This window comes from Halomonas sp. DP8Y7-3, assembly GCF_019801675.1.
Lineage (GTDB): Bacteria > Pseudomonadota > Gammaproteobacteria > Pseudomonadales > Halomonadaceae > Halomonas > Halomonas litopenaei_A.
Genome location: NZ_JAHVIO010000004.1, coordinates 229165 through 286277, shown reverse-complemented (window position 1 = coordinate 286277; position 57113 = coordinate 229165). Strand labels below are relative to the sequence as shown.

General features: G+C 63.3%; 52 protein-coding genes (1 of these 52 running past the window's edge). 19 read left to right on the top strand and 33 right to left on the bottom strand.

Translation table 11 applies throughout. From position 1 onward, the window contains the following. Positions 1-120 precede the first annotated feature (120 nt). From dctP to KUV86_RS06410, 4 genes are all read left to right on the top strand, one after another. Positions 121-1134: a TRAP transporter substrate-binding protein DctP gene (dctP, locus tag KUV86_RS06425; protein ID WP_222237861.1), complete on the top strand. Its 1014-nt coding sequence runs from the start codon at positions 121-123 to the stop codon at positions 1132-1134. Positions 1135-1147: 13 nt separating this feature from the next. Beyond that, positions 1148-1675 (top strand): TRAP transporter small permease, encoded by a 528-nt coding sequence (locus tag KUV86_RS06420; RefSeq protein ID WP_222484145.1) that lies wholly within the window; start codon positions 1148-1150, stop codon positions 1673-1675. Positions 1676-1678: 3 nt separating this feature from the next. Further along, positions 1679-2983: a TRAP transporter large permease subunit gene (locus KUV86_RS06415; RefSeq protein WP_206942559.1), complete on the top strand. Its 1305-nt coding sequence runs from the start codon at positions 1679-1681 to the stop codon at positions 2981-2983. Positions 2984-3077: 94 nt separating this feature from the next. Then, a complete protein-coding gene (locus tag KUV86_RS06410; RefSeq protein WP_222484143.1) occupies positions 3078-3740 on the top strand; it encodes an RraA family protein in 663 nt (220 codons plus the stop codon). Positions 3741-3958: 218 nt separating this feature from the next. Here KUV86_RS06410 and KUV86_RS06405 read toward each other — a convergent pair whose 3' ends face one another. The 4 genes from KUV86_RS06405 to KUV86_RS06390 all read right to left on the bottom strand — a co-directional run bounded on the left by KUV86_RS06405 (position 3959) and on the right by KUV86_RS06390 (position 8273). Next, entirely contained in the window at positions 3959-5023 is a 1065-nt protein-coding gene (locus tag KUV86_RS06405) for a DctP family TRAP transporter solute-binding subunit (RefSeq protein ID WP_222484141.1), read from the bottom strand. Between the two features lie 120 nt (positions 5024-5143). Further along, a complete protein-coding gene (locus tag KUV86_RS06400; RefSeq protein WP_222162325.1) occupies positions 5144-6430 on the bottom strand; it encodes a TRAP transporter large permease in 1287 nt (428 codons plus the stop codon). A 15-nt stretch (positions 6431-6445) separates the two neighbouring features. Further along, on the bottom strand, positions 6446-6958 hold the full coding sequence (locus KUV86_RS06395) for a TRAP transporter small permease (RefSeq protein ID WP_222162326.1): 513 nt from the start codon (positions 6956-6958) through the stop codon (positions 6446-6448). 346 nt (positions 6959-7304) lie between these two features. Next, positions 7305-8273, bottom strand: a complete 969-nt coding sequence (locus tag KUV86_RS06390; protein WP_222484140.1) for a MurR/RpiR family transcriptional regulator — start codon at positions 8271-8273, stop codon at positions 7305-7307. Between the two features lie 297 nt (positions 8274-8570). Between KUV86_RS06390 and KUV86_RS06385 the strand changes: the two genes are divergently transcribed. From KUV86_RS06385 to KUV86_RS06375, 3 genes are read left to right on the top strand one after another with little or no spacing between them, the layout of a single operon-like run. Further along, a complete protein-coding gene (locus KUV86_RS06385; protein ID WP_222484138.1) occupies positions 8571-9812 on the top strand; it encodes a diaminopropionate ammonia-lyase in 1242 nt (413 codons plus the stop codon). Continuing rightward, entirely contained in the window at positions 9802-11037 is a 1236-nt protein-coding gene (locus KUV86_RS06380; RefSeq protein WP_222484137.1) for a Zn-dependent hydrolase, read from the top strand. Before KUV86_RS06385 ends, KUV86_RS06380 begins: the two co-directional genes overlap by 11 nt. Positions 11038-11065: 28 nt before the next feature. Further along, positions 11066-11980 carry an N-carbamoyl-D-amino-acid hydrolase gene (locus tag KUV86_RS06375; RefSeq protein WP_222484136.1) on the top strand — a complete coding sequence of 305 codons (915 nt, stop codon included), beginning with the start codon at positions 11066-11068 and terminating at the stop codon, positions 11978-11980. 208 nt (positions 11981-12188) lie between these two features. On the opposite strand, the gene ahpF is transcribed toward KUV86_RS06375, so the two are convergent. The 26 genes from ahpF to KUV86_RS06245 all read right to left on the bottom strand — a co-directional run bounded on the left by ahpF (position 12189) and on the right by KUV86_RS06245 (position 44088). Then, positions 12189-13745 (bottom strand): alkyl hydroperoxide reductase subunit F, encoded by a 1557-nt coding sequence (gene ahpF / locus KUV86_RS06370; protein WP_222484135.1) that lies wholly within the window; start codon positions 13743-13745, stop codon positions 12189-12191. 265 nt (positions 13746-14010) lie between these two features. Then, entirely contained in the window at positions 14011-14574 is a 564-nt protein-coding gene (gene ahpC, locus KUV86_RS06365) for an alkyl hydroperoxide reductase subunit C (RefSeq protein WP_206941923.1), read from the bottom strand. Between the two features lie 181 nt (positions 14575-14755). Then, positions 14756-15457 (bottom strand): RNA polymerase sigma factor FliA, encoded by a 702-nt coding sequence (locus KUV86_RS06360; protein ID WP_222484134.1) that lies wholly within the window; start codon positions 15455-15457, stop codon positions 14756-14758. Positions 15458-15479: 22 nt separating this feature from the next. Further along, positions 15480-15890, bottom strand: coding sequence for a flagellar protein FlhE (locus tag KUV86_RS06355; RefSeq protein WP_222484133.1), 411 nt, complete (start codon positions 15888-15890; stop codon positions 15480-15482). Next, positions 15887-17968, bottom strand: coding sequence for a flagellar biosynthesis protein FlhA (gene flhA, locus KUV86_RS06350; protein WP_222484132.1), 2082 nt, complete (start codon positions 17966-17968; stop codon positions 15887-15889). Before flhA ends, KUV86_RS06355 begins: the two co-directional genes overlap by 4 nt. 43 nt (positions 17969-18011) lie before the next feature. After that, positions 18012-19190, bottom strand: coding sequence for a flagellar biosynthesis protein FlhB (gene flhB, locus KUV86_RS06345; protein ID WP_206941916.1), 1179 nt, complete (start codon positions 19188-19190; stop codon positions 18012-18014). A gap of 229 nt (positions 19191-19419) precedes the next feature. Beyond that, positions 19420-20076 (bottom strand): protein phosphatase CheZ, encoded by a 657-nt coding sequence (gene cheZ, locus KUV86_RS06340; protein WP_206941914.1) that lies wholly within the window; start codon positions 20074-20076, stop codon positions 19420-19422. Positions 20077-20102: 26 nt separating this feature from the next. After that, on the bottom strand, positions 20103-20492 hold the full coding sequence (cheY, locus tag KUV86_RS06335) for a chemotaxis response regulator CheY (RefSeq protein WP_206941913.1): 390 nt from the start codon (positions 20490-20492) through the stop codon (positions 20103-20105). 39 nt (positions 20493-20531) lie between these two features. Next, positions 20532-22223: a methyl-accepting chemotaxis protein gene (locus KUV86_RS20070; protein ID WP_222484131.1), complete on the bottom strand. Its 1692-nt coding sequence runs from the start codon at positions 22221-22223 to the stop codon at positions 20532-20534. 42 nt (positions 22224-22265) lie between these two features. Beyond that, positions 22266-23324 carry a chemotaxis response regulator protein-glutamate methylesterase gene (locus KUV86_RS06325; RefSeq protein WP_224907888.1) on the bottom strand — a complete coding sequence of 353 codons (1059 nt, stop codon included), beginning with the start codon at positions 23322-23324 and terminating at the stop codon, positions 22266-22268. A 55-nt stretch (positions 23325-23379) separates the two neighbouring features. Beyond that, complete coding sequence (locus KUV86_RS06320; RefSeq protein ID WP_206942557.1) at positions 23380-24216, bottom strand: CheR family methyltransferase; 837 nt, start codon at positions 24214-24216, stop codon at positions 23380-23382. A gap of 44 nt (positions 24217-24260) precedes the next feature. Next, positions 24261-26411 (bottom strand): methyl-accepting chemotaxis protein, encoded by a 2151-nt coding sequence (locus KUV86_RS06315; protein ID WP_222484125.1) that lies wholly within the window; start codon positions 26409-26411, stop codon positions 24261-24263. Positions 26412-26503: 92 nt separating this feature from the next. Continuing rightward, on the bottom strand, positions 26504-28243 hold the full coding sequence (locus KUV86_RS06310; protein WP_224907889.1) for a methyl-accepting chemotaxis protein: 1740 nt from the start codon (positions 28241-28243) through the stop codon (positions 26504-26506). Between the two features lie 65 nt (positions 28244-28308). Continuing rightward, complete coding sequence (gene cheW, locus KUV86_RS06305; RefSeq protein ID WP_206941909.1) at positions 28309-28812, bottom strand: chemotaxis protein CheW; 504 nt, start codon at positions 28810-28812, stop codon at positions 28309-28311. Continuing rightward, complete coding sequence (cheA, locus tag KUV86_RS06300; protein WP_222484123.1) at positions 28809-30932, bottom strand: chemotaxis protein CheA; 2124 nt, start codon at positions 30930-30932, stop codon at positions 28809-28811. Before cheA ends, cheW begins: the two co-directional genes overlap by 4 nt. Before the next feature lie 17 nt (positions 30933-30949). Next, positions 30950-31921, bottom strand: a complete 972-nt coding sequence (gene motB, locus KUV86_RS06295) for a flagellar motor protein MotB (RefSeq protein WP_206941907.1) — start codon at positions 31919-31921, stop codon at positions 30950-30952. Continuing rightward, positions 31918-32790 carry a flagellar motor stator protein MotA gene (motA, locus tag KUV86_RS06290; RefSeq protein WP_206941906.1) on the bottom strand — a complete coding sequence of 291 codons (873 nt, stop codon included), beginning with the start codon at positions 32788-32790 and terminating at the stop codon, positions 31918-31920. The genes motB and motA overlap by 4 nt, the downstream gene beginning before the upstream one ends. A 285-nt stretch (positions 32791-33075) precedes the next feature. Beyond that, entirely contained in the window at positions 33076-33654 is a 579-nt protein-coding gene (gene flhC, locus KUV86_RS06285) for a flagellar transcriptional regulator FlhC (protein ID WP_206941904.1), read from the bottom strand. Positions 33655-33656: 2 nt separating this feature from the next. Then, positions 33657-33977 carry a flagellar transcriptional regulator FlhD gene (locus tag KUV86_RS06280; protein ID WP_206941902.1) on the bottom strand — a complete coding sequence of 107 codons (321 nt, stop codon included), beginning with the start codon at positions 33975-33977 and terminating at the stop codon, positions 33657-33659. Positions 33978-34270: 293 nt separating this feature from the next. Beyond that, positions 34271-34555 carry an EscU/YscU/HrcU family type III secretion system export apparatus switch protein gene (locus KUV86_RS06275; protein ID WP_222484122.1) on the bottom strand — a complete coding sequence of 95 codons (285 nt, stop codon included), beginning with the start codon at positions 34553-34555 and terminating at the stop codon, positions 34271-34273. Further along, on the bottom strand, positions 34545-35834 hold the full coding sequence (locus KUV86_RS20065) for a flagellar hook-length control protein FliK (protein WP_222484120.1): 1290 nt from the start codon (positions 35832-35834) through the stop codon (positions 34545-34547). Before KUV86_RS20065 ends, KUV86_RS06275 begins: the two co-directional genes overlap by 11 nt. Then, positions 35831-36229 (bottom strand): flagellar protein FliT, encoded by a 399-nt coding sequence (gene fliT / locus KUV86_RS06265; RefSeq protein ID WP_242520793.1) that lies wholly within the window; start codon positions 36227-36229, stop codon positions 35831-35833. The genes KUV86_RS20065 and fliT overlap by 4 nt, the downstream gene beginning before the upstream one ends. 16 nt (positions 36230-36245) lie before the next feature. Beyond that, positions 36246-36662: a flagellar export chaperone FliS gene (gene fliS, locus KUV86_RS06260; RefSeq protein ID WP_206941896.1), complete on the bottom strand. Its 417-nt coding sequence runs from the start codon at positions 36660-36662 to the stop codon at positions 36246-36248. A 53-nt stretch (positions 36663-36715) separates the two neighbouring features. Next, positions 36716-38119: a flagellar filament capping protein FliD gene (gene fliD, locus KUV86_RS06255; protein WP_222484119.1), complete on the bottom strand. Its 1404-nt coding sequence runs from the start codon at positions 38117-38119 to the stop codon at positions 36716-36718. 126 nt (positions 38120-38245) lie between these two features. Beyond that, complete coding sequence (locus tag KUV86_RS06250) at positions 38246-39997, bottom strand: HD domain-containing phosphohydrolase (protein WP_222484118.1); 1752 nt, start codon at positions 39995-39997, stop codon at positions 38246-38248. 104 nt (positions 39998-40101) lie between these two features. Next, positions 40102-44088 (bottom strand): bifunctional diguanylate cyclase/phosphodiesterase, encoded by a 3987-nt coding sequence (locus KUV86_RS06245; protein ID WP_222484117.1) that lies wholly within the window; start codon positions 44086-44088, stop codon positions 40102-40104. A 639-nt stretch (positions 44089-44727) separates the two neighbouring features. Here KUV86_RS06245 and KUV86_RS06240 point away from each other — a divergent pair. The 3 genes from KUV86_RS06240 to KUV86_RS06230 all read left to right on the top strand — a co-directional run bounded on the left by KUV86_RS06240 (position 44728) and on the right by KUV86_RS06230 (position 48914). Continuing rightward, entirely contained in the window at positions 44728-46434 is a 1707-nt protein-coding gene (locus tag KUV86_RS06240) for a flagellin (protein WP_222484116.1), read from the top strand. A gap of 101 nt (positions 46435-46535) precedes the next feature. Further along, the gene (locus KUV86_RS06235) at positions 46536-46736 is read left to right on the top strand and encodes a hypothetical protein (RefSeq protein ID WP_222484115.1); all 201 of its coding nucleotides are present in this window, start codon (positions 46536-46538) and stop codon (positions 46734-46736) included. Positions 46737-47138: 402 nt separating this feature from the next. After that, the gene (locus KUV86_RS06230) at positions 47139-48914 is read left to right on the top strand and encodes an EAL domain-containing protein (protein WP_222484114.1); all 1776 of its coding nucleotides are present in this window, start codon (positions 47139-47141) and stop codon (positions 48912-48914) included. Between the two features lie 157 nt (positions 48915-49071). On the opposite strand, the gene KUV86_RS06225 is transcribed toward KUV86_RS06230, so the two are convergent. The 3 genes from KUV86_RS06225 to flgA all read right to left on the bottom strand — a co-directional run bounded on the left by KUV86_RS06225 (position 49072) and on the right by flgA (position 50752). Continuing rightward, positions 49072-49521 carry a flagella synthesis protein FlgN gene (locus KUV86_RS06225; protein ID WP_206941883.1) on the bottom strand — a complete coding sequence of 150 codons (450 nt, stop codon included), beginning with the start codon at positions 49519-49521 and terminating at the stop codon, positions 49072-49074. Then, entirely contained in the window at positions 49518-49820 is a 303-nt protein-coding gene (gene flgM, locus KUV86_RS06220) for a flagellar biosynthesis anti-sigma factor FlgM (protein ID WP_206941881.1), read from the bottom strand. Before flgM ends, KUV86_RS06225 begins: the two co-directional genes overlap by 4 nt. 152 nt (positions 49821-49972) lie before the next feature. Next, positions 49973-50752: a flagellar basal body P-ring formation chaperone FlgA gene (gene flgA, locus KUV86_RS06215; RefSeq protein WP_222484112.1), complete on the bottom strand. Its 780-nt coding sequence runs from the start codon at positions 50750-50752 to the stop codon at positions 49973-49975. A 40-nt stretch (positions 50753-50792) separates the two neighbouring features. Here flgA and KUV86_RS06210 point away from each other — a divergent pair, with 40 nt between their 5' ends. The 9 genes from KUV86_RS06210 to KUV86_RS06170 form a co-directional block, all read left to right on the top strand. Next, the gene (locus KUV86_RS06210) at positions 50793-50948 is read left to right on the top strand and encodes a hypothetical protein (RefSeq protein ID WP_206941877.1); all 156 of its coding nucleotides are present in this window, start codon (positions 50793-50795) and stop codon (positions 50946-50948) included. After that, entirely contained in the window at positions 50945-51361 is a 417-nt protein-coding gene (gene flgB, locus KUV86_RS06205; RefSeq protein WP_206941875.1) for a flagellar basal body rod protein FlgB, read from the top strand. The genes KUV86_RS06210 and flgB overlap by 4 nt, the downstream gene beginning before the upstream one ends. A 39-nt stretch (positions 51362-51400) precedes the next feature. Further along, positions 51401-51805: a flagellar basal body rod protein FlgC gene (flgC, locus tag KUV86_RS06200; RefSeq protein ID WP_222484111.1), complete on the top strand. Its 405-nt coding sequence runs from the start codon at positions 51401-51403 to the stop codon at positions 51803-51805. A gap of 4 nt (positions 51806-51809) precedes the next feature. Next, positions 51810-52505, top strand: coding sequence for a flagellar hook assembly protein FlgD (gene flgD, locus KUV86_RS06195; protein WP_222237835.1), 696 nt, complete (start codon positions 51810-51812; stop codon positions 52503-52505). 120 nt (positions 52506-52625) lie between these two features. After that, positions 52626-53870, top strand: a complete 1245-nt coding sequence (gene flgE, locus KUV86_RS06190; protein WP_222484110.1) for a flagellar hook protein FlgE — start codon at positions 52626-52628, stop codon at positions 53868-53870. 62 nt (positions 53871-53932) lie between these two features. Beyond that, entirely contained in the window at positions 53933-54703 is a 771-nt protein-coding gene (gene flgF / locus KUV86_RS06185) for a flagellar basal-body rod protein FlgF (protein ID WP_222484109.1), read from the top strand. 60 nt (positions 54704-54763) lie between these two features. Continuing rightward, positions 54764-55546 carry a flagellar basal-body rod protein FlgG gene (gene flgG / locus KUV86_RS06180; protein ID WP_206941865.1) on the top strand — a complete coding sequence of 261 codons (783 nt, stop codon included), beginning with the start codon at positions 54764-54766 and terminating at the stop codon, positions 55544-55546. A 175-nt stretch (positions 55547-55721) separates the two neighbouring features. Further along, positions 55722-56375, top strand: coding sequence for a flagellar basal body L-ring protein FlgH (locus tag KUV86_RS06175; protein ID WP_224851953.1), 654 nt, complete (start codon positions 55722-55724; stop codon positions 56373-56375). A 10-nt stretch (positions 56376-56385) separates the two neighbouring features. Further along, a protein-coding gene (locus tag KUV86_RS06170) for a flagellar basal body P-ring protein FlgI (RefSeq protein ID WP_261315742.1) crosses the window boundary here: on the top strand, positions 56386-57113 show its 5' portion. It continues 412 nt past the right edge of the window; only the first 728 of its 1140 coding nucleotides appear in the window; its start codon is at positions 56386-56388; its stop codon lies off the right edge, out of view.

Here is a 57113-nt window from a genome sequence, read left to right as displayed (position 1 = left end):
CTGATAGTCGTTGACCCTGGCGTCGTGCCCTGACTAGATTGAAAAGGTATCCAGGAACCTTTTGCCAGGCACCTCCCGCCTCGGCCACGGATGATAACAACCATAATCGCGAGGAAACCCATGAATCGCTCCCTGTCCCGACTCTCCCGCTCTCTGCTGACCGTGTCAGCGCTGTCGCTTTCAAGTCTGACCCTGTCCGCCGTTTCGACGTCTGCCGAGGCGACCGACCTGCGTATGCTGTCGAGCTATGATCTGACGTCGGCCTACACCCGTGAAGTCGCCCAGCGCTACATCGACAAGGTCCAGAGCGCCAGCGATGGCGACGTCAACATTGCCCTCAATGGACCCGATGTGGTGCCGCCCTTCGAACAGCTGCAGCCGGTCTCGGCAGGGGTGTTCGACCTGCTCTACACCCATGGCGCCTACCACACGAACACCACTGGCGTCGGTGCCGCCATGGACGGTGTCTTCGTCGACCCTGCCAAGACTCGTGAATCCGGGCTGTGGGACTTTATCGACAGTGAATACAACGCGCTGGGCCTGAAGCTGCTGGCCATTCCCCCGCTGGGCTCCAGTGGCTTCCAGTACATCCTCAAGGATCCCATCGATGGCACGCCTGGACTGGAAGGGCGACGCCTGCGCGGCAGCCCCACCTACACCAACGTGACCCAGGGCCTGGGGGGCACCCCGGTACTGATGTCCAGTGGTGACGTCTATTCCTCCCTGGACCGTAACGTCATCGACGGTGCTGCCTGGGGTCTCAACGGCGTCGAGGACCTGGGCTGGCATGAAGTGGCGGGGTATTTCTCCAAGCCGACCTTCGGCCAGACCTACACCTACCTGCTGATGAACCTCGATACCTTCAACGGACTCGACGACGCTGAGCAAAGCGTGCTGCTGGCCCAGGGCGAAGCGCTCGAGGCTGAGATCGCCGGAATCCTCGACCAGCTGGCCGTGGAAGAGTGGGAGCGCCTGAAGGAGCTGGGCATGCAGGAGACCGAGTTTGCGCCGGAAGACGCCGAGCGGCTCGACGCCCTGGTGACCGAAGGCATCTGGCAGCTCGGACTCGACAAGTCCCCCGAAGCGGTCGCCAAGATGCGTGAGATCGCTGAAAGCAACGACATGACCCCCTAAGCGGATGGCACCCATGCTGGCTACCCTTGCCCGTTGGCACGATGGCCTCACGCGATTCGGCTTTTACCTCGGCGGTGCCACCTTGTGTGGCATCGTCGTGTGCTTCTGGATCGAAGTGGTGGCCCGCTACTTTTTCAATGCTCCGACCCTGTGGTCGAGTTCCATCGTCGCCTACTGCCTGTGTCTTTCCGCCAGCCTGGCCATGCCTGAGCTAGCTCGCACTCGCGGTCATATCGCGATCAGCGTCGTTCAGGACAGCCTGCCGGCGGCGCGCCAGCAGGGCTTCGAGCGCGTGACGGCGCTGCTGACCGCTGCGGTCTGTGGACTGGCGGCGTGGATGCTGATCAGCGAAAGCGCCCGCCAGCTGGCGAGTGGCACCACCACGGCCATGGGGCTCGACATCCCCAAGGTCTGGGTATCGAGCTTTATCGGCTACGGCTTCACCAACACGGCGCTGCATTTTCTGCGACGCGCGGTGTTTCCCGCCACCGTCGAGTGGCCCAGCGACACCCCCGGCGACAGCCCACAGCAGGAGAGCTAGGTGATGGAGTGGTATGTGACCCTGGGCGTGGCCATCGCCCTGCTGATGGGATTGTTTGCCTTGGGCGTGCCGGTCTTCGTGGCGTTTCTGGCGATCAATGTGGCCGGCACGTTCTGGCTGATGGGCAGCGCCGGCTTTGGCATGTTCGCCAACAGTGTCTACGACACCGTCACCTCGGAGACGCTGACGACCATCGCACTGTTTGTGTTGATGGGGGAGCTGCTGTTTCGCTCAGGCTCCATCGACGTCATCTTTGACTCCCTGGACACCCTGATGGGGCGCATCAAGGGACGTCTCTATTTCTTTGTCGTGGCACTGTCCACCTTGTTTGGTGCCCTGTCGGGGTCGGCCCTGGCGGTGACGGCCATGCTCAGCCGTTCAGCGCTGCCGACGATGCAGCAGCGCGGCTATGACGACCGCCTGTCGATCGGCCTGATACTAGGAGGGGCCGGCCTTGCACCGATCATTCCGCCGAGCCTGCTGGTCATCATCATTGGCTCCATGGTCGATGTTTCCATCGCGCGTCTGCTGATCGCTGGCATCATCCCGGGGATGCTGCTGGCCGGGCTGTTCGTCACCTATGTGGTCGTGCGCATGCTGCTGGACCCGTCGCGGGCCCCCGCGGTGGATGACTCCGGTGGCGGTAACTGGCGACAGCGAGGGCGTGCCCTGGCCAACATGGCGCCGTTCTCGATCATCATCTTTTCGGTGCTGGGGCTGATGATGCTGGGGGTGGCGACACCTTCTGAGTCCGCTGCCACGGGGGTGCTCGGTGCCATTGTGGTGGCCATCTACTACCGCAAGTTCAGTCTCAAGATGGCGGGCCAGGCGTTGCTGTCGTCGTTGTCCATCAGCGCCATGATCATCACGATCCTGGCCTGCTCCAAGCTGTTCAGTCAGCTGTTGTCCTTTACCGGGGCAACCTCGGGACTTGTCGCCGCGGCGACCGCCATGGACCTGAATGCCGGACTGATGCTGCTGCTGTTGATGCTGATCCCGTTGATCGCCTGCATGTTCATCGACCAGATCGCCTTCATGATGGTGGTGATTCCCATCTATGCACCGCTGGTCAAGGCCTATGGCTTCGATCCGGTATGGTTCTGGACGCTGTTCTTGATCAATCTGGCGGTGGGCAGCCTGACACCTCCCTTTGGCTACAACCTGTTTGCGGTCAAGGGCGGGGCGCCGTCGGTGTCGATGCCGACCATCTATGCTGCTGCCTGGCCCATCGTGCTGTGCTTCCTGCTGGGCATGTTGCTGCTCTATTGGGTGCCGGCGTTGATCACCTGGCTGCCCAGCTTGATCTGATTCTGGCGTTACCTACTCAACCGGCCTCAGCGTTCCTCAATCATCATTGCAAGCCGTTATCGTGCTAGTTACGTAATGGCATTACGGGAGTTACATGTACACCATTGCTGATCTTCCTGCCCCATTGGAGGCAGCCCGTCACGAGCGCCTGCTGATGTGCGAGACCGCCACCATCGGCCATTTCCGCGAGAGCGGCTTTATCGATCCCGAGATACGCTGTCAGCTCGACGAGGTGCGTATTGCCGGCGTGGCCGTCACCCTGTCACTGCCACCAGGGGATGGCACCCTGCTCAACCATGCGATGCGTCTGCTGCGCCCCGGAGACGTCCTGGTGATTGACCGTCAGGGCGACCGACATCACGCCTGCTGGGGTGGCGTACTGACCGAGGTCGGCTCTCGTCTGGGACTGGCCGGGGTGATCATCGATGGCACCGCCACGGACCTTGCGACCATAAGAGCCAAGCGCTTTCCGGTGTGGAGTCGCGGTGTCTCGTCGTTGACCACCAAGCTTGCCAACCAGGGCGGCGCGATGAATCTGCCGGTCAGCGTCGGCGGTGTAGTGGTGTCAGCGGGAGATGTGGTACTGGCCGACGAGAATGGCGTGGTGGTCATCCCCCCCTCGGAGGTCGATGCAGTGATCGATCACACCCTGGAGCTACAGCGGCAGGAAGAGATCATCCTGGAACGTCTGGCCGCTGGCGAGTGCCTGCCAGATATCAGCGGTGCTTCTGCCCTGGTGAACGCCGCCACGGTGTGATGCGCTACAACGCCAGCTAGCCCTGTAGCGTGGTCGATGAAATCGGCACCAACACAGCCAGGAACACGGAGTGGAATATAGGCAGGAACATAGCCAGGAAAATAGCCAGGAACATAAGCAGGAAGAGAAAGTACGGCGTCTAGACCCTTCAGGCCGCTTCCGTCAGGAAGCGGCCTGAAGGCTTTTTGCGGCGAGAGGCTGACTCGCCGCTGTCGTGGTCAGGGCGTGCTGGCGCTGTCGATGGCATCGAGCATGCTGGCCAGCAGCGCTTCGCCCTCGCTGCCGTAGCGTTCGGCGATGACCTGACGCACCGCTGGCTGAGCCATCTCGACAAAGGCCTGGCGGGCTTCTGGGGTGATGGCGTTCACTTCCATTCCCTCGGCCAGCTTGGGCAGTCCGTTGTCCGAGGCCTCGATAATGCGTGACATCGAACGGCCAGCATCAACCGCGACATCGGCGGCCCAGTCAACGACCGTTTGCTGTTCGGCGCTGAGCCCATTGTAGAAGTCTTCGTTGATCAGCCAGACGTAGGGAGTGATCAGGTGGTTGCTGACCGTCAGGTAGGACTGGACTTCGTCAAAGTTGGCAAACGACGTCTGCTGGATAGGGTTCATCTGACCATCGGCTACTCCAGTCTGCAGCGCGGTATACACCTCAGACCAGGCCAGGGGCGTCGCTTCCGCGCCCAGTGCATTGATCATGGCCTCATGGGTGGGCAGCGTCATGGTGCGGATGCGCAGACCCTCCATGTCCGCGGTGGTCTCGATGGGACGCTGCGAATTGGTGAATTGGAAGAATCCGCCGCTGTCCAGCAGACCTAGCACCTTGAGTCCGTCGGTCTCGGCCTCGAGGTCATCTGCCAGGGCCTGACCGAAATCACTCTCGAGATCGATGACTTCGGTCGCCACCGCGATATTGGGGAAGGCGAAGGGGATATCGAAGATGCCGATGCGGGGATAGTGCTCCGCCACTCCGCCGGCGGAGGAAATGGTGGACTGGACGATGCCCTGACCCACCTGGTTGATGACGTTGGCGTCTTCGCCAAGTTGGCCGGCGGGGAAGACCTCGACCTTGATCTCGCCATTGGTAGCCGTTTCTACCAGCTGCTTGAAGACGGCGGTCATCGCGCCGGAGTTGCTGGCGGTAGGATCCGGCGGATTGAGGTGGGCAATACGCATGGTGGTGGCAGCCAGCGTTGTGCTACTGGCCACCAGGGTGGCCGTCATCACGGCGCCAACGAGAAGGTGGCGCTTGAGCGTCAAGGTGGGAGTCGATAGGGACATGTGTCACTCCTTGCTGTTGTTATTCACTATGGCTTTTTACGTTCGCTTTTTACGTTGGTTGCTGCGGTGGTTTTGGTTGTTGTTGTGCTGTTGTCGTGATGGTTGAGGTGGCTGGCCTGGTCAGTCGGCAAGCCCCAGCATGCGAGGAATCGCCAGGCTGATAGGTGCCCAGTAGGCGGTTGCCAGAAGAACCAGTAGCTCGACCAGGATGAAGGGCCATAGCGAGCGAGTGATCGACTCGATGCGCTCTCCAGTGACGGATGCCAGGACAAACAGGCAGGCACCGACCGGAGGCGTCATCAACGAGATGGTGAGCGATAAAATGATGATCATGCCGGCATGCACCGGCTCCAGGCCGATGGTGGCGGCTAGTGGCGCGAGTACCGGAGCCAGAATGATAAGTGCCGCGTTGATGTCCATGAACAGGCCGATGAACAGCAGCAGTGCGACGATCATGGTCACCACGACCACCGGTGACTGCGACACTGACAGGAAGGCGTCGGCGATCAGCTGGGGAATTTGATTGAACGTCATCCACCAGCCCAGGATCGACGCCGAAGCGATGATCAGAAAGATGACGCCGGTAATCAGTGCCGTCCTGGCCAGCATGTCATAGAGGTCCCGCCAGCCGATGTTGCGATAGCACACACAGCCAACGAACAGGGCGTAGAACACCGCCAGGGCAGCCGCTTCGGTGGGGGTGGTGATGCCTGTCAGAATGGCACCCAGAATGAACACTGGCAGGATGAGCGCCAGCAAGCTCAGGCGAAACTCCTTGAGAATGCGAGCCAGGCTAGGGCCCTGCTGGTCCTTGGGCAGGTTGAGGCGACGCGCCGTGGCAGCGATCAGGCACATGCAGACAAGACACAGCAGCAGTCCTGGGATGATACCGGCAGCAAACAGGCCTGCGATGGAGACCCCCATCAGCGACCCGTAGATGATGGCCAGGGTGGAAGGCGGAATGATGGGGCCGATGATCGATCCTGCGGCGGTCACGGCGCAGGCGTAGGGACCGCTGTAGCCCGCCTTTTTCATGGCCGGCACCAGGGTGTTGCCGAAAGCGGCAGCATCGGCAGTGGCAGAGCCGGTCAGCCCCGCGAACAGGACCGAGGCCAGCATGTTGGAATGTGCCATGCCTCCACGCAGCCAACCGACCAGGGATTGGGCGAAGTTGACCAGGTTCAGGGTCAGTCCCGAGCGGTTCATGATTTCGCCGGCCAGGATGAAGAATGGCATCGCCAGGAAGGGAAAGAGATTGAGGCCTGAGAAGAACTTGTCCGGCACCATGGCCAGAAAGGTGCCGCCGCCCATGTCGATCAGACCGATCAGCCCAGCGACGCCTAGAACGATACCCACCGGCATGCCAATTACCAGCAGCAGCAGAAACGCAGATGCAACAATAACCATGTTCGTGACTCCTGCTCAGCTACGGTCCAGGGCGGGTTGCGGGGCGCTGCGCTGGAGGTCGCGAATGGCGGCCAGGGCGAGCTGCAGGCAGGCCACTCCGGATGCGATCGGAATGATCAGGTAGGGGTAGCCCTTGGCCACCCCGAAAATCATGGTGGATTGACTGAACCCTCTTTCCACGTAGGTCAGGCTGTAGACGAACATCACCGCAAAGAAGGCAATACCGACCAGGTCAAAGGCCAGGGCGAGAAAGCGCTTGGCGGACAAGGGGAGACGGTCGAAGAGCACCAGCATGCCGACATGTTGTCGCCGACAGATGCCGATGGAAATTGCCAGTAAAGCGACCCAGATCATCAGGTAACGCGCCAGTTCCTCGGTGAAGGTCAGGTTCCAGGGCAGTACGTAGCGTGCCAGGATGCCGACCCAGACGGTGATGACCAGCGCCGCCAGTAGAATGACGCAGCAGCGTTCTACCCAACGGTCCAGGGTATGGCTCCATCTCGACGCCAGGCTGTCGTGTGGTGACATGATGCGCGGCTCCCATCGTGGTGTGTCATTGTTGTTTACATCTTTGGTGCCATTTCTCGATGTCTTCTTCTAAATCATGCAGTTGTGTTGATCCTGGGGAAAAAGAAAGGCCACCTTCAAATCCCCCGAGCTCTCTCTTGGTGCACCACCTTTTTCAGGTTGGTGCATGGCGCCATTTGATGACGCGTTGTCTTTTGCCAACGGCGGCGTTAGCGGGTTGGGTCATCTCATCCAAATAGGTCGATCGCTCGCCTGGTGTTGCAGTGAAATATCACCATGCAAGGAAAAGGGTCCATCCTTATTGCCAGAAACTCTGTCCAGTTTAATAACGTATTTGCATGTAGAATCAATACGCTGTGAGTTCTGAAAGATCTTCATGCAGATCTTCTACTCGGCGAAGTCGCTCCTGGCAGGCGCCCATGTTTTCACGGTAGTAGGTCGTGCATATTGCTTGAATAAGGCTCAAGCATGAGGTGTAGCTGTCAAAGGGGGAGGATGACGCGACGCGTGCTTCAATGCGCCAGGTGCTGGTCAGTGACATGGGGCAGGATGGGTCCGTGACCAAAAGGCTTTTTGCCCCCTTTTGGTGACAGGCTGTCAGTACCGCCTGTTCCATGCCGGTGCGCCGTCTGAGTGCTACCAGAATCAGCATGTCCCCCTCGCCGATATCGACCAGGTCTTCCCCCAACGTCTGGCCTGCCTTGGGCAACAGCTGGACGTCGGCTCGCAATAGCTGCAGCTGGCGCTGGAAAAGGCTGGCCAGCATCTGACTATTGCGAAACCCCACCACGTGGATGCGGTGGGCGGCGCTCAGCCCGGTAACGACCGCCGACAATGCGCCACTGTCGAGCTCTGTCAGGCTGCGAGCAAGATTGTCCTGCTCCTGGGCCAGATGTGCGGCCAGCTCGACATTGTCGGGTTGGGCAAGGTCGGGCTGGGCAAGGCCAGCTTGGGTTAGGTCAGCTTGGGTCAGCGCAGCGGCGGCGTGCTCCTGGCCAACGTCCCCGGTTTGGCCTGCCGTCTCTCGCAGGACGGCGCCGCTGCTTGAGAGATACAGCGGTGACCCCCAGCGCTGGGCATCGCGAACCTGTTGCCTGGCCTCGTTGAAGTCACGATAGCCGAGCCGTCGAAACAGACGGGATGCCGCTGCACGTGAGGTGCCCGCAGCATCGGCCAACTCCCCTGCGCCGTAGCGAGAAATATCCCCTGGAAAGTTGAGCAGCAGCTCAGCCAGCCGCCGTTCAGCGGGAGGCAGCTGTTGCTGATGTGCCCTCAGCCGGGCTTCGAGGCTTGGTGACTTGGTCGTATCGTTCATGGAAAGAGTATGGCACCTCATCCAACGTTGTAAAAAACATTTTTCATCAATTGACAAAATGAAAATGTAATTTCAGATTAAGAAGGCCATCGCACCGGGTCTTCGGCGTGTCGGCTGGGTCAGACGCTGACAATGCCTTCAGCAAGGTCATTAGCGAGGCCTCTGGTCAGGCCCCTGATCTTGCCCCTGATTTAGCCCCCTGGTGCGGCACGCGACACCGTGACGGTGTGGGCAGGACGGATCTTTGGTAGCGGCCTGCTGTTGCTCGTCATCCATTCTCGATGCCCAGGAGGCTTCATGTCTTCGCTGATCCACCAGACGCGTTGGCGTCACGTTGCCAACCCTCGCAGGACGACCGACACGCTGATCGGTGAGCGCCAGCGGGCCGTGCTCAACCCGCAAGCCCTTCATATGGCGCAAACGGAAATTCGCCGTTGGCCAGGTTATGCGCCGACTCCATTGGTCGGGCTTGATGGCCTGGCCAAGGCCTGCGGCGTGGCCGTGATCGACTACAAGGATGAAGCCGAACGGTTTTCGCTCAAGAGCTTCAAGGCCCTCGGCGGAGCCTACGCGGTGTTGCGGCTGATCAAGCGCCGCCTGGGAGAGGCGGTCACCAGCGACGCCCTGATGCGCGGAGAGTATCGCACAGCGCTGGAAGGGCTGACGGTCTGCTGTGCCACCGATGGAAATCACGGACGGTCGGTCGCCTGGGGGGCTAGTCAGTTCGGCGTGCGTTGCGTGATCTATCTTCACGCCACCGTGTCCGAGGGCCGGGAGCAGGCGATTGCAGACTTTGGCGCGGAAATACGGCGGGTGCCAGGCAACTATGATGATTCGGTGCGCCAGGCCGCCGAGGATGCTGCTGAATATGGCTGGTGTGTGGTCTCGGATACGTCCTACCCCGGATACATGGATGTGCCGCGTGACGTGATGCAGGGGTACAGCGTGATGGTCGACGAGGCGGTGGCCCAGATGCGTCAGCCGCCGACGCACTGCTTTGTGCAGGGTGGCGTCGGTGGACTGGCGGCAGCGACCCTGGCGCAACTATGGGAGGCTTATGGCGCCGAGCGGCCGCGACTGGTCGTGGTCGAGCCGGAGCGAGCGGCCTGCCTGCTGGCAAGCGCCGAGGCCGGACGGCCGGTCGCGGTCGAGGGCGAACTCGACACCCTGATGGCAGGACTTGCCTGCGGTGAGGTCTCTCTGCTGGCGTGGGAAGTGCTCGATGAAGGGGTGGATGATTACGTCGCGGTATCCGACGAGGCCGCGGTGGAGGTCATGCAACTGCTGGCAGCAGGTGTGGCGGGCGACTCGCCGCTGGTAGCGGGAGAAAGCGCCGTAGCGGGACTGGCGGGCCTGCTGATCGCCCAGCAGGATCCCGAGCTGGGAGCACGCCTTGGGCTGACGGCGGAGAGCCGTGTGCTGTTGATTGGCAGCGAAGGTGCCACTGACGACGATGTCTATCGAGAGCTGGTCGGAAGCAGTGCCGACGAGGTCCGCAGTGGGCAGTTCAGGGCCCGGGAGGTCGGTCATGTCAGCTGAACTGAGGGTCGATGGCGAGCGGCTGTGGCAGCGCCTCCAGACCCTGGGGGAGGTCGGCGGCCTGCCCGGAGGAGGTGTCTGTCGACTGGCGCTGACGGAAGAGGATCGGCTAGGGCGCGACAAGGTGATGAGCTGGATGCATGAGCTTGGCCTCGAGGTGCACCAGGATGCCATCGGCAATGTGTTTGGCCTGCGTGCCGGGCGTGAAGCGGGGGCACCGGTGATGACCGGCTCGCATATCGACACGGTTCGCACCGGCGGCGTATATGACGGCAATCTTGGTGTGCTGGCCGGGCTCGAAGTCGTGGAGACGCTCAACCGTGCCGGTCTTCAGACGCGCAGACCGCTGTGTGTGGCCTTTTTCACCAATGAGGAAGGCGCGCGATTTGCGCCGGACATGATGGGTAGCCTGGTCTACGTGGGTGGCATGACGCTTGAGCAGGCCCTGACGACGCGAGGCATCGACGGCGAGAGCGTGGCCGACTGTCTCGACCGCATCGGTGCAGCGGGTCAGCACCCCGTAGGCCAGCCCGACGTGCACGCCTTTGTGGAACTGCATGTCGAGCAAGGGCCGGTGCTCGAGCGCCAGGGCATTACCATCGGCGCGGTGGAGCAGGTCCAGGGCATCTCCTGGGCCGAGTATCGCTTTACCGGCAGGTCCAATCACGCCGGTACCACGCCCATGGACATGCGCCAGGACGCGGGTTTTGCTGCCATGGACACTGCCAGCTATGTCAGGCGTCGTGTCAGTGAGGCAGGCGGGCATCAGGTCGGTACCGTAGGGCGCATGTCGCTGACCCCGGACCTGGTCAACGTGGTACCGCAAACGGCCTGCATGACCGTCGACCTGCGCAATACCGATGATCGGGTGCTCACACAGGTCGAGGCGGACGTCGAGCGCCATGCGCGCGAGCTGGCGAAGCAGGAGGGTCTGCGCGTCGAGCGACACACCCTGGCGCGGTTTGCCCCTGTCGATTTCGATCCTGGCGTGGTGGAGCTGGTCGAAAACACGGCCAGGCGACTGGGACACAGTGTCCGTCGCATGCCCAGTGGTGCCGGCCATGATGCCCAGATGCTGGCGCGGGTATGCCCGACGGCGATGATCTTTGTCCCGAGCGTAGGCGGGATCAGCCACAACATCGAAGAGTACACCGCGATGGAAGACATCACCGCTGGCGCCAATGTGCTGCTGCAGGTGTTGCTCGAACTCGCCCAGACCCCCTGACGCCAGACGCGACAAGCAGAGAGAGCTCATGAGCCGACATATTGTAGTAGGTGCCGCCCAGCTGGGTCCGATTGCACGCGACGAGTCCCGGGAGCAGGTGGTCGAACGCATGCTCGCCCTGATGGAGCGAGCCCATCAACGGGGTGTGACCCTGCTGGTGTTTCCGGAACTGGCGCTGACGACGTTCTTTCCTCGCTGGTTTATTGAAGACGAACAAGAGCTCGACCGTTTTTACGAGGGGGACATGCCAGGCCCGGCGACGGATCCGTTGTTCGCCGCTGCGAAACGACTGGGTATCGGCTTCTACCTGGGCTACGCCGAACGCGTCCGTGAGGGCAGCCAGGTGCGCCGCTACAACACGGCCATTCTGGTAAACGAGCACGGCTCGCTGGTCGGCAAGTATCGCAAGGTGCACCTGCCTGGGCATGCCGAGCATGAGCCCTGGCGGCCCTTTCAGCACCTGGAAAAGCGCTACTTCGCCCCAGGAGAGGAAGGGTTCGGCTGCTGGGAGGCGTTTGGAGGCAAGATGGGGATGGCGCTGTGCAATGATCGCCGTTGGCCCGAGACCTATCGTGTCAGCGCCCTGCAAGGGGTTGAGCTATTGATGCTGGGCTACAACACGCCGGTGCACTATCCGCCGGTGCCGCAGCATGATCATTTGCAGGGGTTTCACAACCACCTGTGCATGCAGGCGGGGGCTTACCAGAATGGCATGTGGGTGGTCGCGGTCGCCAAGGCGGGACGTGAGGAGGGCTGCGACCTGTTGGGGCAGAGCTGCATCATCGCTCCTACCGGCGAGATCGTTGCCATGGCCAGCACCCTGGAAGACGAGCTGATCGTGCATGACTGTGACCTCGAGCGTACCCGCGAGATTCGCGAACACATCTTCAATTTTCGTTTGCATCGCCGCCCCGAGTGCTACGGCGTACTGGTAGAGTCATAAAAAAGCCGCCCCGGAGGGCGGCAGGCTAGTCACGACCTTCCAGGTCGTGGACATCGCAGGGGCAAGGGGGCCTTGCGATGTCGTCAGGGAACGTCGTTACGTCTCGATGCCGGCGATTTCCTTACTCGAACGCTGCACAAATGCCTGCATGGTCGAGTCGCTGCACGGCGGGTGCCAGGCATCGCTGGGCTCATGTATTCAGTGCTTGCTACTGCCGGATCAGGTAGTCAAAGGCACCGAGAGCAGCGGTGGCGCCTTCACCGACGGCAATGACGATCTGCTTGTACGGCACGGTAGTGACGTCGCCAGCAGCAAAGATGCCCGGCACTGAGGTCATGGCGTGGGCGTCGGTCACGATCTCGCCGCGCTCAGACAGTTCGATCGGAGAATCCTTCAGCCACTCGGTGTTGGGTACCAGGCCGATCTGCACGAAGACACCTTCCAGCTCGACCGTCTTGAGTTCGCCGCTGGAGCGCTCTTCGTAGCTGAGGCCGGTGACGCGATTGCCGTCGCCGTTGATCTCGGTGGTGCGAGCCCCGGAAATGATCTCGACATTGGGCAGGCTGCGCAGTTTCTTCTGCAGCACGGCATCGGCACGCAGCTCGTCCATGAACTCGAACAAGGTCACGTGGGAGACGATGCCCGCGAGGTCGATGGCAGCCTCGACGCCGGAGTTGCCACCGCCGATGACCGCAACCCGCTTGCCCTTGTACAGGGGGCCATCGCAATGGGGGCAATAGGCGACGCCGCGATTGCGGTACTCGGACTCGCCGGGCACGTTCATTTCGCGCCAGCGGGCACCGGTGGCCAGGATCAGGGTCTTGGAGCGCAGGCTGGCACCGGAGGCAAAGCGGACCTCATGCTCGCCGCCCGGGGTGCTGGCCGGTACCAGTTCCACAGCCCGCTGCAGATTCATGATATCCACATCGTACTGCTTGACGTGTTCTTCCAGCGCCGTGGCGAGCTTGGGACCTTCGGTCTCCTGCACCGAGATGAAGTTCTCGATGGCCATGGTATCGAGTACCTGACCACCAAAGCGGTCTGCCGCCACACCAGTGCGAATGCCCTTGCGCGCCGCGTAGATCGAGGCGGCGGCACCGGCGGGGCCACCACCGATGGTCAGCACATCGAAGGCCTGCTTGGCGGACAGCTTCTCGGCTTCGCGTTGTTCCGCGCCGGTGTCGACCTTGGCCAGAATCTGTTCGAGTGTCATGCGGCCCTGGTCGAAGGGCTCCCCGTTCAGATAGACACTGGGCACCGACATGATCTCGCGAGACGCCACTTCGTCCTGGAACAGCGCGCCGTCGATGGCATCGTGGGAGATGCGCGGATTCAGGATGGCCATCAGGTTCAGCGCCTGGACCACGTCTGGGCAGTTCTGGCACGACAGCGAGAAGTAGGTCTCGAAGTGCATGTCCGCATCGAGGGACGTGATCTGTTCGATCACGTCTTCGCTGGCCTTGGGTGGATGGCCACCCACCTGCAGCAGTGCCAGCACCAGCGAAGTGAATTCGTGGCCCATCGGGATACCGGCAAACACCACCCCGGTAGGGGCACCGTCGCGATGCAGGGCAAAGGAGGGCGCGCGCTGGTCGTGGCCGTCGGTGGACAGGCTGATATGGTCACTGAGTGCGGCAATATCGCTCAGCAGACCGTGGAGTTCCTTGGACTTGTCGCCGTCATCCAGAGTGGCGACAAGCTCGAAGGGGCGAGTGACGCGTTCGAGATAGGCTTTCAGCTGTTGCTTGAGAGAGTCGTCCAACATGACAGCGGCAATCCTGGTATCTATGGGAAAGTAAAACTCTGCGGCGGACGTGGCTTCACCCGGTCACGCGCGCGAGCGCAAGCTGGGTGGGCGTTGAGCAGGCCGCAGAATCCCCACCGAACCCCTCCAAAACCCGCAGGGACCCGATCTCGCTTGCGCGACTGGTAGGATGACCGGGACGAGGAGCCCGGTGGGGAAAAGGGAGATCATCCCAGCGGGATGACAGGCGCCTCGCAGGAGGCGCCGTACTGCATATCGGCGAGGTTTAGATCTTGCCGACCAGGTCCAGAGACGGAGCGAGAGTCTCTTCGCCTTCCTTCCACTTCGCCGGGCACACTTCGTTCGGGTGAGCGGCGACGTACTGAGCAGCCTTGACCTTGCGCAGCAGTTCTTCGGCATTACGGCCGATGTTGCCAGCGTTGATCTCGACGATCTGGATCTTGCCTTCCGGATCGATGACGAAGGTGCCACGCTCAGCCAGACCGTCTTCTTCGATCAGCACTTCAAAGTTGCGCGAAATGGTCAGAGTCGGGTCAGCAATCATCGGGAACTGCAGCTTGCCGATAGTCTCGGAGCTGTCGTGCCACGCCTTGTGGGTGAAGTGGGTGTCGGTGGAAACGCTGTAGATTTCCACGCCCAGCTTCTTGAACTCTTCGTAGTTGTCCGCCAGATCACCAAGCTCGGTCGGGCAGACGAAGGTGAAGTCGGCCGGATAGAAGAAGACGACGCTCCACTGGCCCTTCAGGTTGTCGCTGGTGACGTCGACAAACTCGCCATTGTGGTAAGCGGTGGCCTTGAACGGCTTGACTTCGGTGTTGATCAGGGACATTCCCGTCTCCTTTGAGCGATGGGTGTGTTGTCTGAAGACAGGGCATACCTTACGCAGATTCGGACGATAGGATAAATTGAATGGCCTGATGATCCTGATAAGAGCTGGCTATGTTTGAGCGCGAGTGAAAGCGGGACACTCTTGCCCACAGGGTGACTTCAGAGGGCCTTGTACCAGCGCCTCAGTAGTCGGCGAGATAGCCCCGCAGACGGCTGACGGCCTGGCTGTGGAGCTGACACACCCGCGATTCGCTGACCCCCAGTACGGCGCCGATCTCCTTCAGGTTGAGCTCTTCCTGATAGTAGAGCCCCATCAACAGCTGCTCGCGCTCTGGCAGGGCAGCAATCGCTTCGACCAGGGCCTCGCGGCGCTCTCCGTCCAACAGGTCTGCCAGCGGCGCAGCAGCAATCTGGTCGCTGAAACGGTGTTCGTTGCCTTCGGCCAGCATTTCCTCGAAGGGCATCAGCTGGCCGTTGTTGACGTCGCCGAGCAAGCGCCGATAGCTGACCAGGTCCATGTCAAGGGCGGCCGCTATCTCATGCTCTTCGGGGGCGCGGCCCAGGCGTTGCTGCAGCTCCCGGGTGGCTTGATCCAGGGCCCTCGCCTGGCGCCGTACGCTGCGCGGCAGCCAGTCGCGACTGCGCAGTTCGTCCAGCATGGCGCCGCGTACGCGCTGGCTGGCAAAGGTCGAGAACTGGGCGCCCTGGCTGGCGTCAAAGCGCCCCAGGGCTTCCAGCAGACCGACGATGCCAGCCTGAATCAGGTCGTCCAGGTCCACCCCGGCGGGGAGTTTGACCTGCAGCGCCAGAGCCTGTCGGCGCACCATGGGAAGGTAGGCCTCAAGCTGGGATTGGTGCTCCATTCTGCCTTGAGCGGTGTACATGGCATTGTCCTCGGCGACAGCGTCAACGGTGATTGACGATCACGGTCATGCCCTCGACCGTCTGCGGTGGCGCACCCTCCGCCAGACGAAAACGAAAGACGAAGGGGCCGGCGGCGGCGAGCCCGGCAAAGGCCTCGGTGCTGCCACGCGCGGCGTTCAGGCGTACGCAGCGATGGCCGTGGCACAGGCGTGCCAACAGGCCTGCGCCAGGGGCCTGACGATAGCGCCAGACCACTCGCTCGACGACACCATCGACGTGTCCGGCGGGCGGTGCCAGCGCCGCTGAATCACGCTCCAGTTGGCTGGAGGCGACGGACAGTCGCGGAGCGCTGGCGGTCCAGGCGCCCGGAAAGGCCACGGCGGTGGCACTTGCCAGCACGACCGCGATGGCCACAGCGGCAGCGCTAACGGTGCGTCGCAGGAAGCGGTTCACATGCCCCCCACTTGATGAGTGACGCGCAGTAGCCTGTCGTCTGGAATTTCGGCCTGGGACATCACCACCAGGTGACGCAGGCGCCGACGCAGGAAGCGCGCCAGCACTGGACGCATGTTCGGCGATACCACCAGGACCGGCGGCTCGCCGGTCGCTTCGTGACGAGCCAGGGCGGCCTCGGTCTGGTCCATCAGGGTCTGGGCCAGCCCCGGTTCGAGCGCACCGTTGCCGTTCATCGCCTGATTCAGTACCTGCTCCAGCTGAGGTTCGAGGCCGATGACGTTGAGGGACGCCTGGCCGGCAAACCACTGCTCGGTGATGGCCCGGCCCAGGGCAATCCTCACCAGCGCCGTCAGCTCGGTGGGGTCCTGTTGATGAGGAGCGTGTTCTGCCAGGGTGTCGAGAATCGTGCGCAGGTCGCGGATCGACACATCCTCGTCCAGCAGCTGCTGCAATACCCGGGTGAATGCGGTCAGCGATAGCGCCTTGGGAACCACCTCTTCCACCAGGGACTTCTGTTCACTGCCCAGCTTGTCGAGCAGTTTCTGTACTTCCTGGCGACCCAGCATCTCGGACGCATGACGATGCAGCAGGTGATTAAGGTGGGTGGCCACTACGGTGCTGGCGTCTACCACGGTGTAGCCATAGACCTGAGCGCGCTCACGCTGGCTGGCATCGATCCAGATGGCAGGCAGGCCAAAGGCGGGGTCCTGGGTCGGCGTGCCTTCCAGTTCGCCGGACACCTGACCGGGGTCGATGGCCAGCCAGCGGCCTGGCCAGGCTTCGGCGCGGCCGATCTCTGCCCCCTTGAGGGTGACGCGATAGGTCGAGGCGTCGAGCTCCAGGTTGTCGCGAATATGTACCACCGGCGGCAAAAAGCCGACTTCCTGGGCAAACTTCTTGCGCACACTCTTGATCCGCCCCAGCAGCTCACCCTGCTGGCGGGCATCGACCAGGGGAATCAAGCGATGTCCCACCTCAAGACCCAGGGTGTCGACCAGCTGCACATCATCCCAGCTGGCCTCCGGGGCTTCGGTGGGAGGCGCCGGCGTTGCGCTTTCCTGCTCTTCCACCAGACGCTTCTCGGACTGCCGCGATAGCCACCAGGCAAGTCCTGCCAGCAGACCCGTGAACAGCAGGAAGACCAGGTTGGGCATGCCCGGCACAAGACCGAGCAGGCCCATCACCCCAGCGGCCAGCAGCAGCACCTTGGGATTGACGAACAGCTGGCTGATCATCTGCTGGCCCACGTCCTGGTCGGTGTTGACCCGAGAGACCGTGACGCCGGCAGCGGTGGATATGACCAGGGCCGGGATCTGAGCCACCAGACCGTCGCCAATGGTCAGCAGGATGTAAGTGCGAGCGGCGTCGGAAAAGGCCATGTCGTACTGCATCAGGCCGATCATCAGGCCGCCAAGGACGTTGACCACCATGATCACCAGGCCCGCCATGGCGTCGCCGCGCACGAACTTGCTGGCACCATCCATGGAGCCGTAGAAGTCGGCTTCCTGGGCCACTTCGGCACGCCGACGCTTGGCGTCTTCCTCGCCGATCAAGCCGGCGTTGAGGTCGGCGTCGATGGCCATCTGCTTGCCGGGCATGGCATCCAGCATGAAGCGAGCGCCCACTTCGGCGATACGCCCCGCGCCCTTGGTGATGACCATGAAGTTGATGATCACCAGGATCAGGAAGACCACCAGCCCCACGGCGAAATTGCCGCCGACCAGGAACTGGCCGAAGGCCTCGATCACCTTGCCCGCGGCGTCGCCACCTTCGTGGCCGTTCATCAGCACGACCCGGGTCGAGGCGACGTTGAGTGACAGCCTGAGCAGGGTGGTGAACAGCAGCACCGCCGGGAAGGCAGCGAAGTCCAGCGGCTTCTCGGTGAACATGCTGACCAGCAGCACCATCACCGCCAGGGCGATGTTGAAGGTGAAGAACAGATCCAGCGCGAAGGGCGGCAGCGGCAGGATCATCATCGACAGGATCATGATGATCAGCAGCGGCCCGGCCAGCACCTTCATTGGCACCTCGGCCATCCAGTCGCGGCGCGTCAGATACTGGGAAAACGACTTCATCCGCGAGCTCCGTCAAGCCTGGATCGGGTGCTGGTGTCAGCGGTCATGGCTGTCTCTCATCGGTAGTCACGTCCTGTTCGGGCGCATCGGCGGCCACGGCCAGCTCGTCGGGAACGGCGATGGCCGTGGGGGCAGGGGGCGGGGCCTCGCCCTCGCTGGCGGCTCGCTTGAGGCCGAAGGCCCAGGCCAGCACCTCAGCCACGGCGGTATACAGCGCCATGGGGATCTCGCGATCGAGATCCACGTGGCGGTAGAGCGTTCTTGCCAGTGGCGGCGCCTCCAGCAGCGGCACCCCAGCCTCCTGGGCCAGGTCGCGGATGCGTGCGGCCACCGCGTCGGCTCCCTTGGCCACCACCCGCGGCGCCCCCATGTTGCCCTCGCGGTAACTCAAGGCCACGGCGAAGTGGGTGGGGTTGGTCACGACCACATCGGCCTCGGGCACCTTGCTCATCATGCGTCCGCGGGCCATGGCCTGCTGCTGCTGACGAATGCGGCCCTTGACCTGGGGGTCGCCCTCGGATTCCTTGTGTTCCTGCTTGATCTCTTCCTTGCTCATGCGCAGCTTCTTGGCATGGCTCCAGAGCTGATACGGCACATCGATCAGGATCACCACCACCAGGGTCAGCACCATCAAGGCGCTGGCTTCGGCCGCCATGCGCATCGCTGCGGCCAGGGCGGCGGCGATCGGCATCTCCATCAGGCCCAGCGCATCGCCCTTATGCAGATAGACGTAGCCCAGGCCGACGCCGCCGACCAGTACCGACTTGGCAATGGCCTTGGCCAGCTCTGCCAGGGCGTGGGTCGAGAACATCCGCTTGAGCCCCTTGGCGGGGTTGAGCTTGGACAGCTGCGGCTTGAGCGACTTGGCCGACACCAGCCAGCCTCCCAGCAGCGCTGGCGCCACCAGCGCGATCAGTGTCAGCAGCAGGAACAGGGGAATCAGGCTGATCAGGGTGCGGCTACCCAGGTCGAGGGCCTGGGACAGCATCGGCATGGTTTCCATGGCCTCGCGCCGCTCGAACAGGAAGGCCTGCTCCATGACCGAACCTAGCTGACCGTAGAGCATGGCACCCATCGACCACAGCCCGACCACGCCACCCAGCAGCAGCATAAAGGTGGCCAGCTCGCGGGAACGGGCTACCTGGCCCTCCTCCCTGGCCTTCTCCAGGCGTCGGGGGGTGGCCTCTTCGGTCTTTTCCTGATCGCTCGCGCTATCGGCCATGGGCAGTCAATGGGCACAGATTCTGGTATGACCCATTGTCGCCGCTGTTAGCCAGATCAAAGGCTCGAAAAGATGACGAGAACGCAGGCTTACCCCCGGATGGAGGTAAGCCCAGAGACATTCCTGGGAAGGACGGTCAGACGCCGGATCAGCGCCGCAGCCGAACGATGTCGTCGGCGGTCACGCGCACGGCAGGCCTGTCACCAGGCGTATGGACCACGGCGTGAGCTTAGAAGCCAAGCTCGTCCAGCAGATCGTCGACCTGGTCCTGACTGGCCACCACGTCGCTGCTTTCCGGCTTGATCTGCGGGCCGTTGAGCAGCGAGTCCTCGTTGCGCCGCCGCAGGCTGTCGCGGGCATCCGTATCAGGCACATTGTCGATGAGCACCTGCACCAGCTGGTCCTCGATCTCACGGATGACGTCCATCATGCGCTTGATCACCTGGCCAGTGAGGTCCTGAAAATCCTGTGCCATCAAGATTTCCAGCAGCTCCTTCTGGGTGGCCTGGGTGTTTTCCGGCACCATCGCCAGGTAGGCGCGAGTGTCGCTGACCAGGTCGCGGGCGTCGTCCAGCTCCTTGGGAGCGTCGAACCAGGCCTGCCAGCGCTCGTCCAGGGCCTGGGCATGCTCGCTCAGGCTATCCTGCAGAGGCTGGGCGCGATCGATGGCGTTGAGTGAACGTTCTGCAGCCTGCTCCGTCATGCTGGCCACGTAGCTGAGACGATCACGAGCGTCGGGGATGGCCTCTGCGGCCTTTTCGATCTCCTTGTCCAGGCCCAGCTCACGCATGCTTTCACGCAGCATGCGGGTCAGCTGGCCAATGCGCTGGACCAGGTCGTCGCCTTGTGCACCGGAGTTGGCGCTGGCGATCTGCGGGTGTGTCATCGTTGTCTCCTGGTGACGCCTTGGCGTCACATGCCGAGCTTTTCGAAGATCTTATTCAGCTTTTCTTCCAGGGTGGCGGCGGTGAAGGGCTTGACCACATAGCCGTTGGCGCCAGCCTGGGCCGCGGCAATGATGTTTTCCTTCTTGGCCTCGGCGGTCACCATCAACACCGGCAGTGCCTTCAGACTGTCGTCGCCGCGGATGGTCTTGAGCATCTCGAGGCCGTCCAGGTTCGGCATGTTCCAGTCGGAGACGACAAAGTCGTAGCCGCCTTCACGCAGCTTGTTGAGCCCGTCCTGTCCGTCCTCGGCTTCCTCTACATTGGTGAAGCCCAGTTCCTTGAGCAGGCTGCGCACGATACGTCGCATGGTGGGAAAATCGTCCACCACCAGAATGCGCATGTTCTTGTCGGCCATGAATCAGGTTCCTCATCGTTCGCTTGGGGAGGAGGGGGCCTAGAAGGCCTCCCATTCGGTTTCTTCGTGTCGTTGTGCGGTGCGTGTCGCGGGGGGCGCCGACTCGTCGTTGCGCGGTCTTGCGTCAGCAAGCGTTGGCGCGTCCGCGGCCGGTTCCGGGGCACGCTGAGAAAGCGCGGCGTTGCTATCGTCGGGCAGCTGGAAGATGGCTACCGTCGTGGCCAGCTGGCGGGCCTGGATGGCCAGGTCTTCGGCGGCGCGGGATACCTGCTGTACCAGCGCTGCATTTTGCTGGGTGGTCTGGTCGAGCTGGGTGACGGCCTGTCCGATCTGGCCGATACCCTCGCTCTGCTCGCGGGAGGCCACGGCGATCTCGTCGACAATGTCGTGGACCCGGCGCACGGCGTTGACCACCTCAGCCATGGTGTCACCGGCCTGGCGTGCCAGCTGGGTGCCCCCGTCGATACGCTGGGTGGATGTCTCGATCAGCGTCTTGATACGTCCTGCCGCCTCGGCGCTGCGGCTGGCCAGGCTGCGCACCTCGCCGGCGACGACCGCGAAGCCACGGCCCTGCTCGCCGGCCCTGGCGGCTTCCACCGAGGCATTCAGCGCCAGAATGTTGGTCTGGAAGGCAATGGCGTCGATCATCCCGGTGATATCGCTGATCTGACGGGAATCCTGGCTGATGGTCTCCATCGTCTCGACCACCCGCCCGACCACGTCTCCGCCCTGCTCGGCGGTGGTCGAGGCCTGGCTCGCCAGATGTCGCGCCTGGCCTGCGTTATCGGCATTCTGGGCGACGGTGGTGGTCAGTTCGTCCATGCTGGCGGCGGTCTGTTCGATCGATGCTGCCTGCTGTTCGGTGCGTGCCGACAGGTCGACATTGCCAGCGGCGATCTCGCGACTGGCGTCGGCCATGCGAGTGCCGCCGTGGCGTACCTCGCTGACGGTCTGGCCCAGTTTGGCCTGCATCTGGTGCATGGCGGTGAACAGCTGGCTGATCTCGTTGTTGCCGCGCACCTCGATGGGCTGGGAGAGGTCGGCGTGGGCGATCGCGTCCAGGGTATTCACCGCGCGCTTGAGCGGTTTGATCACCAGGCTTCGCAGCAGCAGGTAGGCGCCCAGCACCGCCAGCAGGATCATCACCAGGGCAGCGATCTCGAGCAGGCGGTCCGTGGCCACCTGGCGTTCGAAGTCGGCCTTGATGACATCGCCACGGCGGTCGGCGTAGTGACTGAAGTCATTGAGCACGTCGTTGAGGGCGTCAAGCTGCGGTGCCAGTTGACGGCTGCCCGCGGTGAAGCGCGTCATGTCGCCGGCTTCCAGCGCGTCGATCAGTGTCATCGCGCCCTCGATGACCTGGGGATAGCGGTCTTCGATCAACTGCCCCGTGGCGTCTCCCTGAGCGGTGCGTGGCACGGCGGCAAAGCGTTCGAAGTGGGTCCTGGCGCGTTCGACCAGTTCCCTGGCATGGCCAAGTCCGGACACCAGTTCCTGATTGACGCCGCCTGATGCCACTTCCACTTCCAGCAGGGCCTCATTGAGCAGCGCGTCACCGCGGCTGACGGCGTTGAGCTGCTCGACGTTGATACGATTGAGCAGAGACAGGGTCTGGGCGGCCTTGTGACTGCTCAGCATGCCGATCCCGAGGCCGACAATGGCCGCCACGAGCAGGCTGGCGAGCATCGCCACCATCAGGGTGTGCAGGCGAATATGGTGAAGTCTTGCCACGGTAGAGTCCTCTAGCTGACGGCGCCCTGCCCAGGGCGATGATCAAACACGTTGGGCGCGCCCTGCTGCGGCCACCAGGGCCAGGATGCGCGGCGCCACGTCGGGCAATGCAATCACTTCCGTGGCGCCGCCCAGGGCGATGGCTTCCCGCGGCATGCCGAACACCACACAGCTGGCTTCGTCCTGGGCGAGGGTCTTGGCGCCGGCTTCGCGCATGCGCAACAGGCCCGCCGCACCGTCCTTGCCCATGCCGGTCAGCAGCACACCGACGGCATTGGCACCCGCCAGGCGTGCCACGGAGTCGAACATCACGTCCACCGAGGGGCGGTGACGGTTGACCGGTGGGCCTGCGTGAAGTCGCGCGATGTAGTTGGCACCGCTGCGGGCGAGTTCCAGGTGATGATCGCCGGGGGCGATATAGGCATGGCCCGGCAACAGGCGCTCGCCGTCGCTGGCTTCCTTGACGGCGATTTGGCACAGCCGGTCGAGGCGTTCTGCGAAGGAACGGGTAAAGCCCCCAGGCATGTGCTGGGTGATGATGATCGCCGGGCTGGCGGCAGGCAGTGGCTCTAGCACCTGCCGAATGGCTTCGGTGCCGCCGGTGGAGGCCCCGATGGCGACCAGCTTTTCACTGCCGATGATGGGTGCAGAAAGGCGCTGTGGTGGGGCTTCCCGAGGCTTGGTCTGACGCGGCCGAGAGCGCGCAGCAGCGCGTATCTTGTCGGCAATGTCATTGGCGTAGTCGAGCATGCCGTCGCGGATGCCAAGGGTCGGCTTGGCCACAAAATCCAGCGCGCCAAGCTCAAGCGCCCGCAGGGTGATGTCCGAGCCGGCCTGGGTCAGTGACGACACCATCAGCACGGGCATCGGTCGCAGCCGCATCAGTCGCTCAAGGAAGTCGAGCCCGTCCATGCGCGGCATTTCCACGTCCAGCGTCAGCACGTCCGGGTCGTGGCGCTTGATCAAATCGCGCGCCACCAGGGGATCCGGCGCCACTGCCACCACTTCCATATCCGGCTGGGATTGGATGATTTCCTTGAGCAGGTTGCGAATCAGTGCCGAATCATCGACGCACAACACCTTGATCTTGGGGGCACTCAAGCCGCTCTCCTCTGGGTGGTCCATGCCAGGATTATCGGCAGGCGCGCGCCGATCTTTAGACGTCTGTCAGGGCGCCTGGCAACTGGTAGACCGTCTGCCCGCGCAGGCGGAAGGCGGCGGTGATCTGGGAAAAGTTCTCGGAATGTCCGGCGAACAGCAGACCGTCGGGCTTGAGCAGGGGGGCAAATCGCTCGAGGATGCGCTTTTGGGTTGGCTTGTCGAAATAAATCATGACGTTACGACAGAAGATGGCGTCAAAACGCCCCTCCAGCCCCCAGCTGGGCGAGAGCAGGTTGAGGGCGTTGAAGCTGACCCGACGGCTGAGCTCGGGGTGGACCCGAGCCATACCCTCCTGACGTCCCTTTCCCCGCAGGAAGTGGCGCCTGAGCAGGGCCGGGTCAAGCCGCGACAGCTGCTCGATGCTGTAGACCCCGGCCCGGGCGCGGGCCAGTGCCTCGGTATCGATATCGGTGGCGATGACCTCAAGATTGGCGGTGTTGCCGCCAAGGGCATCGCTCAAGGTCATGGCGATGGAGTAGGGCTCCTCGCCGGTAGAGGCGGCGGCGCTCCAGACGCGGTAGCCGCCGGAGCGCTGACGCGCGTGCTCTGCCAGCAAGGGAAAATGGTGGGCCTCACGGAAGAAGGCCGTGAGGTTGGTGGTCAGGGCGTTGGTGAAGGCTTCCCATTCCCTGGCGTCCGGGCGCTGTTCGAGCCGCTCCAGGTAGTCACTGAAGCGTACCAGGCCGTGATGGCGCAGGCGCTTGGCCAGACGGCTGTAGACCATCTCGCGCTTGTGCTCGGCCAGCACGATACCGGCCCGCTCGTAGATCAGCTGACGAATGCGAGAAAAGTCTCGTTCGGTCAACAGCAGGTCGCGCTCGAGCGAGGCCATGGCCTCGCTCGGATGACCGCTGATAGAGGCTGCCAGGGGGTCGTTCAAAAGGCTTCCCACTCCTCGTGGTGTGATGATGGGGCCGCAGGAGCTGCGCGGGAGGGCGCTGGCTCGTTGGCAGCCGGGCGGCGCGTGGTGTCGGGCTGTTCACTGACCTCTTCGCGCACGGCGCCCTTGAGACGGAAGGCGCGGATAGCGAACGACAGCGCCTCACTGTGATCCCGCAAGCGCATGGCGGCAGCGGCAGACGTCTGCACCCGAGCGGCGTTCTGCTGGGTGACCTGGTCCATTTCGGCGACGGCCTGATTGATTTGCACGATGCCGTTGCTCTGCTCGTTGGACGCTGCGGTTATCTCCGCCATGATGTCATTAACCCGGGTGGTGGCTTCCATGACCTCGGTCATGGATGCCTCGGCTTGACGTACCAGAGCGGCACCGCCATCCACGCGCTGGTTGGCATCGTCGATCAGTGCCCGAATTTCGCTGGCGGCATCGGCGGAGCGCCCGGCCAGGGTGCGCACCTCTCCGGCCACCACCGCAAAGCCACGGCCTTGCTCACCGGCACGGGCGGCTTCGACCGAGGCGTTCAGTGCCAGGATGTTGGTCTGGAAGGCGATGGCATCGATGGTCGAGATGATCTCGGCCATCTTGCGTGACCCTTCGGTGATCTCCCCCATGTTGCCGACCAGGCGCTGCATCAGCTCGCCGGTGGCCTGGGTCCGTTCAGCGTTGTCAGAGGCCAGGCCGCTGGCCTGACGGGCGTTGTCGCTGTTATGGGCCACCGTGGTGGTCATCTCTTCCATGCTGGCGGCGGTCTGCTGCAACGACGACGCCTGCTGTTCGGTACGTGCCGACAGGTCTTCGTTGCCACGCGCGATCTCACCCACCGCAGGCGTGACCTGGGCGATGGCGCGGTTGACGTCGCCGACGATGCTGCCGAGGCTCTTGCGCATGACGTCGAGGCCAGAGACGACCTGGCCAAACTCATCGCGGCGGGCACGCGGGACCTGGGCACCGAGATTGCCGGAGGCGATCTGCAGGCTGAAGCGCTGCACATCGCGCAGTGGCTTGAGCATGGCGCGCAGGGTCAGGGTGCCAATCAGCACCAACAGCAACAGGCCTGCGCCGAGAACGCCGGCGAGCACCATCAGCATATTTTGCTGCATCTGGTTGGCCTGCATGGCCAGGGCATTTGCGGACGCCTGCTTGTCCTGGATCAGACTGGTAACGCGATTCGACAGCGCCTTGCCCTGGGCCTCCACACCGCCGATATGATTGGGCAGGGCCACAAACACTTCGTAGCTGTCATCACCGGACAGGATATCAATGGAGGCGCCGAGGCCTTCTTCCAGATAGTCGTTCAACTGGGTGTCGAAGGCGTCCGCCAGCGCGGTCTGGTTGACCTCACGGGCGTGATAGCCGTCCCATAGCTTCGTTAGGCTTTCCTGAATGCCCGCCAGGTTGGCGGCATGCTCTTCGCGCTTGTCCATCAGCGCCATGCGTTCCTTGCCGACCAGCGACTGGTAGCCCTGGGTGATCAGCTGATCCATGCGCTGCAGCCGGGCCACGTCCTGCAGACCATCCTGGTGAATGGCGGCCAGGTGGCTTTCCGCCTGACGCTCGGCGTACAGACCCACCGCGCCGCTGGTGGCCAGCAGCAGGACGGCGACGCCGATCAGCCCAATCAGGCGGGCCTTCATGCTGGTCAGGTTCAGGCGGCCCAGGGCGCCCAGCAGGCCACGTCGCTTGAGCTCACCCTGGCGCAGGACGAAGCGAGGGCGACGCTTGCCCGCGTGGTAGTCCGCGTAGGCGCGCTCGGCCAGCGCCACTTCATCGGCAGAGGCCTTGGTACGGACAGAGGCGTACCCCACGACCTCACCGCCTTCTTCCAGCGGAGATACGCTGGCCTTGACCCAGTAGAAGTCGCCATTCTTGCGCCGGTTCTTGACCAGGCCTTGCCAGTTGCGCCCAGCCTTCAGGGTCTTCCACAGATCGGCAAAGGCCGCTGGCGGCATGTCCGGATGGCGCACCAGGTTGTGATGGGCGCCGACCAGCTCGTCACGGCTGAAGCCGCTGACCTCGACGAACGCCGGGTTGGCGTAGGTGATACGGCCCTGAAGGTCGGTACGGGAGATCAGGAAGTGCTCTTCGTCGAGGACGAACTCTCGTTGTGTCGTGGGTTGATTGTTGCGCATCATGCCCCCTGCGTGGCGGTGTTCTTATGTGTTTCTTTTTGGGCTCCGCGCTGGGTGTTTAGGGGCACGCCAGCGCGGTTCTGGTCAGGGCGTCAGAACGACTCCCACTCCTCTTCACTCGCATTGCCGTCTGCGCGGCTGGTGGTACTGCTGGCGTGTTCGTTGCGTTGTTGCGCGTGACGGCTGGCGTCGGCATCGCGCTGACTCGAGCGCAGCGCCGGCATCCAGCGGGTCAGGTCGTCCTGGCGCTGGCGCTCACCGCTTTCGACAAGCTGGAAGCGGCTCATGGTGGCGGTCAGGCGGCTGGCCTCGGCCTCAAGCTGATTGGAGGCCGAGGCTGCCTGCTGCACCAGCTGGGCGTTCTGCTGGGTGACCTGTTCCATCTGGGTGATGGCGTCGTTGACCTGGCCGATGCCGTGGCTCTGTTCGGTGGTGGCAGAGGCGATTTCGTCCATGATGTCGCTGACCCGCGTCACCGCCTTCACCAGCTCGCGCATGACCCCGCCGGCTTCATCGACAAGCTCGGAGCCGGAGCCGACCTGGCTCAAGGAGGCGTCGATCAGCTCGCGAATTTCGCGGGCCGCCTCGGAGGAGCGGCTGGCCAGCTTGCGCACTTCCTCGGCGACCACGGCGAAGCCGCGGCCATGTTCACCGGCACGGGCGGCTTCCACCGACGCATTCAGCGCCAGGATGTTGGTCTGGAAGGCGATGGCATCGATGGTGCCGACGATGTCCGCTACCCGGTGGGAGCCAGAGCGGATGTCATGCATGGTGGTGACGACCGACTCCATCACGTCGCCGCCACGGCCAGCGGCACTGCTGGCCTCATTGGCCAGCTGGCTGGCCTGGCGTGCGTTGTCGGCGTTCTGGCTGACCGTGGAGGACAGCTCTTCCATGCTCGAGGCGGTTTCTTCCAGGGCTGCCGCCTGCTGCTCGGTGCGCGCGGACAGGTCGTTGTTGCCGCTGGCGATATGCTGGGCGCCACGGTAGATCAGGTCGCCGCTGTCACGCACGGCACCGACGGTGCTGGCGAGTCCGGCCTGCATCTTGGCCAGGGAGGCGTAAAGACGGCCGATCTCGTTGTTGCCGCGCTGAGGAATCTGCTGGTCGAGGCGTCCTCCCTCCACGGCTTCGAAGTAGCCAACCAGTCTGCCGAGCGGGCGAATGACGTTGATGGTCACTCCCCACAGCACGCCAGCGATGGTCAGGGCAGCGATCACCAGTACCGCAATGATGGCCCATTGCAGCAGGCTCATGCGCTCGAGAAAGGTGTCGTACAGGGCATGACCGTTGTGCTCGGCCGTGACGAAGAAGTCGACCGCCGCGGTATAGAAGGCTGTGCTCAGGCCGATCAGGTTCTCGCGCCCCTGGGTGAAGGCATCGGTATTGCCCGCTGCCAGCGCGGCCTGCTGCGGGGCCAGACCGTCATCGACCAGAGCATGAAAGCTGGCTTCGACAGCAGCGATTCGCTCCGCTTGTTCGGGCCGTGCCGGCAAGGCCATGAACTCGTCAAAGACCTGCTTGAGCTGGACCAGCTGGGCGTCCAGCGCGGCGGCGGCGGCGGTCAGGGGTTCCCGCTCCTCAGGCCAGACGGCGTCGAGCAGTCCGGCTTGGATGTCGCGCAGCTCCACCTGTACGAAAAGCTGCTGGGAATTGACCCGATTGAGCGTCGACTGCTGATCGACATTGACTTCATTGAGTCGCTGGATCGAATTCTCACTAAGCGAGGTGATGTACAGGCCAAGGCCGCTGAGCACCAGTACCAGCAGCGCGAAGGTGCCGAGTACCAGGGTCCAGCTCAGTCTTACCGTCATGTCGTTGAGTCGCTTCACGTGCCATTCCTATTGGGGCGTCTTTTCTTGTCAGCCGTGGGGCGTTGGAGTCGTCAGGGGCGTGTTCAGGCGCTGGCGCCGGCGTGCTCGACCAGGGCCATTTCATCGCTGGTCAGCAGCTTGTCGATGTCCACCAGTACCAGCATGCGGTCATCGAGGCTGCCCAGACCGCTCAGGTAGTCCGACGACAGGGTCACGCCGAATTCCGGCGCTGGCTTGATCTGGTCCGGCGCCAGGGTCATGACGTCGGAGACCGCATCGACCACGATGCCGACCACCCGTGTGCCCACGTTGACCACGATGACCACGGTCTGGCCGCCGTACTCCACGCGTTCCAGGTGGAACTTGATGCGCAGGTCGACAATCGGAACGATCACGCCACGCAGGTTGGTGACACCCTTGATGAAGGCCGGTGCGTTGGCGATGCGGGTGACGTTCTCGTAGCCACGAATCTCCTGAACCTTGAGGATGTCGATGGCGTATTCCTCGTCACCGAGGGAAAACACCAGAAATTCACGATGGCTCAGGTCGGTGGCGGCCTGTGCCGCCAGATCGGTGTGCTGGTTCATGCTGAAAGGTCCTCCGTCAGGGAGTGAGAGGCGGTCTGGCTAGCGAGGTCGCGGGGCTTGCGCTGGCGCTTCTCCCGATGCAGCCGGTGCAGATCGGCGATATCGAGGATCAGCGCCACGCTGCCATCACCGAGGATGGTGGCGGCAGAGACACCGGGGACTCGCCGGTAGTTGGTCTCGAGATTCTTCACCACGACCTGCTGCTGGCCGATCAGGTCGTCCACCAGCAGGGCATAGCGGCGGCCCTCGCCCTGGACGATGACCGCGATGGTCTCGGTGATCTCGGTTCGGGCATTGGCGACATCCAGCGCTTCGTGTACCGCCACCACCGGCAGGTATTCATCGCGAACCTGCAGCACCTGGTCATCGCCGGCCATGGAATAGAGGTGCTCCCTGGACGGCTGCAGCGACTCCAGCACCGCCGACAGGGGCAGGATGAAGGTTTCGTCGCCGACTCTGATCGACATGCCGTCGAGGATGGCCAGGGTCAGCGGCAGCACGATGCGGGTGGTGGTGCCCTGGCCCTGGCGCGACAGAATTTCCACGTGACCGCCCATGGCCTGGATGTTGCGTTTGACCACGTCCATGCCGACCCCGCGGCCAGACACGTCGCTGACCTGGGCGGCGGTCGAGAATCCCGGTGCGAAGATCAGCTGCCAGACCTCGTCATCGCTCATGCTGTCGGAGACGCTGAGGCCGCTGTCTCTGGCCTTGGCCAGGATGCGTTCACGGTCGAGTCCGGCACCGTCGTCGATCACCTCGATCAGAATGTTGCCGCCCTGGTGCTGGGCCGACAGGGTCAGGCGTCCGGTGGCAGGCTTGCCGGCGGCCAGGCGGGTCTGGGGAGACTCGATACCGTGATCCAGGCTGTTGCGAACCAGGTGCGTCAGCGGGTCGATGATGCGTTCGGTCAGGCTCTTGTCGAGCTCAGTGGACTCGCCTTCGGTGGTCAGCTCCACTTCCTTATCGAGCTTGCCGGCCAGGTCCCGAACCAGTCTGGGGTAGCGGCTGAAGACATAGTCCATGGGCACCATGCGCACCGACATCACGGCTTCCTGCAGGTCCCGGGCATTGCGCTGCAGCAGGTTCATCCCGTTGAGCAAACGCGGATCGGCAGCGCCGTCCAGCTCGCTGACCGTCTGATCGAGCATGGACTGGGTAATGATCAGCTCACCGACCAGGTTGATGATCTGGTCGACCTTGTCCACCGACACCCTGATGGAGCTGTTTTCCTTGGCCGGTTTCGCGCTGGTCTTGCGCTCGACACCAGCCGCCGCCTTGGCAGGGGACGTCGAGGCAGGCTGCGATGTGGACGGAGAGTCGGTGGAAGCAGAGCCCTGTGAAGAAGCGCCCTGTGAAGAAGCCTCCGGCTCGCTGCCTGTTGCCTGCGCGTGCACGTCATCGGCCGCGTTGGATGAGGCTGCAGTGCTGATCGCTACCTGCTCTGGCTCGGCGATAAAGCACATCACCGCCTCGATATCTTCGGCGCTGACGCTGGTGGACAGCACCACTTCGTAGCGCTCGGCATCGCCGCGCTGTTCCACCACCTCGCCCAGCTGGGCCAGCTCTTCCACCAGCAGTTCCCGGTCCTTGTCGCCGACGCCGATCAGCGCGACTAGCAGTTGGTCTCCTGCGCTCGGGAGGGTGGGCGCGTCCTCAGCCGGGGCGGCCTCAGGCTCTGGAGGCGTGGCGGGCGTTGGCGCTGCCTCATGGCCGCCATCCAGAGACTGGCCGATCTCTTCCAGGGCCAGCGTCTTCAGGGTCTGGCAGATGCGCTCGTAGGCCTCTTGATCCGGCGCCTGTTCGTTGCGATAGGCGTCCAGCTGGTCGTTGAGCATGTCCTTGGTTTCCAGAAAGATATCGACGATGTCGGGGCGCAGGCGCAGCTCCCCCCGGCGGGTATGGTCGAGCAGGTTCTCGAACAGGTGTGTGGTGCGTTGCAGCACGTCGAAGCCGAACGTGCCGGCGCCGCCCTTGATGGAGTGGGCGGCACGAAAGATGGCGTTGAGCTGCTCGGTGTCCGGCGCCGCCGGGTCAAGCTCCAGCAGATGGCGCTCCATGTCTGCCAACAGTTCTTCGGCTTCCTCGAAGAAGGTGTCGTAGAAATCGGTGATATCCATGCGTGTGTCACCCGGGGTCAGTGGGGCTCGTCGGACGGCGCTGTCGTGGCATTGGCCAGGGCGCCCTGGAAGCGCGCTTCGATGTTCTCGAGGGGGCCTGCCATCAGTGCCCTGTTGTCATTGCTGGTGGGGGGCGTGGAGCGCGGATCCAGCGTGCCGGGGTGACGGATCAGCTCGGCCACACTGGGAAACAGCACCACCAGCTCGATGCGGCGGTTTATCGGGTCGTCGGCCTGGGTGTCGGGCATGACGACCTGGTCGGCCAGCCCGGCCACGCGCAGCAGCTTGCCACTGTCGAGGCCGCCGCCGATCAGCTCGCGGCGCGACGCATTGGCGCGGTCAGAGGACAGCTCCCAGTTGCTGTAGCTACCGTTGCTGTTGAGGTAGGCCAGGCTATCGGTGTGGCCGCTGATGCTGAGGTCGTTGGGCAGGTCATTGAGCAGGGGGGCCATGGTACGCAGCAGGTCCCGCAGGTAGGGCGCCACCCGATCGCTTCCCAGCGCGAACATCGGACGCTGCTCATCGTCCAGGAGCTGAATACGCAGGCCTTCCTGGGTCATGTCAAAACGCAGTTGATCGCGCAGGCCACGCAGCTTGGGGTCCTGCTGGATGGCCAGCTCGATACGCTGCTGCAGGTTGCGAAAGGCCCGGCGCTGCTGCTCGCTGGGCCGGGTCTGGCGCTTCAGGTCGATGCGCATGCGCTCGCCCTGCTGGCTGGTCACGTCGGGGCCGCCTCCAGGAATGACCTGGGGGCTCATGGCGACGCTGTCACCGTTGGTCATCGACGCCAGCAGCGGCATGCTGAAATAATCGGCGACCCCCTCGCGGGTCTCGCGGCTGGAGGATGACAGGATCCACATCACCAGAAACAGCGCCATCAGTGCGGTCATGAAGTCGGCCAGGGCGATCTTCCAACTGCCACCATGATGACGATGCACCACTTTCTTGCGGCGGATGATGATGGGGCGACGCTGGTCGGCGCTGCTCATGCCGCCCCCGCGCCAGCCTTGGCGTCACGCACGTGATCTTCCAGCTCCTTGAAGCTGGGGCGCTCGCTGGTGTGCAACGCCTTGCGGCCGAATTCCACCGCCAGCTGCGGCGGGTAGCCATGCAGGCTGGCCAGCATGGTGACACGCAGGCATTGCAGCATCTTCACCGACTCGCCTGTCTGACGCTCGATGCGGCTGGCCAGTGGGCTGATAAAGCCATATCCCAGCAGAATCCCGAGGAAGGTGCCGACCAGAGCGTGGGCAATCATCACGCCCATCTCGGAAGGGTCGGCGGCGGAAGCGCTGAGCGCCTTCACCACGCCCATGACCGCGGCCACGATCCCGAAGGCCGGCATGGCGTCGCCGACCTTGGCGATGGCATCGGCGGGGATATGCGCTTCCTGTTCGAACATCTCGATCTCATGGAGCATCAGTTCGTCGATCTCCATGGGATCCATGCTGCCGGCGACCATCAGGCGCAGGTAGTCGGTCAGAAAGTTCATGATCATGGGGTCGGCGAGCACCTTGGGATACTCGCTGAACAGCGCGCTCTCGGCGGGGTTGTCGATATCCCGCTCGATCCCGAGCATGCCGTCGCGCCGGACCTTGGCCAGAATCCGGTAGAGCAGCGCCATCAGCTCCATGTACATGGCCTTGTCATAACGCTTGGAGCGTTTCAGGCGCGGGAAGATGCGGAAGGTCGCCTTGAGCGCCTTGCCGTGGTTGGAGGCGATGAAGGCACCGAGACCGGCACCACCGATCATCAGCAGTTCGGTCGGCTGGAACAGCGGGCCCAGGCTGCCGCCGGAGAGCACGAAGCCTCCGAACACCGACAGCAGCACGACCGCGAATCCGATGGGTATCAGCACGACGACTATCCTTTGCTGGGACGTGGAAGACGTTCTGCTGGTGTTATCGGCCTGATCACGCAGGACTTGAGCGTGAAATCAGCGTTCATGGAAAAAAAGTGCCTGTTCGCGGCGGGTCGGAGTTTGCACCGGCTTCATCGTGGTCGCGAAGAGCGCCAAGCTATCCCAACGGCGGTGCTGGGCTGGGCGGCGAGGATCGGGCCGCTGAGGTGAGCTGAATCGGAGCAAGAGAGGCAGGAACCACCACGCCGGGGCTTGCTGCGAAGCCCTCGGCGCGGGGCTGGATCAGGCTTGGTGCTTGACCGGTCGGGCGATCGGCTCGGCGCTGACGCCGTCCTGTGTCAGCGCCTGGCGACGGCGGGTCTTGCCGGCACGGGAAGGGGGTTGGCAGATGCCGCACACATAGTCATGGCTGGGGGAGTGGGCATGGGCCACGAAATGTCCCTGGCACCGGGTGCAGGTGTTCAGCTGCAGCAGGTCGCTTTCGAAGAAGCGGATCAGGGTCCAGGCGCGGGTCAGGCCCAGCACCGGCTCGGCGGCGTCGATATCGACCTGCTCGGTATACAGCCGGTAAGCCTTGACGAAAGCCTCCATGCGCTCGCAGTCCTGCTCCAGCAGACGCTGGTAGTAGGCATAGAACAGCGAGGAATGGATGTTGGGCAGCCAGGTGATGAACCAGTCCGTGGAGAACGGCAGCATGCCCTTGGGCGGAGACATGCCTCGAACTTCCTTGAACAGGCGAATCAGGCGCGCCCGGCTCAGGTCGGTTTCCGTCTCGAGTACCTGAAGACGAGCGCCCAGCTCGATCAAATCGATCGCAAGCTGAACCTGGTGCATCTCCTCGACCAGACTCTTGGTGCTCATGGTCATGCCCCTCCGGCGCGAGCCGAGTTGCAGGCCATCAGCAGGGAAGAATGAAGATGGGCAAGTCCCTGCTCCCGCGGGTTGTCCACGACTTGGCGCAGCTGGTCGGTGGAACCGATGCCAAGCTGGCACAGCAGCTGGTTGGTGCGGGACAGGCGGGTCAATTGGCGTGCGTTGAAGCTCTCGAGAAGATCCGCCTGTTCCTCACTGATGTTCAGGCGTAGCCTGGCAGTGGTGCGGTCTTCGGCCAGCAAGCGCTGCGCCAGCAAGAGATAGGCAAGATTCAATTCCTGAATCTCGTCGATCAGTGAGTGACTGCTCATAGGTTCCCTGCCTTGATCGTTTTCTTTTTTGCTGATCATCGCCAGCTTTAGATAAAACTGTTACACCCCTGGGGATGCGGACGAAGAGTATCGCCACTGTGTGACGTTTACGTGTTCGTCTTCACTCCTTCGTCCGGGGTATTGTCGATCAGTAACAGTGTGGCGCAAGGCAAGAGTGCCGCCAACGCATCAACGCTGGTTGGCTGATATGTATCAAGAAAAATGAATGTTCATAGAAAACCGACGCTTACGACGCCATAAAAAGCCAAGTAAACTTAGCGTCGTACATTTATTTACCTTTTTGTTTCATTTCTTACATCATTCAGCTCGCCAATCCATACCAGCAGCTCGGCAATGACCTGGTAAAGCGCAGGCGGGATCTGTTCATCCAGATTCAACTGCATCAGCAGACCCACCAGGGCGGGTTCGTCGTGGACGTGGATGCCCTGCTGGCGCGCCTGGTCGATGATCCGGGCTGCAATGTCCCCATAGCCCTTGGCGATCACCCTGGGCGCACTGTCTCCCTCGCCGTAAGCCAGAGCTACGGCCTGGCGCCGTGAAGGCGTGTCATCCGTCATCGTCGGCGCCTCGCTGGATGGTCATGCTCACCTCGCCGACGCCATGGCCGCTCAGGCGTTGGATCAGGGTCGCGCGGCCCTGTTCCAGCTGCTGCCTGAGGGGTTCGCTGGCGGTGGCAAGGATCAGTTGGAGGTGCTGTTGTCCGACCACGGCAGTGACGCTGAGCGTGCCGTGGTCGGGCAATGTGAGCTGGATGTCCGTGCGCCAGGCACCCTCGTCGCCAGGCTCCTCTCCGCGTTGCTGGCCCCCTTCGCGCCGATCGGGTTCGCGTTGAGGCGGATGGATGGCCAGGGCCATGAACAGCCCGCTCCAGACATCGCCTTCCCAGCGCAGGACGGGGGCGGCGAGCAGCTCTAGCTGATGGCGAACCAGCGGCGCCAGGCTCTCGTGAACGCCGGTTGGCTGCGCGGGCTCCTGGCGTCCCGAGGACCGCTCGCCCGCTTCGACCAGGACATCGCCCCGAGGATGGGCCACCGGTGCCAGGCTGGGCAGGAAGCCGGCGGGTTGGGTGGTTCGCCAGGGCGCCTGTAGTGTCGATGGGCTCGAAGGCGCCACGCTGGGATCGCTGAGGGGGCGGAAGACCAGGGGGCGCCACATCTGTGGCTCCCGAGCGAGTTGGGCGCGATCCAGCTCGCCACCCAGCCAGCGTCCCAGGTGGGATTCGTAGAACAGGCCACTGTCACGCACGCTGGAGCCAAGGCGCTCGGCCAACTGGGCCACCGCTGGGGTCGAAGGGCCAGCCAGAGGGGCGCCTGCAACGGGTGAGCCAGCAACAGGCGCACTCGCAACAGGCGCACTCGCAGGCGGTCGGCTAGCAAGGGAGGCTGCGGCGGCAGAGCTGGCCGCGGTTGCTGCCGGCGGAGGTGGCGAGCTGGCGGCTGGCGACAGCGTTGCGGGGGATGGCTGGGCAGCCGCTGCAGGCCCTGGTGGTGTTGCCAGCAGCGGACGTGATGGCGACAGCGCCGAAGGCGGTGCGGGAAATCGCGCCAGCAGCTCAGCGATACGCGCTCCCGGAGCGCTGAGCTGGGTGATGGTCGAGGCGGGGCGGTCAGCGCTTGGTGCGGTGTCCCCACTGGCTGAAGCAGGCGCGGAGGTGGTGACACTGCTGTGAGCGGTACGTCGAGCGTCCAGCCGCGAGTCGCTGTGTACGGCGCCCGGCCCGCGACCTGGGTCGATCGGCTTGACCGGGGCGTTGGGGTCCTTGGCGGGGGGCACATCGACACGCTTGCCCAGCACCTGGTGGAGCAGGGTGTCGATCAGCGGGGTGATGCCGCTCACGGCGTCTCACGACGGAAGCGAGCGCCGGCGTTCACCACGCGACCGCCGGTGTAGGCACGGTGCAGATCCTGCTGGTTACGAGAGACGTTGAGCAGTTCGCCCAGCTCGTCCCGCCGTTCGACCAGACATTCACGCACTACCAGGTCATTGTGCAGGATGGCCTCGAGCAGCTCACCCAGACGCTGGCGCTGGGTATCGCTCATGCCGTCTGCGGGCAAGGGGCCCTGAAGCGCCGTGACCTGGGTCACGTAGTCCGTTTCCAGGCGTACCAGACCGTCCCAGTCATGCTCGCTGGCCATGGCCAGCATCTGCTCGGTCAGCGCCAGCAGCGCTTCGTAGCGAGTCAGCAGCAGGGTCGCGGTGTCGGTACTGTGGTACTCGGCAAGCGGGGGCATGGAGAACCTCGGGCGCTCAGGGGTGATTAGGGGTGCCGATCTCGCGCCAGGCCGAGGCGACTTCCTCGATCAGGCGTTCGGCTTCGTCGAGGCCAGCGACATCGTTGCGCAGGTTGGCATCGAGCAGGCGGCGGGCGATGTAGTCGTAGAGGCTATCCAGCTGGATCGCCACCTCCCCACCCTTGTCGCCATCCAGAACAGCACGCAGGCCGCTGTTGATGATGTCGAGAGCCTTGGAAATGGCGGCGCCCTTGGCCGCGATGTTGCCGTCTTCCAGGTGTAGCCTGGCGGCGCGAATCGAGGCCTGGGCGCCGTCGAACAGCATCACGATCAATTGATGCGGACTGGCCGACATCACGCCGCTTTCTACTCCCATGCGCGCATAGGCGCCGGCGCCGCGGCCGCGGCCGTAAGTGGCCTGTGCCTGGTTCATCTCACTCTTCCTCTTGTCGTGGGGCTGACGACATCATCGTTGTGGACGCAACGTCATTGATTCAACTGAGCATTGAGGGCATCGAACTGCTGGGTCAGATAGCTGCTGGTCTGGTTCATGCTGGCGATCATGCTGTCCAGCTGGCCGAACTGAGTGCGGTAGCGACTGACGGTGGCATCGATGCTTTTCTCGGTGCGTTCGTACTGGCGCTCGAGGCTCTCCATGCGGGTCTCGAGGCCGCTGGTGGCATTGTCGAGCAGGCCACCGTCATCCAGGATGGCGGCCAGGGTGTCATCGAGACTGTCGGCCAGACCGACACCGTCCTCACCACCGGTGAAGAAGCTGGCAAGATCGTTGCGCTGGGTGGTGATGACCTCGTTCAGACGGTCTTCATCCAGCTCCAGGGTGCCGTCCAGCTGCAGGGTGATGCCGATATCGGTCAGGCTGCGGAATTCGCCCTGGGCGACGCCGCCCGTCAGGGTGCTGCGTAGCCGCGACTCGATGCTGCGCAGGGTGGCATCGCCCAGCAGCTCGCCGGAGGCGCCAGTCTCGGCATCGAAGCTGGTCAGGGTGCCCATGGTGCCCTTGAGCTCGTTGTAGCTCTTTACGAACCCGCTGACCGCCTCGCGCAGGGCCAGGTTGTTGTATTCGACCTTGACGGTGGTGTCGCCGGTCTCGGTCAACGACAGCTCGACCCCTTCGATGGCGTCCTTGACCGTGTTGGAGGCACTGGTGATGGCGATCCCGTTGACGCTGAGCTCGGCGTTGGCGCCGGCCACGGACTGGTGCATGCCAGCGCCGGTGTCGTCGGGGTCGGGGGTGGCGATATCGAAGGCCAGCTTGGTATCCAGATCACTGGTGACCCCGGCATCAGGGGTGAAGCTCATGGCGCTGATGGAGGCGTCCACGCCGGTCTTGCTGGTGGACAGTACCAGGCGATAAGGATTGTCGGCGTCGCCGGTATCGATGATCGAGGCGCTGACGCCGGCCTCGGCGTCATTGATGGCATCGCGCAGTCCTTCCAGGGTGCTGTCTTCCTGACTCAAGGTGATGCTGATGTCTTCGCCACCCACGGTCAGTGACAGGGTGCCGGCGCCAAGCTCGCTATCCTTGGTCGCGAAACCGTCGCTGGCCAGGCTCTGGGCCCGGGCCAGCTGGGTCACCGATACGTCGTAGCGCCCGGGGCTTGCGGCCTGGCTGGTGCTGGCAGTGATGCCTTCACCGGAGACATTGCTCGACAGGCTCTGGTAGAGCGCCGGGTCTCCCAGCTTGTCGACCGCTTCCTTGAAGCTCTCGAGCGATCCTTCCAGGGTGCCGTAGGCGGAAATCTTGGCCTCATAGCTCTGCTGCTGGGCCACGATGGGTTCCAGCTGCTTGCGTTCCGCCGCCTCGAGCTGGTCGAGCAGCCCATTGAGGTCGAGGCCGGAGCCTATGCCGAGCGATGAAATCGAGGCCATGTCGTGATTCCTGTGTAGTGTGACCAGTGTGACAGAACGCCAGAGGGCCCGTGGCTCGAACAGGCGTCCTTGTGCTTGGTATATCGTCTTATCGGCGGTGTGATTGGCAACTTGAGCCAGCCTGCATCAGGCGCCGATGATCACTTCTCCCTGAATGGCGCCGAGCGCCGCCAGGGCCTCGCCCTCGACCCGGGTCCCGTCGAGCGGGGCGCGCGGCACCTGGCTGGGGGGCTGGCCCGTCGTACGTTGCACGCAGGCCGGCCGGCCCTGGTCGTCCAGGGCCAGAATCCAGCCCAGGGAGTCATCGCTGAAGCGCACCAGGGCGCCGATCGGGTACAGGCCGAAGCGCTGGATGAAGCGCTTGACCCAGACGCTGTCGAACTTTTCAGGATGATCGAGCAGGTAGCGGTAGATCGCGGCGATACGCCAGGGCGGTCGATCCGGACGCTGGGCGCGCATGGCATCGATGGCGTCGACCACCGCGCTGGCCCGGGCCAGTTCCCGTAGATCGGCATCCTGAATGCCCAGGGGGTATCCGCTGCCGTCGAGGCGTTCATTGATCTGACAGGCCACGGCTTCGAACACCGAGGCGTTGATCCAGGCGCAGTGACTGAGTCGCTCTTTCAACCAGCCCACGTGCTGGATCAGTCGGCTGCGCTCGGCGTCACCAAAGGTCGGCGTCAGCCGCAGGGGGGCCGGCAGCAGTACCTTGCCCAGGTCATGGATCATGGCGCTGGCGGTGATGGACTTGCGCAGCTCCGCTGGCAGGCTGTCGGCCAGCAGGTCAACCAGCAGGATGGCCACCGACAGTCCATGGCGCACCGGCCAGGATTCCCGGGTCAGGAAGCGCAGCGCAAATATCAGGCCGTTGCGGTCTTCATCGTAGAGCGCCAGTAGCTGATCGGTCTGGCGAGACAGGCGCGGGCCATGGATGCAGCCTCCTTGGGCAAGCTCCAGGGCCTGGGCATGCAGGTAGCCGGCGATGCGCGACAGGCGGCGGGTCATGTCGGTGGGATAGGTTTCTGCCTCGCGTCGGCCAAGGCGAGGCCCGCGCCGCCCCTGGCTGGGCTGGAACAGCGCTGAAGGCGGTCGCCGCGAATCGACCCCCTCGGCGATACGCGCGGACTCTCGCTCGATCTCTCTCACCAGCTGCCACAGGGTGCGCTCCTGGTGGGCGCGTACAGCGGTGAAGTGAAAGCCCGCCTCGACCAGCCGACGCTCCGGATCGAAGCGGTGATGCTGGACGCAGGCCTTTAGCGTCAGCCGCGAGCCGTCAGGAAAGCCCAGCTCCAGGGGAATGGCAGCGCCGCCGTTGCCCAGCAGTGCCGCGGCGGTGTGGGGCAGATCGAGGCGACAGCCATCGATGGACAGGTCGATCAGATCACCGGAAAAGCGCTGCCCGTCACTATCGTGCAGGATCGCTTCGGCGGCCATGCCCAGGCGCAGCCTGGCCCGGAAACTGCGCCGGCGCTGCAGTCGTTCCAGCGTTTCCGGATAGGGACAGCGCCACAGCTGGCGCGGTGGCACTCCGCTGCCCCGTGGGCGAGCGGCCTCCGCGGCCTGGGCCGTTGCACTGAGTGCTGTGACGACCTCGCCCTGACTGGCTTCGAGGACTGAGGTGCGGGTGATCATGCCTTCGCAGTAGCCCATCAGTCGGAAGGGCTGCCCTTGCTTGAGGCGCCTGCCAAGATCGCCGGCGGCGGTAATATCCAGGGTGATCGACTCGCCGGGCAGCAGCTCCACCAGAACCACTGGCGCCGGAGTTCCCGCACTGTTCTCCCACACCAGTCCGGCGCCTTGCGGCCCACTCAGACAGTCCAGCAGTTGGGCCACTTCCTGGGGGTGACGGATGGTTTCGAATTCTTGTTGGTCTGCCACCTGCGGGGCTCCTCGACGACGCCTGTTCACTCGTGCACAGGTTATCGGCGGGGAGCGGTGGATCTTTAGCCGGCATATGACGCTCGCGAGGGGGCGAGAGCGTATCAGCCGGGCAAGGACTGGCGCTTGCGTGAGCGGGCCATGACCTCTCCCTGGGTGGCCAGCGGGTGCTCGCCCAGGAACTGTTCAAGCTGGTCAAAGGGCATGGGGCGTGCCAGGTGAAAGCCCTGGAAGGCATCGCAGTGATGCTGGTTAAGAAACTGCCACTGTGCCTCGTGTTCGATGCCCTCTGCCACCACCATCAAGCCCAGGTGATGGGCCATGGCGATGATGCCCTGAAGGATGGCGCCATCCTCGTGGTTGTCAGGCAGGCCTTTGACGAAGGTGCGGTCGATCTTCACTGTGCTGACCGGCAGATGCTTGAGATAGCCAAGGCTCGAGAAGCCGGTGCCAAAGTCGTCGATGGCGACTTCCACCCCCATGTCCCGCAGTGACTGGAGGGTCTCGATGGCACTGTTGGTGTCATGCATCAGGATGCCCTCGGTCAGTTCCAGGACCAGCTGCTGGGCGTCGATGCCGGTGCGATTGAGCGTGTCGCGCACGGTCTCGAGGAAGTTGGCCCGTCGGAACTGCAGGGGCGACAGGTTGATCGCCACCGCCAGGCCGCGTAGCCCTGACTCATTGAGCAGTTGCAGGTCGCTGCAGGCCCGGGTCAGGACCCAGTGGTTGATGGCGATGACCTGTCCGGTCTCCTCGGCCAGCGCAATGAAGTCCTGGGGCGGCACCTGACCGCGCACCGGATGCTCCCAGCGCAGCAGCGCCTCGACGCCGATGATCGCCCTGTGGCTGTCGAATACCGGCTGGTAGTGCAGGCGCAGCTGGTCGTTGTCGATGGCGGCCTGCAGGTCGTGACGCATGGCCACCCGCTCCGACATGCCCCAGTGAATGTCCTGGCTGAAATGCTGCAAGGCATTGCGGCCCTGGTGCTTGGCCCGATACATGGCCATGTCGGATTGTTGCAGCAGTTGCATGGGCTCCAGGGTCGAGTCGTCGGAGACCGCGATGCCGATGCTGGCGGTGATGTGCAGTTCGTGCTCGCCGACCCGGTAGGCCCGTGCCACCGTGGGCAGCAGGCGTTCGGCCAGGCTGACCGCCTGTTCCGGCTGTTCCAGGTCCGGCAGCAGCACCACGAACTCGTCACCACCAAAGCGTGCCACCGTGTCACCGGGACGCAGTGCGTCGGTCAGGCGCTGGGCCACCTGCACCAGCACCTTGTCACCGACGTCGTGGCCAAGGCTGTCGTTGATCGGCTTGAATTCGTCGAGGTCGATGAACAGTACGCCAAGGTGATGGTGCTGACGCTTGGCCAGGGCAAAGTCATGACGCAGGCGATCCTCGAACAGCGCGCGATTGGCAAGCCCGGTGAGCGCGTCATGGCTGGCGTGGTAGGCCAGGCTTTCCTCGTAGGCCTTGTGCTCGGAAATATCGTGCTGCACTCCGACAAAGTGCGTGATGTCGCCGCCGGCATCCGTCACCGGAGAAATGTACAAGTCGTTCCAGAAGGCTTCACCATTCTTGCGGTAGTTGCGCAGGGTGGCGCGCACCTCACTGCGATTGGCCAGCTGCCGACGGATGCGCTCCACCACCTGGGGGTCGCTTTCCCCCCCTTGTAGAAAACGGCAGTTGCGGCCCAGCACTTCATCTTCGGGATAGCCGGTCATGCGCATGAATGCCGGATTGGCGTAGATGATGGGGAAGTCCGGCAGGCGCGCATCGGCAATCACGATGCCGTTGATGCTGGCCTCGACGCTGCGCTGCAGGATACGCAGCTGGGTTTCCTGGGTGTGGCGCTCGGTGACGTCCTTGGCGATGCCGAAGGTGCCGCGAATGTCCCCTTCGATCATGATCGGCAGGTTGGTGATGTCCATCACCCGCTTGCCCAGTGGGGTGGTGATGTTCAGGGTGTAGTGAGTGACTTCCCCCTTGAGGGTCTTGCGCACCGCCTCTCTGACCCAGCCGCGGTCCCGGTCCTTGACGAACATGTCGTAGTGACGGCCGAGGATATCGTCCAGCGGCACGCCGGTGAGGGTCGAGCAGGTGGTGTTGGCGGCGATGAAGATGCCTTCGTGATCCAGCGAGTAGATGGCATCCGGGTTGTAGGTGAACAGCGAGCGGTAGCGCTGCTCACTCTGGATCAGAGCCTGGCGGTCCTGGTCGCGCTCCACCGCCAGGGCGATCAGCTCCAGACAGCGCTCGATCCGGCGACTGTGTGTCTCTTCCAGGGTGGCCGGCGAGTGAAAGAACAGGCTGACCACACCCAGCAGGCGGTCGTCGCTGGCGGTCACCGCGAAGGCCCAGCAGGCTTTCAGTTCGCTGTCCAGGAGACGTGGATGAATGCCGGCGCAGGTCGGGTCGTGGCTGATGTCTTCGCTGACGCGGGTGGCCCTGTCCCTGGCGGCGATGGCCCAGGTACCGAAGGTATCGCCGATGGGCGTGCGCTCCAGCAGGGGGGCAAGGTCGGCGGGTAGACCACGGCCGGCGACGAGGCTCAAGGTCTCGTGACCTTCGTCGACCGTCAGGACGGTGGCGATGGCATCCGGCAGCTGGCCTTCGACCAGTCGGCAGCAGGCTTCCAGGGTTTCCGCCAGCGGCGCCTCGCGGGCGATCATCGACTGAATGCCCTGATAGCTTTCCAGTTGGTCCTGGGTGGCGACCAGGCTATGGGTCTGCCATAGCAAGGTGCGCATCAACGACAGCGTCAGGGCCAGGCTGTAGGACATCACGAGCCCGATCAGGGTGATCAGCGCCGGCAGGCTACCGGCCAGCCACCAAGGGCTGGCCGGGCCGGGCAGGGCGCGCATGCTCAGGGTGCGCCCGTCCAGTGACAGGGAGAGTTCCGCCAGCCGCGGAATGGTGGGGTCCTTGACCTCGATGCTGTCCTGACCGAAGCCGCACCACCAGTCGCCATCGACATCCTGCATGGCCAGGATAATGGTGTCGTCAGCCACCGCAGGAGCCAGGGTCCCGGGAAGGTCGATGCAGGCAATCAGCCTGAGCTGCCCATCGGCCAGGGTTCTGACCATGCGTGCCGGTGCCGACAAGGGGTTGTCGGGAAGCTCCAGTTCAAGGCTTCCGCCAGCGGGCAGGTTCAGCGGAGTGCTGGCGTGGCAGATGGCGGGCTGGGCGCGCCGGGAGCGTTGCCACAGGCGCTCGTCGCCGCGATACAGGGACAGGCTTTCCAGGCTTTGCACATCGCGCAGGTAGAAGGTGATCATCCCGGCCAGGGTTTCCACGTCGCTGCTCTGGTCGCCGATTCGATTGGCCAGACGATCGAGCCAGCGACGATGCAGCGCCATCTGGTCGTGGCCGCGCTGTTCGATGCTGGTCAGGGTGTGTTCGGCTTCCAGCTTGACGTGGCTCTGGCGCACATGATTCAGCGATAGCCAGGCCAGGCTGCTGAGCAGCACGCCAGCGCAGGCCACCGCGACGCTGGCCCGTTGCAGGTGCAGTGGTCGTGTGGGCGGACGAGAGGCCAGCACCAGCGACGCCGGGCCAGCCAGCAGGTAGAGCAGACAGACCGCCATCGGTGAGGTGCTGCGAGTCACCTGCCAGATCTGCGGAGCTTGCCCGGGAATCAGCAGCCAGACCGTGAACAGCAGACCGATCAGCAGCAGCAGGGTGCCGGACAGGCGCCACCAGAAGCGCCCGTGACGGTGTTCCACGCCAACGATCAAGGCGACGCAGCCCGGCAGCATCGAGATGCCGGCCCAGCTGGTCATGCGCGGTCCTCCCGTCAGCAGCGAGAAGACGTCCATGGGGCCGCTAGCGACCAGGTCGTGGACGATGGCGTACAGCGCCAGCAGCAGCGTCAAGGCACCACAGAGCATGCGCCCCTTGGCGTAACCCAGCACTTGCAGCAGCACACCGCCACCGCCTGCCAGGCTGGCCAACGCGACATCCGGCACCAGCAATGGCTGGCCCCCCGGCTGAATCAGCCAGGCAGCGAGGCCTGCCGCTCCCACCATCAACATCCCGCAGGAGGCCATCAGCAGCCAGGTGTCTTCTGCTACATCACGAAGTCTGAACGGCATCCTACCTTCGACCTCCCTCGCGCCGGTGATGCGTGGCGCTCGCGTTTCCTTGGTACTGTGCTGCGTCGATACCACGCTTCCAGCATGGCAGGTGCCAGCGTTGATAGATGCCTGTGGCAGCGTCTTGCCGCCGCCATCGAAGGCAACTTCGGATCGCGGCGCACGACATGCGATGCCACCACATTCCGCGTGGTGGCATATCACCCCTCAACATACCTGAATGGCTCTGATTCGCTAACCTGTATCGACGATGCAAGGTAACGGCTGCGGCCAATCCGATCAGGAAAGGTGGACAAGAGTCCAGTATTGATCGCGCAAGAACAACCGCATCGCGCATGCCTCAGCGATTGGGCATAGGGAGGTAGGGGGGAGGCGAGAAAGGGGAGGTAGGGGAGAAAAAGGAGAAAGGTGGGGGAAAAGAAAGGGAGAGGACATCATGGTTGACCTGCCAGGCCCTACACAGTGGCGCGAGCGCTCCCCATGGAAGGCCATCGGCCGCCCCAGCGAGAAATTTTTTTGGTGTCAGCCTAAAGCTTCCGGCCAAGCCACCGATAAAAGAGGGTAACGGCCAACGGCGCCGTTGCGGCAGGCCAAGACGGTCCGCCAATGGAGCCCAACACTTTAAGGAAGGATGACACCATGTCCGTGATCAATACCAATATCACTTCCATGATCGGTCAGCAGAACCTGAACGCGTCCAAGAGCGCCCTGACCACCTCCATGGAGCGCCTGTCCTCCGGCCTGCGCATCAACAGCGCCAAGGACGACGCCGCCGGCCAGGCCATCGCCAACCGCATGAGCAGCCAGATCACCGGTCTGGCCCAGGCGCAACGTAACGCCAACGACGGTATCTCCGTCGCCCAGACCGCCGAAGGTGCGCTAAATCAGGTCAATGATAACCTGCAGCGTATCCGTGAGCTGAGTGTTCAGGCGCAAAACGATACCAACTCAGAAAACGATCTCCAATCTATCCAGGATGAGATCGGACAGCGCCTTGACGAGATAGATCGGATCTCTGGAGAGACAAATTTTAACGGAGTTAAAGTACTGTCTGAAGATCAAGGTATCAAGATCCAAGTTGGTGCAAATGACAATGAGCAGATTACAGTTAATCTGCAAGAAATTAACGCAAGAACTTTGGGTCTTGAGTCTTTTGATGTCACCAATGCGATGACAACTGAGCCTGATCTTAATCTTGGAGATGCAATTGCTACGGTTGGCGTTGAGTCTCAGACCAGTATCGCTGGAGAGACAGCTGTTACTGATTTTAGCCGTACTATTAGTCTTAATTCTGCAAACATTGCGTCTGGTGTGAATGGTACTAACGTTGGTGATGGCGATTTTTCTGACTTCGTTACGGATGACACGGGTGCTGTTTATGCGAAATATGACAACAGCACTGATCCTGTAGAGTATTTCAAGGTTGATGCAAGCAACATTGATAGCAATGGGAATATTGACCTTACCTCTGCGACTTCCGTTGCTGTGGGCAGCCTTGGTGGTGGTGCGGAAAGTTCAACTGGTGAAACTTCCATTGATTTGACTATCACTCCGAATAGTGGTGGTTTTACAGCTCCTTCTGGCGAAAGTTTTGCTTCATTCGCTGAAAATAGCAGTGGTGATCTCTTCGTCAAGACCGATGCCGGCAACTTCTATGCCTTGGATAAGGCTGACGTTGCCAATGACGGCACCTTTACGCTTGACGCTTCAGCTTCTTCCCCTGTAGCTATCCAGAATGCCAGCGACGGATCTTCCATCTCTGGAAACCTTCGTGAAATTCTTGATGATGAAGGTAATGGCACCGGGGATTATGTTGTTGAGCAGCAGGATGGAACTCTTCTTGCCGTTGAATCGTTTGATTCAGACCTCTCTTCAGGCACTGCAGGTCAGGTGACGATCCAAGAGGTTTCCTACACCGATGCAGATGGTAATCCTCAGGTACAGCTGGCGCAGGCTGGTGGTCAAGATGGTACAACTTCGTTCGTTGAAGTAGAGGGCGAGGCTTACCTTGCCAGCGATATTCAAGGGCTCAACCTGCAGGCGGACCCGGATGCTCTCGATAGCATTACGCCTGCCGAGCCCTTGGCTCAACTGGACCAGGCCCTGAGCCAAGTCGATACTCTTCGCTCTGAGTTGGGTGCTGTGCAGAACCGTTTCGAATCTGCGATTACTAATCTGAGCACCAACGAAACCAATCTGTCTGCTGCCCGTTCGCGTATCGAAGACGCCGACTACGCGGTGGAAGTGGCCAATATGACTCGCGCCCAAATCCTGCAGCAGGCCGGTACCTCCGTGCTGGCCCAGGCCAACCAGATTCCTCAGGGCGTGCTGTCCCTGCTGGGTTAATCTGAAGCTCTCGCAGCAATTCCTTGGGAAGATGGTTTTTCCCTTGGTGTGTAAAGAACCGGCACCCATGGTGGGGCCGGTTTCTTTCTTTTGGAGGTGGTATGACGGTGGATGAGCATCAGCGGGTAATCGATGAGCTTCAATCTGTCATCAATGATACCCAGCACACCCTTGATCGTTTTGAGGCTGCTTGCATGGAGGATAAAATGCCGGAGGATTACGACAGGCTACTGGCTATCCTTGATGATGCGGTGGCACAGCAGAGGGCATATACGCTGGCGATGTTGTCCAGTGTGACCTGACGTTGCCGTTGAGCTGCTTCATGCTCCGATGTATGACGACTCGACACTACCCGTCTCCTGACCTGCTCCTTCGCTAGAAGGCTCACGGTGATAAGGTGCCGGCCAGTCATCATGCCTGGTGCCAGCCGTTGGCAGACATGGCCTTCTGGGGATCATGATCTTGGGCCTACTCCATTAGGCGCATGCATCGATAGGGCGTCACGTCCTTCTTCATGCACAGCTTGCAAGTGTGATCTCACCGCTTCTCCTCTACAGCGTCTCTTTTTGCCGAATAATCGTGCAAAAACTGCCCGTCCGAGGGCTAAAGAGTGCACTTTGCCAGCCGATAATGGCTATATTAGGTAATGCGCACCGCTTACCTTTTTCTGGGCAGGGCACATGGCTAAGGATCGACGAGGAGACATGGGCCCAAGGTCGCTGTCGCAGGCAGGTGGCGGCGGCACTGTGACGCGCCACCCGTCGGTGGTGGCGGGGCTGGTATTGGACCGGGCGCCGGTCGGTATGGCACTGATTGATGCCAACGACAGGCTGGTGTGGGTCAACACGGCCCTGACGGTGCTGGCATGCCCCACCGGCGGAGAGCTGATCGGGCGTAATCTCAACGAGTTGTTTCGCCCCTTCGTCAACCTGCTGGGAGAGCGTGGCAGCTATCACACCCTGTCACCCGGTGAGGAATGGCAGCAGGCCTGGCTGCTGGTAGATGACAGCGCCAATGCTCGCCTGGGCCTGATGTCCTGTGTTTCCTTCGATCGCGACGCGGGCGAGGCAGACTCGTTGGCAGAGCCGCTAATGTGGCTGGTCACCTTTATCGACCTCAACGCTGACGCCGAGTCGGTGCTCGAGCGCCGCCATGCGGATATCGGCAGCGTGGCCAGCGCCTGGATCTTCGAAGATCGTTTGTCCCACGCCTTCGAACGTGCCGACCGGCTGGGCCAGCGCCTTGGGGTCATGCTGGTCGAGCTGCATGGTATTTCACGTTTGATGGTGGAGCATGGCGCCGAGGTGGCGTCACGTGTGTCACGCCGCGCCGGCCGCCGCCTGGTCAACACCCTGCGACGCGAAGACAGTGTGGTGCAGCTCGACCGGGAGCGCTGGGGCATCCTGCTGGAGCATCCGATGTCCCCTGAGACCCTCCAGGTGATCGCCGATCGCTGCCTGGAGGCGCTGGAACCCCCGTTTACCCTGTCCGGCTACTCGCCTGCGCTGATCGAGCCGCGCATCGGTATTGCGCTATGCCCTGAGGATGGAGAAGAGGCGGGCGAGCTGCTGGCCCATGCGGAAAAGGCGCTGGAAGAGGCGCCGTTGGGCAGCTTTGCCTTCTATGACGGCAGCCTTCAGCAGTTGATGGAAATCCAGCAGTGCTTCCGTCAGGAGCTGCAGGAAGCGCTGATGTTTCCCGACCAGCAGCTGTATCTGGTGTTTCAACCCCAGTTCGATCTGTCCTCGCGACATTGCTGCGGGCTCGAGGCGCTAGTGCGCTGGCGCCATCCCCGCCGCGGGGATATCGCCCCGGAGGAGTTTCTGGGGCTGGCGGCGGAGATGCAGCTGATCGATCGGCTGGACCGCTGGGTGTTGAAAGAGGTCATGGCCCAGCGCCGGCGTTGGCGCGAAGCAGGGCTGGTGCTGGGGGACTGGGATGTGGCGGTGAACATTCATCCCTGCCTGCTCGATCAGGTCAGCTTTGATGGCCGGGCGCTGGACCTGTATCTCCGTCAGCTGTGCAGTGCAGACAGTGGTGGCGACGAGCGTCTTGACTGGCTGAGCCTGGAGGTCGATGGCACCGGTCTGTTCGAGGTGGGCTACCGCCAGTCTCACCTGCTGCGGCGGCTGGTGGCGCTGGGCATACGACTGGGGGTGGACCGGCTGGGCCAGTCCCCGGTCGACCTGTTCGGCATGGCCTCGCTGCCGGTCTCCCTCGGCAAGCTGGGGCCCGATACCCTGCGCGCGCTGGCCGAACCCTCATCGAGTGCACGCCAGAGCGTCGCGGCGCTGATTCGCTGCTTCGAGACCCTGGAGTTCACCGCGGTGGCCGTTGGAGTAGAAACCGCCAGCCAGCTCGAAACGGTACGAGCGCTGGGGCTGATGCGGGCTCAGGGGCATTTGCTGGGGGCGCCGCTGGAAGCTCACGCCTTGCTGGCATGGGTGGCGGCGGGAGCGAGGCCGGCGGCACCGCTGTAGTGAAATGAATCAAATGAGTCATATAAGTCACATGGCCACTGCCCGGCTGTCGGCGCTGGCTGGGCAGCCGCAGTGTGGGTAACAGCAGTATGGGTAACCGCGGTGTGAGTCACTGACGTGTGGAAAACTGCAGTGGCTGGCTAAGGATTGCCGCGGCTCAGGCCGAGACGTTCAGGCGCGAGGGTTGCAGGCGGGTACGCCCGTCTGGCCGATAGACGCTGGCGTTGGCGATGCGGTGAATTTCGTCGAGCATCTGTTGGTTGTGCTGCATACGCAGGCCGAGCAATTCCCCGCAGCGCAGGTTGGCGCGGGAGACGTCCCTGGCCATCGCCATGGTGGAGTCCCACTGCGCGATACAACCTGCATCCATGGCGGCCTGGCGCGCTCCCTCGCGGTCGTCGGCGTAGCCCAGGCGGCACTGCACCTGGCGACGTCGCGCCTCGGTCTCGGCAAGTTGCTGCTGAATCTCCGACTTGCGCGTGGCCAAGCCTACCAGGGCCTCGGTGTCGACCTGGCCTTGCACCAGGCACTCCTGCTCCTGCTGCAGCAGTCCCAGCAGATCGCTCAGGCGGATGTGTTGCTGATCCAGCAGGCGGGTGAGGCTCATGACGGATCGCGTCCGTTGCCGGCCGCCGGCTCGTCCAGCATGCTGCGAATACTGTCGATCAGCCCGTCGGCGATCCGCTCCGGATTGATCTCCAGGCGACCTTCACGAATGGCGTCGCGAATCTCTTCTACCCGTGCCATGTCGATGTCCTGGCTGGCATCGGCCGCCGGACGGCTGAGGTGGGTCTGGGCGCCGGCTTCCGCCGATGACGAGGTGCCAGCGGGCGTCGGTTTTTCGCTCTGCTGAGGCCCTTCGCTCTGGGCGGGGCGGGTCAGCGGCTGTTGCGAATCGATTTTCACGGGCATGGCCTCACAAGATTGGCGCTAGAAGCAGGCGCGGCTGTCGTGCCTGACTCGGTAACTAGAAAGGGTATCGGCAGCGCTGCGCCAAACTTTAGGCCAGCAGGGTCTGGATGACCAGTGGTGGGCGCTGCAAGCATGAAGGCAAGCGGCTAGAAGGCCACGGCCAAGCGTCCGCGATCGACCACCCTGGCCTCGAGCACCTGGCGCCGATCCACTCTGACGCGCACCCTGTCCCCCATTCCTCCAGCCTCCAGGGCTTCGCCTTGGCGGCTAATGCGAAAGCCGCGTCCGCTGGCTTCCACCGCGACCTGTTCGCCTCGTCTGACGAGTTTCGGAGCGCTGAGCTGGTGGCTGGCCAGGGCCTGCCCCTGTCGGATGCCGCGCCGGGCGACCTGGCCGATGGCGCTGGCAGGGTCGCTCAATGCCTGGGAGGACAGCCGGGCCAGGTCGACCCGCTCACGGCTCAGCATGTCGTCGCTCAGACGTTCCCCGGGAGCAATATCGCGAGCCGCCACCAGCTGCCAGCCCATGCGGGTGATGTCAGCCTGCAGATAGCGCGTGCGGTGCGACTCCCCGGCGCAGCGCAGCCCGACCGAGACCCGTCCGACCAGGCGCGTATCAGCGCGAGGCAGAAAGGGCTCTGCTGCCTGGCAGTCCGTCAGGTCTGCCGCCGGTGCAAAGACCTCGATCTGCAGGTCTTGTGGCGAGGCGCCGTCGGCCAGCGCCTGTTCGAACAGAAACCCCTCGACCCGATCAAGCAACGCGGTGTGCTGCGGTTCATCCGCGGCCTGTGCTGTGCAGGCAATGGTCAGCAGGGAGGTGGCCGGCAGGAAAATGACCAGTAGCAGTCGCGCCAGTGGCGCAAGGCTTGAGCGTCGCTGCGGGTCCAGCAAGGAAATGGTCTTTAGGCGCTGCGAACGCTGTGGCATGGCGGGTACCTGTCGCCGAAAACATGGCCTGGGATGGCGTATGGCACACCAGTCTAGCCTTGGCGCGGCGCCGGTATGGATCGAAATGGGCACGCTTATGACGGCTGTTCACGGCTTTGTGCTGACACCGGGCTGGGTATTCTTCATCGTCGAAACCTTTGTCTTTGTTCCCTGCCTACGGAGCGCACTGGGATGATCGATCAGCTCGAAGCCTCTCTGGCCTTTCATCAGCAGGCCTTGTCGCTGCGACAGGAGCGCCAGAAGGTGCTGGCCAGCAATATCGCCAATGCGGATACCCCTGGCTACAAGGCCCGCGACATGGATTTCGCCCAGGCGCTGGAATCCGCTACCCGCGGCATGTCCCAGCCGGGGCTGGCGCTGTCGCGGACCTCTGGCCATCACCTGTCGGGGCACGGCAGCGCGCTGTCCCTGGGCGGCAGTGAACTCAAGTATCGCGTGCCGGAACAGGCAAGCCTCGATGGCAACACCGTGGACATGGATCGTGAGCGGGCGGCGTTTACCGACAACTCGGTGCGCTATCAGGCTGCGCTGACCATCCTCAACAGCCGCATCCAGGGCCTCAAGCAGGCCATGCAGCCAGAGCAATAAGCCCAGGCCACCATTTATTCCACGCAGGGAGAGCGCTCCATGTCGATGTTCTCGATCTTTGATATTTCCGCCTCGGCGATGAGCGCCCAGGCTCAGCGCATGAACGTCACCGCCAGCAATATGGCCAACGCCGACAGCGTGTCCGGCCCCGACGGCGAGGCCTACCGAGCGCGTCAGGCGGTGTTTGAATCGCGCGCCGCCAGCGACGGCATCGGCGGTGTGGCGGTGCGCGAGGTGGTCGAGGATCCCTCTCCGCTGCGTCAGGAGTACCGCCCCGAGCACCCGCTGGCGGACGATGCCGGCTACGTGTCGATGCCCAACGTCGACCCGGTGGGCGAGATGGTCAACATGATCTCCGCCTCCCGCTCCTATCAAGCCAACGTCGAGGTCATGAACACCAGCAAGCAGCTGATGCTCAAGACGCTGACCCTGGGCGAGGGCTGAGCCGATGGCCACTACCATTGATCCCAGCGTCTATAACGCCGTCAATGCCGCGACCGCTCAGGCCAGCTCCAAGCAGGCCTCCGATGAGCTCGGCGACAACTTCATGACGATGCTGGTGACGCAGCTGCAGAACCAGGATCCGCTCAACCCCATGGATAACAGCGAGATGACCTCGCAGCTGGCCCAGATCAATACCGTATCCGGCATCGAGGATCTCAACGAGACCATGTCGTCGATCACCGGCCAGATCAATGCCGGCCAGGCGCTGCAGGCGACCTCGCTGATCGGCAAGGGCGTGCTGGTGCCCGGAGATCGCATCGTCATGGCCCACAACGACGACGGCACACCGGTATCCACGCCCTTTGGTGTCGAGCTGGATAGTCCCGCTGCCGAGGTCAAGGTGACCATCACCAACGAGTCCGGTGAAGTCATCAACAGCTACAACCTGGGCCCGGCATCGGCGGGGAGCGAGTCGTTCCAGTGGGATGGCATGACCGCGGACGGTGTGGCCGCCCCTGAAGGTGCCTATCGCGTCAGCATCGATGCCACCGGTGTCGAGGGTGAGGCGCTGTCGGTCACCGCCTTGAACTATGCCCAGGTGGGGGGTGTGTCCCCGGCCACGGACAGCGGCCAGGTCATGCTCGACCTTGGCGCGGTCTACGGCCAGGTGGCGCTCAATGATATTCGCCAGATTCTGTAGGGCGAGTCGAGAGGTCGCTGGCGACGTCCAGGCTGTGCCGACGAGGCTGCCGTGCGCCGCTGAAGGTCGAGAACATGATCGTCGAATCATCGACGCAGGGAACTATCTAAGGAGTGTGACATGGGCTTTTCACAAGCGCTTAGCGGCCTGAATGCCGCCGCCGACAGCCTGGATGTGCTGGGCAACAACATCGCCAACTCGCAGACCGTGGGCTACAAGAGCGGCAGCGCCCAGTTCGCCGACGTCTTCGCCAATTCCCAGATCGGCCTGGGCACCAAGGTCTCCACGGTGCTGCAGGACTTCAGCGGCGGCAACCTGGAATCCACCAATCGTCCTCTGGACCTGGGCATCAGCGGCGATGGCTTCTTTCGCATGGAGCAGAACGGTCAGGTGGTGTACAGCCGCAATGGCCAGCTGACGATGACCCCGGATGGTTACCTGCAAAATGCCCAGGGCGCCCGCATCATGGGCTACGGCGTCAACGCTGCCGGTCAGGTGCAGGTCGGTGGACAGCCCGAAGTACTGCAGATCGAGGCCGACGAGATGCCGGCCAGCGCCACCACCGAGGTGGCCACCACCTTCAATCTGGACTCGCGCAAGGAAGTGGGCGCCGACACCAACAGCGTGACCCTGGCCGGGTCTGGTGGCGCCACCAACGTGCCGGTGGCGTATCACTACTCCAACAACTTCACCGCCTATGATTCGCTGGGCAACCCGCGCAACGTGACGGTCTACTACGAGAAGACCGGGCCGAATACCTGGACGGGCACCATGGCGATGGACGGCAAGGTGCTGATGGATGGGGCCGATCCCAAGGCTCTAGATATGAAGTTTGACGCCAACGGCTTGCTCAGTGAGCCGGACCCAGCAAGCTTTTCTTTGGTTTTTGATGCCGCTGACTACTTTGATGGTGCTGCTGCGGAAATGAAGCTCGACTTCGATATCTCCGGCTCCACCCAGTTCGGTAACAGCGCCAGCACCACGGCACTGAACCAGAACGGCTATACCTCCGGCGCCCTGGTCGGTATCAGCATCCAGGACGACGGCACCGTGGTGCGCAGCTACTCCAACGAGCAGACCCGTCCGGCCGGTCAGATCGCTCTGGCCAACTTCCGTAATCCGGAAGGCCTGTCCCCTGCCGGTGACAACACCTGGGCGGCGACGGACGCCTCTGGCCAGGAGCTGGTAGGCGCACCGGGCACCGGCCTGCTGGGGGGCATCCAGTCCGGCGCCATCGAAACGTCCAACGTCGACATGGCCAAGGAGCTGGTCAGCATGATCGTCACCCAGCGGGCGTATCAGGCCAACTCCCAGACCATCAAGACCCAGGACGAAGTGCTGCAGACCGCCATCAACCTGCGCTGATGATGACCGCCCCGGCCGCTGCCGCAGGCAGTGGCCTCCCAGACGCCCCAGAGGGATAGCCGATGGATCGCATGCTCTATACCGCCATGAGTGGCGCCCGCCAGACCATGGAACAGCAGTCGGTGGTCAGCCACAACCTGGCCAATGCCTCCACCTCCGGGTTTCGGGCCCAGCTGCATGCCATGCGCGCGGTGCCGGTGGAAGGCGAAGCGCGTCTAGACACTCGGGTCTCTACCGCCGCCACCACGCCAGGCACCGACTTCACGCCAGGCGCGATTACCCGCACAGGGCGCACCCTGGACCTGGCCATCGACGGTGACGGCTTTCTGGCCGTGCAAGGTGATGATGGCGGCGAGGCCTACACCCGTCGGGGAGACCTGCAGGTCGATGCCAATGGCCTGCTGACGTCGATGGGGCGTCCGGTGATCGGCGAGGGCGGCCCGATTCAGATCCCGCTGGAGGCCGAGCTGTTTGTCGGCGCCGACGGCACCCTGAGTGCCATCGGCATGGGCCAGGACCCGGACGCCCTGGCGGAAGTGGGTCGACTCAAGCTGGTCGCTCCCGAGCCTGGCGAGCTGGAGCGTGGCGAGCTGGAGCGTGGCGCAGACGGGCTGTTTCGTGCGATGGGCGCCAATGGCCAGCCGGCTGAGCTGCCGGCGGCGGAGCAGGTCACGGTGGTCAGCGGAGCCCTGGAAGGCAGCAACGTCAATCCGGTGGAGGCCATGGTCTCGATGATCGATGTGGCGCGCCGCTATGAGCTGCAGACCAAGATGATCTCGAGCGCTGACGAAAACGCCCAGAAGGCCAACGGCCTGCTGTCGCTGAACGGCTGATACCACGGCCCCTGAATACAGGCCGGCGCTGGCAAGGCCCGGCACGAGGAGAGAAGCACCATGATCAAGTCGCTGTGGACGGCCAAGACCGGACTCGAATCGCAGCAGGTCCAGCTGGACGTGATTTCCAACAACCTGGCCAACGTCTCGACCAACGGGTTCAAGCAGTCCCGCGCCGTGTTCGAGGACCTGCTGTACCAGAACATGCGTCAGCCGGGGGCCCAGAACAACGTCCAGGATCGCCTGCCGTCCGGCATGCAGATCGGTTCCGGTGTGCGCCCGGTAGCTACCGAACGGCTGCATACCCAGGGTGGCCTGGAGTCGACCGAGAACTCCCGGGACCTGGCGATCAACGGCAAGGGGTTCTTCCAGGTACTGATGCCTGATGGCACCACCGCCTTTACCCGCGACGGCAGCTTCCAGCTCGACGAGAACGGCCAGATGGTGACCGCCAATGGCTATCCGCTGGAGCCGGCCATCATCATTCCTGACAACGCCCTGTCCGTGGACATCGGCGAGGACGGCATCGTCTCGGTGACCCAGCCTGGCACCAGTGAGTCCGACGAGGTCGGCCAGATCACCATCTCGACCTTCGTCAACGCCACTGGGCTTCAGTCCATCGGCGGCAACCTGTACGTGGAGACCAGCTCCTCGGGGCCGCGCAATGAGCTGATGCCCGGCATGAACGGTGCCGGTCGCTTGCTGCAGGGCTACGTCGAGACGTCCAACGTCAACGTGGTGGAAGAGATGGTCAGCATGATCGAGACCCAGCGCGCCTACGAGATCAATTCCAAGGCGGTGCAGACCAGCGACGAGATGCTGGCGCGCCTGGCGCAGCTGTGATCTCGGCCTGTCACTGACACGCCCCTGACCATCGATGTGCTGACACCCTGAATCACGTCCCCTGATAGCGCTGGAGCCGGCCATGTACGCTGACACTCACTCTTCCCTGCGGCAGCCACGTACTGGCGTTGATGGGGGCTCTCATGCGGTGCTGGGGCCAGCGCTGCGCCTGCTGATGCTGGCCCTGGCGCTGGCCGTGCTGGCGCTATCGGGCTGTGCCCAGATTCCTCATGCCTCGGTGGTCGGCGAGCAAGAGCAGATCGAGATCCCCGACCGCCCGTTGCCGGTGGCCAACGGCTCGATCTTCCAGAAGGCACGAGGCTACCAGCCGCTGTTCGAGGATCGTCGTCCGCGCAGCGTTGGCGACATCCTGACCATCGTGCTGGATGAAGAGGTCAGCGCCAGCAAGAACTCTCGCTCCAACGCTGATCGTGACGGCAGCTCCAGCCTGACCTTCTCCCAGGTGCCGGATGGCCTGGAAGACCTGCTGGACTATGGCTTCGAGATCGACGGTGACTCGGACTTTGCTGGCGGCGGCGGCTCCCAGGCCAACAACTCCTTTACCGGCACCATCACCGTATCGGTGATCGAAGTGATGAACAACGGCAACCTGAGAGTGCGCGGCGAGAAGCAGATCGCCATCAACCAGGGTACCGAGTTCATTCGCTTCGGTGGCGTCGTCAATCCGCGCTTCATCACCACCCAGAACACCGTGCCCTCCACGGCGGTGGCCGATGCCCGTATCGAGTACGTCGGCAATGGCTATATCAACGAGGCCCAGCACATGGGCTGGATGCAGCGCTTCTTCCTGAACGTTTCTCCCTTCTAGGCCTGGCATCATGAGACATCCCGTTTCCCGTCGCCCCATCCTGACCCTCGGCAGTCTGATGCTGGTGCTGCTGATCGGCCTGAGCGCCTGGTCGTCCCTGGCCCGCGCCGAGCAGGTCCGCGACCTGGCCACCTTTGCCGGTGTGCGCGACAACCAGCTGGTGGGGTATGGCCTGGTGGTGGGGCTGGATGGCACCGGCGACCAGACCATGCAGGCGCCGTTCACCGGCCAGAGTCTCAACAACATGCTGTCCCAGCTGGGTATCACGGTGCCGCCGGGGACCAACATGCAGTTGCGCAACGTGGCAGCGGTGATGGTGACCGCCGACCTGCCGCCCTTTGCTCAGCCGGGACATCGCCTGGATGTGGTGGTCTCGTCGATCGGTAATGCGCGGAGCCTGCGCGGCGGCAGCCTGCTGATGACCCCGCTGAAGGGGGCCGATGGAGACGTCTACGCGCTGGCCCAGGGCAATCTGCTGATCAACGGCGCCGGCGCGCAGTCCGCCGGTTCCAGTGTGCAGATCAGCCACCAGGCCGCGGGTCGTATCGCCGGTGGTGCGATGGTCGAGCAGACCGTGCCGCTGTCGCTGGGCAGCCGCGACGGGGTGCTCGAACTGCAGCTCAACCAGGCCGACTTCGGCACCGCCGAGCGCATGGTGCAAGCCATCAATGACGAGTTCGACTACCCGGTGGCGTCAGCGCGCAACGGCGGAGTGATCGCGCTGAATGGGCCGACCAA

What these genes read in the sequence shown, in the direction of transcription:
- dctP (WP_222237861.1), top strand. Translation starts at nt 121, where the DNA reads ATGAATCGCTCCCTGTCCCGACTCTCCCGCTCTCTGCTGACCGTGTCA.
- KUV86_RS06420 (WP_222484145.1), top strand. Translation starts at nt 1,148, where the DNA reads ATGCTGGCTACCCTTGCCCGTTGGCACGATGGCCTCACGCGATTCGGC.
- KUV86_RS06415 (WP_206942559.1), top strand. Translation starts at nt 1,679, where the DNA reads ATGGAGTGGTATGTGACCCTGGGCGTGGCCATCGCCCTGCTGATGGGA.
- KUV86_RS06410 (WP_222484143.1), top strand. Translation starts at nt 3,078, where the DNA reads ATGTACACCATTGCTGATCTTCCTGCCCCATTGGAGGCAGCCCGTCAC.
- KUV86_RS06405 (WP_222484141.1), bottom strand. Translation starts at nt 5,023, where the DNA reads ATGTCCCTATCGACTCCCACCTTGACGCTCAAGCGCCACCTTCTCGTT.
- KUV86_RS06400 (WP_222162325.1), bottom strand. Translation starts at nt 6,430, where the DNA reads ATGGTTATTGTTGCATCTGCGTTTCTGCTGCTGCTGGTAATTGGCATG.
- KUV86_RS06395 (WP_222162326.1), bottom strand. Translation starts at nt 6,958, where the DNA reads ATGTCACCACACGACAGCCTGGCGTCGAGATGGAGCCATACCCTGGAC.
- KUV86_RS06390 (WP_222484140.1), bottom strand. Translation starts at nt 8,273, where the DNA reads ATGAACGATACGACCAAGTCACCAAGCCTCGAAGCCCGGCTGAGGGCA.
- KUV86_RS06385 (WP_222484138.1), top strand. Translation starts at nt 8,571, where the DNA reads ATGTCTTCGCTGATCCACCAGACGCGTTGGCGTCACGTTGCCAACCCT.
- KUV86_RS06380 (WP_222484137.1), top strand. Translation starts at nt 9,802, where the DNA reads ATGTCAGCTGAACTGAGGGTCGATGGCGAGCGGCTGTGGCAGCGCCTC.
- KUV86_RS06375 (WP_222484136.1), top strand. Translation starts at nt 11,066, where the DNA reads ATGAGCCGACATATTGTAGTAGGTGCCGCCCAGCTGGGTCCGATTGCA.
- ahpF (WP_222484135.1), bottom strand. Translation starts at nt 13,745, where the DNA reads ATGTTGGACGACTCTCTCAAGCAACAGCTGAAAGCCTATCTCGAACGC.
- ahpC (WP_206941923.1), bottom strand. Translation starts at nt 14,574, where the DNA reads ATGTCCCTGATCAACACCGAAGTCAAGCCGTTCAAGGCCACCGCTTAC.
- KUV86_RS06360 (WP_222484134.1), bottom strand. Translation starts at nt 15,457, where the DNA reads ATGTACACCGCTCAAGGCAGAATGGAGCACCAATCCCAGCTTGAGGCC.
- flhA (WP_222484132.1), bottom strand. Translation starts at nt 17,968, where the DNA reads ATGAAGTCGTTTTCCCAGTATCTGACGCGCCGCGACTGGATGGCCGAG.
- flhB (WP_206941916.1), bottom strand. Translation starts at nt 19,190, where the DNA reads ATGGCCGATAGCGCGAGCGATCAGGAAAAGACCGAAGAGGCCACCCCC.
- cheZ (WP_206941914.1), bottom strand. Translation starts at nt 20,076, where the DNA reads ATGACACACCCGCAGATCGCCAGCGCCAACTCCGGTGCACAAGGCGAC.
- cheY (WP_206941913.1), bottom strand. Translation starts at nt 20,492, where the DNA reads ATGGCCGACAAGAACATGCGCATTCTGGTGGTGGACGATTTTCCCACC.
- KUV86_RS06320 (WP_206942557.1), bottom strand. Translation starts at nt 24,216, where the DNA reads ATGGCCTCGCTCGAGCGCGACCTGCTGTTGACCGAACGAGACTTTTCT.
- KUV86_RS06315 (WP_222484125.1), bottom strand. Translation starts at nt 26,411, where the DNA reads ATGCGCAACAATCAACCCACGACACAACGAGAGTTCGTCCTCGACGAA.
- cheW (WP_206941909.1), bottom strand. Translation starts at nt 28,812, where the DNA reads ATGAACCAGCACACCGATCTGGCGGCACAGGCCGCCACCGACCTGAGC.
- cheA (WP_222484123.1), bottom strand. Translation starts at nt 30,932, where the DNA reads ATGGATATCACCGATTTCTACGACACCTTCTTCGAGGAAGCCGAAGAA.
- motB (WP_206941907.1), bottom strand. Translation starts at nt 31,921, where the DNA reads ATGAGCAGCGCCGACCAGCGTCGCCCCATCATCATCCGCCGCAAGAAA.
- flhC (WP_206941904.1), bottom strand. Translation starts at nt 33,654, where the DNA reads ATGAGCACCAAGAGTCTGGTCGAGGAGATGCACCAGGTTCAGCTTGCG.
- KUV86_RS06280 (WP_206941902.1), bottom strand. Translation starts at nt 33,977, where the DNA reads ATGAGCAGTCACTCACTGATCGACGAGATTCAGGAATTGAATCTTGCC.
- KUV86_RS06275 (WP_222484122.1), bottom strand. Translation starts at nt 34,555, where the DNA reads ATGACGGATGACACGCCTTCACGGCGCCAGGCCGTAGCTCTGGCTTAC.
- fliT (WP_242520793.1), bottom strand. Translation starts at nt 36,229, where the DNA reads ATGCCCCCGCTTGCCGAGTACCACAGTACCGACACCGCGACCCTGCTG.
- fliS (WP_206941896.1), bottom strand. Translation starts at nt 36,662, where the DNA reads ATGAACCAGGCACAGGCCACTTACGGCCGCGGCCGCGGCGCCGGCGCC.
- fliD (WP_222484119.1), bottom strand. Translation starts at nt 38,119, where the DNA reads ATGGCCTCGATTTCATCGCTCGGCATAGGCTCCGGCCTCGACCTCAAT.
- KUV86_RS06245 (WP_222484117.1), bottom strand. Translation starts at nt 44,088, where the DNA reads ATGCCGTTCAGACTTCGTGATGTAGCAGAAGACACCTGGCTGCTGATG.
- KUV86_RS06240 (WP_222484116.1), top strand. Translation starts at nt 44,728, where the DNA reads ATGTCCGTGATCAATACCAATATCACTTCCATGATCGGTCAGCAGAAC.
- KUV86_RS06235 (WP_222484115.1), top strand. Translation starts at nt 46,536, where the DNA reads ATGACGGTGGATGAGCATCAGCGGGTAATCGATGAGCTTCAATCTGTC.
- KUV86_RS06230 (WP_222484114.1), top strand. Translation starts at nt 47,139, where the DNA reads ATGGGCCCAAGGTCGCTGTCGCAGGCAGGTGGCGGCGGCACTGTGACG.
- KUV86_RS06225 (WP_206941883.1), bottom strand. Translation starts at nt 49,521, where the DNA reads ATGAGCCTCACCCGCCTGCTGGATCAGCAACACATCCGCCTGAGCGAT.
- flgA (WP_222484112.1), bottom strand. Translation starts at nt 50,752, where the DNA reads ATGCCACAGCGTTCGCAGCGCCTAAAGACCATTTCCTTGCTGGACCCG.
- KUV86_RS06210 (WP_206941877.1), top strand. Translation starts at nt 50,793, where the DNA reads ATGGCACACCAGTCTAGCCTTGGCGCGGCGCCGGTATGGATCGAAATG.
- flgB (WP_206941875.1), top strand. Translation starts at nt 50,945, where the DNA reads ATGATCGATCAGCTCGAAGCCTCTCTGGCCTTTCATCAGCAGGCCTTG.
- flgC (WP_222484111.1), top strand. Translation starts at nt 51,401, where the DNA reads ATGTCGATGTTCTCGATCTTTGATATTTCCGCCTCGGCGATGAGCGCC.
- flgD (WP_222237835.1), top strand. Translation starts at nt 51,810, where the DNA reads ATGGCCACTACCATTGATCCCAGCGTCTATAACGCCGTCAATGCCGCG.
- flgE (WP_222484110.1), top strand. Translation starts at nt 52,626, where the DNA reads ATGGGCTTTTCACAAGCGCTTAGCGGCCTGAATGCCGCCGCCGACAGC.
- flgF (WP_222484109.1), top strand. Translation starts at nt 53,933, where the DNA reads ATGGATCGCATGCTCTATACCGCCATGAGTGGCGCCCGCCAGACCATG.
- flgG (WP_206941865.1), top strand. Translation starts at nt 54,764, where the DNA reads ATGATCAAGTCGCTGTGGACGGCCAAGACCGGACTCGAATCGCAGCAG.
- KUV86_RS06175 (WP_224851953.1), top strand. Translation starts at nt 55,722, where the DNA reads ATGCTGGCCCTGGCGCTGGCCGTGCTGGCGCTATCGGGCTGTGCCCAG.